Genomic DNA, 41,974 nt, shown 5'->3' with positions numbered 1-41,974 from the left:
TTTTTTTATACCCCTATTGTTTTGTGCGCCACACCCACCTCTCCACCCCCCCCGTGTGGGGGGGTGGCCCCCCGCCCCCCGGTGTGGGGGGGGGGGGTTCTCGTAGTACGCAGTCCCCCACCCCGGCGCTTCGCGCCGACCCTCCCCACAAGGGGGAGGGTAAAGGAAGGCGACGGTAAGCTCTCAGAACGTCACCGCGATAAGCACCGCCGACAGCAACCCGAACAGCCCAATCAGCAGATAGTCCGCCACCTGGTACAATTTCAGCGCCTGCCTGATGTCCTGGCTTTCCGCCGCGCGCCTACCGCCTTCGCCCATATAGGCGTCCTCGACGATGACGCCGCCATAGCTGCGCGGGCCGGCGAGCGCCAAGCCGAGCGCGCCAGCCATCGCCGCCTCCGGCCAGCCGGCATTGGGCGAGCGGTGCTTTTTGGCGTCGCGCCGCATTGCTTGCCAGGCGTTGCGGGGATCGGCGCCGTCAACGAGAAAGGCGGCGGCAACGATCAGCAACGCGGTCAGCCGGGACGCCGGCAGGTTGATCCAGTCGTCGAAGAGTGCCGCCGCGCGGCCGAAGGCCTCGTGGTGCGGGGTGCGGTGGCCGATCATCGAATCGGCGGTGTTGGCGGCCTTGTAGGCGACGCCGCCGGCCAGACCGCAGACACCTGTCCAGAAGGCGGGCGCAACGATGCCGTCGGAGAAATTCTCGGCCAGGCTTTCGATGGCGGCGCGGCTGACGCCGGCATGGTCGAGCTTCTCTGGGTCGCGGCCGACGATGCGCGCAACCGCAATGCGGCCGAGCGCCAGCCCGCCGGTATCCAGCGAATCGGCCACCGCCTCGACATGTTCGGTAAGGCTCTTTTGCGACAGCAGCGACGAGGCCAGGATTGCCGTGATGATCATGCCGGCAGGAAAGAGCTGCCAGAGCAGGATTTGCACGATGAAGGCGATTGCCGCCGGCACCAGCACGATCACCAGCAGCGCCTGCACGCCGCGGCGGCGACGCAGCGCGTCGGAATCAGTGTCGCGGTTGAGCCTGAGGTCGAGAAAGGCTATCAGCCTGCCGAACCAGGTGACGGGATGGCCGACGGCACGGAACAGCCAGTCCGGGTAACCCAGGATGCGTTCGATGGCCAGCGACAGGAAAGCGATCAGGATCGACATGAAGCTTTCTGATGGAGCGATTACTGTGGTGGATCACGGTGGATCCCTTGGCCGGGCGAGGGCGCTCTTCCCTCACGCGCCACAACCTTTCGTCGATCTCTCGACAGGTATCAATCCGCACTCCTACCCGCTTTTCGAGCTGCCCGCCACCGCCCTGTCACGATTGCCGGAAGCCGCGCGCCTGCGTGAGCTGGCCAGGGTCGCGGCCGGCGCCTATGGCGCGCCTTCGGACGAGAATGTGGCGGTCGCCCCGGGCACGCAGATCCTGCTGCCGCGCGTCGCCTCGCTGGTCAGCCCCGGCAAGGCGCTGGTGCTCGGGCCGACCTATGCCGAGCATGCCAGGGCCGCCGCGATTGCCGGCCATGCGGTGGCGGAGGTCGACGATTTCGAGGCGCTTGCCGGAGCCGAAATTGCCATCGTCGTCAATCCCAACAATCCCGACGGGCGAGTCGTGTCGCGGGAAAGGCTGCTTCGGCTTGCCGAGACATTGCGCGCCATAGGCGGTCTGCTGGTCGTCGACGAAGCCTTCATGGATGTCGGCCCGCACGCGGAAAGCCTGGCCGGCGATGTCGGGCGGGGCGGCATGGTCGTGCTGCGCTCGTTTGGCAAGTTCTTCGGTCTCGCCGGCCTGCGGCTCGGCTTCGCACTTTCCGATGCAGCGACGGTCGAAAGGCTTGAAACGCAATTCGGCCCTTGGGCGGTCGCCGGCCCAGCGCTCGAATACGGCATCCGCGCGCTTGCCGACAGCGGCTGGCAGGCCGACATGCGGCGGCGGCTGGCGCAGGATGCGGCGCGGCTCGATGCGCTGCTTTCGCGCTTTGGCGTTGCTGTCGCCGGCGGCACGACGCTGTTTCGCTATCTCCGGCTTGCCGATGCACCGGGGCTGTTTTCGACGCTCGGCGAGCGCGGCATATTGCTCAGGCATTTTTCCGAGCGTCCCCAGGTGCTCCGCGCGGGGCTGCCTGGAAGTCAGGAGGAATGGCAGCGGCTCGAATCGGCGCTTGCCGACTGGCACGCACGGCGCGACGATGGGTCGAAGGAGATCGCGCCATGATCCATATCTGTTCGCTGGCAAAGCTTGAGGAGACGGTGGCCAAAAGCGGCGCCGAGCGCGTGCTGTCGCTGCTCGCTGCCGGCACCGAGGTGACGCGGCCGGCCTCAATCGCGAGGGAAAACCACCTGCATCTGGTCATGCACGACATCGCGGTGGCGCAGGACGGCATGACCATGCCCGGCGAAGGCCATGTGCGCAATCTGCTCGATTTCGCCCGGAAATGGGACCGCGCCAAACCCATGGTCGTCCATTGCTATGCCGGCATCAGCCGCTCGACCGCCTCGGCCTATATCATTGCGGCGGCGCTCGCCCCGAAGCGCGACGAAGTCGAACTTGCGCAGACATTGCGGAAGCTTTCGCCCTCGGCGACACCCAATCCACGGTTGATCGCCGTCGCGGATGCTCTGCTCTCACGACAAGGCCGCATGATCGAAGCGATCGAGGCGATCGGACGCGGCGCCGATGCTTTTGAGGGTACGCCTTTCGTGTTGAAGATCGACGGCTAAGGCGGCCCGCTATGCCAGCCAGTCGGCAAGCTTCGCCTTGCGCACATCCTTCAACAGGGTGATGAAGCCGTCGGCCTGATGCTCCGCCGTCAGTCGGCCTTTCTCGGCCGTGGCAATGCTGGCATCGCCGACCACGCCGTTGGGGTTGAGATCCCCAGCGATCCAGGCGAAAGCGTGCGTTCCGGTGTGGCGCAGCAGCGCAAATTCGGTTTCGGCGCGGGCGACCTTGGAGGCGAAATTGTCGGCCTTGGCCATGTCGACTAACTCCGGGCGAAAATGCAGCATCAACGAGGTCTCGACGTCGCCGCCATGGATGCCATGGCGGTCTTCCAGCTCGGTGTACATGCCGGCGGGGCGGCCGAAGCGCTGCCAGCTGGTCTTCACCGCCAGCATCCTCTCACGCACGCGCAGCTCGCGCGTGACGATGCCCATGATCTCTTCATTGCCGCCATGCGAGTTGACGACGATCAGTTTCCTTACGCCTGCGCGGGCAACGGACAGGCCAAGCTCGGTCCAGGCATCGACCAGGGTGGCCGCCGGCAGGGTGAGCGTGCCCGGCGCCTGCAGATGCTCGTTCGACTTGCCGACCGTTTGGACCGGCAGGATGCGGATGTCGAGATCGCCGGGCAGGCGGGCGATGACCGTCTCCAGCATGCCGTTCATGATCGAGGTATCGGTTGATACAGGCAGATGCGGGCCGTGCTGCTCGATGGCCGCCACCGGCAGCACGGCAATCGTCGCCTCCGGATCGATCGCGGCGTATTCGGTGGTCCGGTAGTCGCCCCACCAAACGCGTCTGTTTGCAACGGTCATGTCATGCCTCTTGACTGTGAGGGAGACCTAGCGCGCCAAACGTCGCCTGTCGATCACCCAGCCGCAATCGCCTCGACCTCGACCTTGAACTCCGGCCGCGCAAAGCCTGACACGATCATCAGCGTCGAGGCGGGCGCGGGGCTGGCAAACAAGCGGTCGCGGACGTCCATATAGGGCCGCAGAAAGGCGCGGTCGGTGACGTAGGCGTTGATGCGCACGATGTCGCCTAGCCCCAGCCCGGCTTCAGCCAGAATCGCCGCTATGTTTTGAAAGCAGAGCTCGGCCTGCGCGCCAGCATCCTCGGGGATCTGGTCGTCCGCCGTGATGGCGACCTGGCCGGAGCACAGAACCAGCCGCTTGCCTGGCGGCACCTCGACGCCGTGGCTGTAGCGGGCGAAAGGCGGCTTGATCGACTTCGGCGCGAGGTATCTGAACATGGCAATCTCCTGTCTGCGAGACCAGCCTAAGACGTGACCGATAGTACGTTCAAGATGTGGTGCATGGCACAAGGGCGATTGTGGACAGGCGTCCAAAAAATAGGCACGATGCCTCCCGCACAGCATGACCCGTCCGGTGTTGGCAGTGACTGCCGCGCAAGCAGGCGGCCCGGGCGGTGGCATGTGTCTTGCTTCTTGGATCAATGGTGTCGAGCCCGGCGCGTGACGCTCCGGAGCCAACAAAGGGTGGTGTCGATGTACGGAAAACAGAAGATTTCAGCGCTTGCGGTCGCGTTGCTTGGAGCCGGCACGTTCGGCGCGGCAGCAAACGAGAAGGTCACCTTCGGCACCAACTGGCTGGCCGAGCCCGAGCATGGCGGCTACTACCAGGCCGTCGCCGACGGCACCTACGCTGCATGTGGCCTCGACGTGACGATTTCGCAGGGAGGTCCGCAGGTCAGCGGGCGGCCGCTGCTGCTGGCCGGCAAGCTCGATTTCTACATGGGCGGCAATCTGCTGTCGGCCTTCGACGCCGTCCAGCAGGGCATCCCGATGCGCGTCGTCGCCGCCGATTTCCAGAAGGACCCTCAAGTCATCATGTCCCACCCGGGGCAGGGGCTGGACAAGTGGGAGGATTTGAAGAACGCCGACCAGTACATTCTCGGCGACGAGGGCGTCCAGACCTTCTTCCAGTGGATGGTCATCGAACTCGGTTTCGATGCCGCCAAGCGCGTGCCCTACACCTACAACACCGCTCCATTCCTGGCCAACAAGAAGTCGATCCAGCAGGGTTACGTCACCTCGGAGCCTTTTGCGGTCAAGAAGGAAGGCGGCTTCGTGCCCAACCAGTTCCTGCTCGCCGACTATGGCTGGGACACCTATTCGACGACGATCGAGGTGATGCAGGACACGATCGACAAGCGGCCGGAGGTGGTCCAGTGCTTCGTCGATGGCTCGGCCAAGGGCTGGTACAACTACCTCTACGGCGACAACAAGGCCGCCAACGAGATGATCAAGAAAGACAATCCCGACATGAGCGACGAGCAGATTGCCTTCTCGATCGAGCAGATGAAGAAGTTCGGCCTGGCCGATTCCGGCGACACCGAAAAGCTCGGCATCGGCGCCATGAACGAAGACCGGATCAAGAGCTTTTATGACAAGATGGTCAAGGCCAAGGTCACGCCCGAGGGCATCGATATCAAGAAGGCCTATACGCTGGCCTTCATCAACAAAGGTGTCGGAATCGAGCTGAAGAAGTAATCGTGAAGCTGGAAAAGATGGCGCAGGCGCCCATGACGGCATCGGGTGAAGGCCCGATGCTGCTGACGCTGCGCCATGTCGGCAAGGTGTTTTCCAATGGCGTGACTGCATTGAGCGACGTCGATCTCGCCATCCGCGAGGGCGATTTTGTCAGCCTGCTCGGGCCCTCCGGCTGCGGCAAGTCGACGGCGTTGAGGCTGATCGCGGGCCTGTCGACGCCGACATCCGGTCAACTCGACTGGGGCGGTTCGATCGACCGCGCCAATATCGGCTTCGTCTTCCAGGAACCGACGCTGCTGCCCTGGGCCAATGTCTTCGACAATGTCTGGCTGCCGCTCAGGCTGAAAGGCGCGTCGCGCGCCAAGGCGGCGCCGGCGGTGACGGAGATGCTGGAGCGGGTGCACCTGACCGGTTTCGAAAACGCCGTGCCGCGCGAGCTTTCCGGCGGGATGAAGATGCGCGTCTCGATCGCACGCGCCATGGTGACGAAGCCGCGCATTCTGTTGATGGACGAGCCGTTCGCCGCACTCGACGAGATCACCCGCTTCAAGCTCAACAACGATCTTCTGGAGCTGTGGCAGGACGAGCGCTTCACCGTCGTCTTCGTCACCCACAGCGTCTTCGAAAGCGTGTTCCTGTCCAACCGCGTCGTCGTCATGGCGGCGCGGCCGGGCCGCGTCCATGCCGAGTTGGCAATCGATGCCGCCTATCCACGCGACGAGGTGTTTCGCACCTCGCCCGACTATGCCGCGCTCTGCCGCCAGGCCTCGGACATCCTGGTCAACGCCATCAACACATCAGCCGGACCGCACCATGACGGCCATTGATCAGAATGCCGCAACGCTCGACGCGGAAGAGGCCGGCCGCGTACGCCAGGAGCGGCTGGAGCGGATCGGCCGGTGGGTCTTGCCTTTGGCGATCATGATCCTGGCGATCTGGCTGTGGGACCGCATTTGCGTGTGGAACGCGATCCCGCAATATATTCTGCCGCGCCCCGGCGTGGTGCTGTGGACGCTCTATAGCGATGCCGGGCTCCTGTTCTCCGCGCTGCTGGTCACGTTGCGCATAACCTTTCTCAGCCTGCTGCTCGCGGTCGTCGGCGGCGTCGGACTGGCGGTGCTGTTTGCGCAATCGAAATGGGTGGAGATGTCGTTCTTTCCCTTCGCCATCGTGCTGCAGGTAACGCCGATCGTGGCGGTCTTCCCGCTCATCAACATCTATGTGGACAACCAGACGGTGAAGCTTTTGCTTTGCGCCTGGATCGTTGCGTTCTTCCCGATCCTGTCCAACACCACGCTCGGCCTCAATTCGGTCGACCGCAATCTGCGCGACATGTTCAAGCTCAACGGCGCGACGCGCTGGCAGCAATTGCGCTATCTCAGACTGCCGGCGGCCATGCCGTATTTTCTAGGAGGCTTGAAGATCGCCGGCGGTCTGTCGCTGATCGGCGCCGTGGTGGCCGAGTTCGTCGCCGGCGCGCAGGGACAATCCTCAGGGCTCGCCTCGCGCATCATCGAGGCCGGCTACCGCCTCAACGCGCCAAGGCTTTTCGCGGCGCTGATCCTGATCTCGCTCACCGGCATATTGATCTTCCTGGTGCTGTCGCTCGTGTCGCATCTCATCCTGCGCCGCTGGCACGAGAGCGCGCTGAAGCATGAGCGGTAGGGGGGTTGGGTGACGTGATTGAGATGCTGGCGCGAAACACCCCCCTCTGGCCTGCCGGCCATCTCCCCCTCAAGGGGGGAGATTGGACGTCATCCGGGATTTCGCCAATTATCGACGTTGGAAGACGGGTGCTGTCGGAAAAGCTGCCAATCTCCCCCCTTGAGGGGGAGATGCCCGGCAGGGCAGAGGGGGGCGGTCCTTGATACCGACCTCTGGCTCGTACCATCTCACCAACGTCCGCCTTCACCGGTCGCTGACATCAGGTCTTGCCCCCACTTACGACACCGACGGTTTCGCGCTGGCCGACATCGCCGTCGCCGACGGTAAGCTCTCCAGCATCGCCGCGCACAAGAAATCAAAAGCGCCAGCCACCGCCATCGACCTTGCCGGCCGCATCATCCTGCCGTGCTTCGTCGACTGCCACACCCATATCGACAAGGGCCAGATCTGGCCGCGCAAACCCAATCCCGACGGCAGTTTCATGGGCGCGCTCAATGCCACCAGCGCCGACCGTGCAGCGCGCTGGAGCGCCGAGGACGTGGCGCGGCGCATGGATTTCTCTTTGCGCTCGGCCTACGCGCACGGCACCAAGGCCTTGCGCACTCATCTCGACAGCGTGCCGCCACAGGAGGAAATCTCCTGGCCGGTGTTCGAGGCGATGCGGGAGAAATGGCGCGGCCGCATCGAATTGCAGGCAGCCTGCCTGCTCGGCATCGAAGGCGTGCGCGACAGAAAGTGGTTCGAGAGGCTGGCCAAGCGTGTGGCTGCGGCCAAGGGCGTGCTCGGCGTCGTCACCTATATGGTGCCGGATCTCGAAGAGCTTCTCGACAAGGTGTTCGCCGAGGCGAACAAGCACGGGCTCGATCTCGATTTCCACGCCGACGAGACCGACGATATCGCGGCGATCTCGCTGAAGAAGATTGCCGAGGCCGCACTCTGGAACGGTTTTGAGGGCAACATCCTGGTGGGACATTGCTGCTCGCTGGCGCGCCAGCCGGACCTCGACGTGCTCGACACGCTGGACAAGGTCGCCAAGGCCAAACTTGCCGTGGTGTCGCTGCCGATGTGCAATCTCTATCTGCAGGACCGGCGCGCCGACCAGACCACGCCACGCTGGCGCGGCGTGACCTTGCTGCACGAGATGAAGGCGAGGGGCATTGCGGTCGCGGTCGCCTCCGACAACACCCGCGATCCTTTCTATGCCTATGGCGATCTCGACATGCTGGAGGTCTACCGCATGGCGACGCGCATCCTGCATTTCGACCATCCGGTCGGCGACTGGCCGCAGACGGTGGCGGCGACGCCGGCCAAGGTGATGCGGCTCGACGGTGTCGGGACACTGGCAGCCGGTGGCAGCGCCGATTTCATCGTCTTCAAAGGGCGGAGCTGGACGGAATTGCTCTCGCGGCCCGAATCGGATCGCATCGTCGTGCGCGACGGCCGAGCGATCGACAGGCAATTGCCCGACTATGCCGAGCTCGACGAACTGATGGTGGAATGATGGATGTTTCGGCGCTCAAACGCGATCTCGACGGGATAAAGCTCGACGACAATCCGGCCATCGTCCAGCAGAAGAGCCGCGACTTCTACTGGTACAGCCCGGTGCTGAAGCAGCAGCTCGACCACGTCACCGGCGACCTGATCGTGACACCGAAGACCGAGGCCGAACTGATCCGTGTGCTCGCCGCCTGCCACCGCCACGGCGTTCCGGTGACGCCGCGCGGCAGCGGCACCGGCAATTACGGTCAGGCGATGCCGCTATCGGGCGGCGTGGTTTTGAACCTTGCCGAGATGAACGAGATCAAGGCCATAGCGCCGGGCCGCGTCGTCACCGGGCCGGGCGCGATCCTCGCCGACATCGACAGAGCGACGCGCGCGCATTCCGGGCAGGAACTGCGGCTGTCGCCGTCGACCTACAACACCGCCTCGATCGGCGGCTTCATCGCCGGCGGCTCGGGCGGCGTTGGCTCGATCAATTTCGGCGGTCTGCGTGATTTCGGCAATGTGCTGCGGCTGCGCGTCGTCACCATGGAAACCGAACCGAAGGCGCTCGAACTCACCGGCGAGGATTTGCACAAAGTCACCCACGCCTATGGCACCAACGGCATCATCACCGAGGTCGAGATGCCGCTGACTGCAGCCTATGAATGGATCGACGTGATCGTCGGCTTCGACGCTTTCATGCCGGCAGCCCGCTACGGCAACGCGCTGGCACGCCAGGACGGCATCCTGACCAAGCTGATCACGCCGATCGCCGCGCCCGTGCCGCAGCTCTATTTCAAGCGCCACCAGAAGTTCTTCCGGGACGGGCAAAGCATCTGCGTCGTCATGGTTGCCCGGCATGGGCTAGACGCGTTCCTCGCCTTCACCCGCCGCGCCGGCGGCGAAGTCATCTTCAATGCGGCGACGGCAACGGACGAAGAGAAAAAGGGCCTGCCGCCGGGCTTCGAACTGGCGTGGAACCACACCACGCTCAGGGCACTGCGGGTCGATCCCGCGATCACCTATCTGCAATCGCTCTATCCGTTTCCCAACCAGCTGGCGCTGGTGGAGAAGATGGACGCGATGTTTCCGAACGAGGTCTTTTCGCATCTCGAATTCGTGCGCCTCGACGGCAACATCACCTGCTTCGGCCTGCCGCTGGTGAAATTCACCACCGAGGCGCGGCTCAACGAAATCATCCGGCTGCATGAGGAGAACGGCTGCCCGATCTTCAACCCGCACCGCTACACGCTGGAAGAGGGCGGCATGAAGCAGACGGATGAAATCCAGCTCGCCTTCAAGCGCGAGACCGATCCGCAAGGCCTGCTCAATCCCGGCAAGATGATCGCCTGGGAAAATCCGGATTACGACTATCGCTCGGGCCGGACTTTTTTGTTCAAGGGTTTGCAGAAAGCAGAATGAGCAGAGGTTTGAGCTTGAGCACCCCCCTCTGTCCTGCCGGCACAGGCCCTACGCTGCCGCTTCGGGCGTTCGTCGTTTGGAAAGCCAAGCAATTGGCTTCCCATCGGCTTCGCCGACCACTTCTCACCCCTCGCAAGGGGGGAGATTGGCAGCCTGAACGCCGCAGCCAATCTGACACGCTGACAATTAGTGAAAGCGATGCGGCAGTCCGATCTCCCCCCTTGAGGGGGAGATGCCCGGCAGGGCAGAGGGGGGTGCCTCGCGCCGACCCCGGCAATGCCTTCCCATGAAAGTCCTCGTCCTTTACGCACACCCGGTGGAGACCAGCTTCAATGCCAGCCTGCACCGCACGATCGTCGAGCGGCTGACGACCGCCGGCCATGAGGTCGACGATTGCGATCTCTATGCCGAGGATTTCGACCCCAGGCTGACGCGCGGGGAGAGGCTGGATTATCATAACCAACGCAGCCCTGCGGACCCGGCCGCGCCCCATGTCGAGCGTTTGCTGCGGGCTGAGGCGCTGGTGCTGTCATATCCCGTCTGGAACTACGGTTTTCCGGCCATCCTGAAGGGTTATTTCGATCGCGTGTTTCTGCCCGGCGTGTCGTTCAAATTGGCCGACGGCAAGGCGCAGCCGTCGCTCCACAACATCCGCAAGCTGACCGCCGTCACCACCTATGGCGGCAGCCGCTTCCGCGCCATGCTGATGGGCGATCCGCCACGCAGATTGGTCAAGCGGATGCTGCGCGCGACGATCGGGCCCGGCGCCTCGGTGTCCTACCTCGCTCATTATTCGATGAACCTGTCGACCGACGAGACGCGGGCAGCCTTCATGGCCAAGGTCGCGGCCGGGATGGATGAATTCTGATGCGCGTGCTGGTGGTCTATTGCCATCCGGTGCCCGAAAGCTTTTGCGCCGCGATCAGAGATGCCGCAGTCGATGTGCTGAAGGCACGCGGCTGGGAGGTGCGGCTGCTCGACCTCTATGCGGAGAAATTCGATCCGGTGATGGGCTGCGAAGAGCGACGCGCCTACAATGAGCGGGCGCCGGAGGATCCGGCCCTAAAACCGCATTTCGAGCATCTCGCCTGGGCTGAGGCGATCCTGTTCGTCTATCCGACCTGGTGGTACGGGCTGCCGGCCATGCTGAAGGGCTGGCTCGACCGGGTCTGGGCGACCGATGTCGTCTTCAAGCTGGGCAAGGGGCGCATCACGTCGCTGATGACACATGTCACCAGGGTCGGCGTCATTACCACCTGCGGCGCGCCGACCTGGTGGAGCGTCGTCGTCGGCCAGCCCGGCCGCAAGACCTTGCTGCGCGGTATGCGCGCGCTGTGCGCCCGCCGCTGCCGGACGTTTTTCCTGGCGCACTACCTGATGGACGCCTCGACGCCAAGGACGAGGGCGGCGTTTCTGGTGAAAGTGCGGGCGAAGCTGGAGCGGTTTTGAGCTTCTTCACCCTCCCCGTTGTGGGGAGGGTCGCGCAGCAAATGCCGCAAGGCGGCTTTTGCGAAGCGGGGTGGGGGTCTCGTAGGGCGCACCCCCACCCCGTCTCGCAATCGCCGCTTCGCTCCGACTGCGAGCCGACCCTCCCCACAAGGGGAGGGTAAAAAGGTGCTACATCCTCGTCCGTTCCGCCTTGGGATCGTACATCGGCTTCAGCGATGCTTCCGCCGCAAAACGCTCGCCGGCGATCTCGATCTCGTAGGACGAGGCCAGCACATCCGCCTCGCTCTCGCCCTGGCAGGGCACATAGCCCAGTCCGATCGCGCCGCCGAGATGGTGGCCGTAATTCCCCGATGTGATCGGGCCGACGATCTTGCCGTCGCGCAGGATCGCCTCGTTGTGGAAGAGCAGGGGTTCAGGGTCTTTCAAACGGAACTGCACCAGCCGGCGGGACAGGCCGGCTTCTTTTCTCTTCAGCACCGCATCGCGGCCGATGAACTCGCCCTTGGCGGTTTTGACCGCAAAGCCGAGGCCGGCCTCCAGCACATTGTCCTCGTCGGTGATGTCGTGGCCGAAATGCCGAAACGCCTTTTCGATGCGGCAGGAATCCAGCGTATGCAGGCCGCAAAGTTTCAGGCCGACATCGCCGCCGGCCTCGTCGATCGCCTCGAAGACATGAGCCGCCTGGTCGGTCGAGACATAAAGTTCCCAGCCGAGTTCGCCGACATAGGTGACGCGGTGGGCACGGGCGAGGCCCATGCCGATCTCGATCTCCTGGAAGGTGCCGAATGGATTGTTGTCGTTGGAGAAATCGTTGGGGCTGACTTTCTGGATCAGCTTTCGCGCATCCGGACCCATCAGGCAGAGCACGGCCTCAGCTGCCGTGACATCGGTGATGACTACGAATTCATCCCCGACATGCCGGCGCAGCCAGGCGAGGTCGCGTTGCAGCGTCGCGCCCGGCACGACGAGGAAGTAGGCGGTCTCAGATAGCCGCGACACCGTGAGGTCGCTTTCGATACCGCCGCGCTGGTTGAGCATCTGGGTGTAGACGATCTTGCCCGGCGCCACGTCCATATCGTTGGCGCACAGCCTTTGCAGGAAGGCACAGGCGTCGCGGCCTTCGACACGGATCTTGCCGAACGAGGTCATGTCGAAAAGGCCGACCTTGTTGCGGACCGCCAGGTGCTCCTCGCGCTGGTTGTCGAACCAGTTCTGCCGCTTCCAGGAATAGCGGTATTCGCGCTCCTGTCGCTCTCGCGCAAACCAGTTGGCGCGCTCCCAGCCGGCGACTTCGCCGAACACGGCGCCGCGCGCCTTCAGGTGTTCGTGCAGGGGCGAGCGCCTGACATTTCTGGACGTTGCCATCTGCCGGTAGGGGAAGTGATCCGCATAGAGCAGGCCGAGTGTTTCGGAGACACGCTCCTTGAGATACCTACGGTTCTTCTGGAATGGCTGGGCGCGGCGGATGTCGACTTCCCAGAGGTCGAAGGGCGCTTCGCCGTCATTGATCCACTGCGCCAGCGCCATGCCGGCGCCGCCGGACGAGACGATGCCGATGGAATTGTAGCCGGTCGCCATCCAGTAGCCCGACAGCTCCGGCGCTTCGCCGAGATAGTAGCGGTCGTCGGGGGTAAAGCTTTCGGGGCCGTTGAAGAAGGTGTGAATGCCGGCGGTTGCCAGCATCGGCATGCGATTGACGCCCATTTCGAGGATCGGCTCGAAATGCTCCATGTCCTCCGGCAACTGGTCGAAGCAGAAATCCTCGCTTATGCCGTCCATGCCCCAGGGCTTGGCCACCGGCTCGAAGGCGCCGAGCATCATCTTGCCGGCGTCTTCCTTGTAGTAGGCGCATTCATCGGGAACGCGCAGCACCGGTAGACGACCGAGCCCGGGGATCGGCTCGGTGACGAGATAAAAATGTTCGCAGGCATGCAGCGGGATGGTGACGCCGTTCTGGGCGCCGAGTTCGCGCGCCCACATGCCGGCGCAGTTGACGACGATGTCGGCCTCGATCGTGCCCTGGTCGTCGCCTTGCGCCCACGACACGCCGGTGACGCGACCGGCTTTGGTGTGGACCTTGGTGACCTTCACATTCTCGACGACTGTGGCGCCGCGCTGGCGGGCGCCCTTGGCCAGCGCCATGGCGATGTTGGCCGGATCGCACTGGCCGTCGAGCGGCAGGTGGACTGCGCCAACCACATCGGACACGTTGAGATGCGGGTACATCTGTTTGACTTCGGTGGGCGAAATCTCGCGCACGTCGACATCGAAAGCGCGGGCCAGCGACGCTTGCCGATAGATCTCGTGCTTGCGCTCCTCGGTTAGCGCCACGGTGATCGAGCCGACCTGGCGCATGCCGGTGCCGACTTCGGTTTCGGCTTCCAGCTTGACGTAGAGGTCGGCCGAATATTTCGCCAGCCGCGTCATGTTCTGCGAACCGCGCAGCTGGCCGATCAGCCCAGCGGCGTGCCAGGTCGTGCCCGAGGTCAGCTGCTTGCGTTCGAGCAGCACGATGTCGGTCCAGCCGAGCTTGGCCAAATGATAGGCTACCGAGCAGCCGGAGACGCCGCCACCGATAATAACCGCGCGGGCCTTGATGGGAATGCTTCTGGTCATGCGGCCTCGCGGCGATAGCCGGATGCGAAGCGGCGCAGGCGTTTTGCGGCTTCCTGAAGCACCGGTTCCGGTTGGCAGAGGCTGATGCGGATGTGGCCGGCAGCGGCCTTGCCGAAGCTGGAACCCGGCATGACGCCGACACTCTCCTGGTCGAGAAAGGCCCAGGCGAATTTCTCGTCGTCGGGCTCGACGGCGGAGATGTCGAGCATGACATACATGCCGCCCTCGGAGCCGTGCACGCTGACATTGTTCATGCCGCGCACGGCGTCGAGCAGGACGGTGCGGCGCGCCGCATAGCGTTCGGCGATCTCCTTGACGCCATAGCGGTTCTCCAGCGCCTCGGCGCAGGCGATCGAGATGAAGGCCGGCAGGCCGTAGGTCGTCACCAGATTGAGATTGGTCAACAGCGTGATCATCTGCGTCGGGCCGGTCAGCCAGCCCATGCGCCAGCCGGTCATGCCGTGGCTCTTGGACATCGAATTGATGACCAGCGTGCGCTCGGCCATGCCGGGCAGGCCGCGCGGCGAGATGTGCTCGCCGCCGCCGAGCGTCCAGTAGACCTCGTCCGACAGCAGCCAGAGATCGTGCTCGCGGCAGATCTCGGCCAGCTCTTCCAGACGCTCACGCGAATAGACGGCGCCGGTCGGGTTGTTCGGCGTGTTGATCAAAATGGCGCGCGTGTTGGGCTTGAGCGCCGCGCGGATCATCTCGGCGTGCGGCTGGAAACCGTCTTCGGCCGGTGTCTCGACGACGGTGAAGCTGGCGCCGGCGGCGCTGAACGTGTTGGGATAAGTCGCGTAGTAGGGCGCCACCACGATAGCGTGGTCGCCCTGGTCGAGAACGGCCTGCACGGCCGCGTAAAGGGCAGCCTGGCCGCCCGGCGTGGCGATGACTTGGTCAGGTGCCGTCTCGACCCCGGTGCAAGCGGTCGAGGCCGCCGCCATCGCCCTGCGCAGGCGCGGAACGCCGGGAAGCGGGGTGTAGTGGTGGTTGCTGCCGCGAACCGCCGTCACGCAGGCTTCGATCGTCTGGCTCGGCGTATCGAAATCATGGTCGCCGACCGACAGCATGATGATGTCCTGGCCGGCCTCCTTGCGGGCCCATGCCTCGGTGTGGACCTCCCAGCCATCTTTGCCCGAAGGCACGATGCCGGAAATGCGCGATGAGGGTCTGGGCATCAGGATACTCCCGAGATTTCGTGGCCGGCCTGTTCGAGCTGGTCGCGCAACGCGGCGATGTGGGCAGGGCCGACTTCGCAGCAGCCGCCGACGATGGTGGCGCCAGCGGCGACCCAGCCGAGCGCCTGGTCGGCATAGGCATCCGGATCAAGGTCGTGGCGTGCGTGCAGCACTTCGACCGTTCCGCCATGCTTGAGCGCTTCGACAGAGGTGAAGCCATTGGCATAGGCGCCGACCGGGCAGCCGAGGGCAATCAATTCGGGCAGTGCCGCGGCGATAGTTTCTGGCCGGCAGCAATTCACCAGGCGCGCTGCAACCGTCAGGCCGTCGAGGGCGTCCGCCGCTGCCGCTATTGTTTCGCCGCTGCGCAGCCGCGCCGCGCCGTGATCGGCGAGAGTCCAAGATACCCAGACAGGTTTGCCGCTTTCCGACGCAGCGGTAACGGCCGCACGGCCTTCCTCGGCTGAGGCCATGGTCTCGCACAGGAACAGGTCGACGCCATCGGCCTGCTCTGCGACGATGCGGCGATAGATGTCCAGCGTCTCCTGGAACGATATGGTCAGCGCCGGCGCATAGCTGCCGAACAGCGGTGACAGGCAGCCGGCGATCGCTGCATCACCTGCCTCGTCGCGTGCCTGTCTTGCCAATTCGATGCCGCGCTTCTGCAAGGGCTTGAAGAGGTCTTCTGCTCCTTCCCGCGCGAGCCGCTCCGGCGTTGCCGAATAGGTGTTGATGGTGATGACGCGAGCGCCGGCCCGGATGAATTCGGCATGCAGGTCACGCACCAGATCCGGCTCGTCGATCAGCACCCTGGCCGACCAGAGCGGCGTCGGCTCGGAGCTGCTGCGGCGGACCAGTTCCTGGCCCATGCCGCCATCGGTGAGAATGACTTTCTTCATGCTCTCAGTCTTTCGTTTTTCGGATCCCACAGCGGCTCGTCTTTCTGCACGACCGCCCTGAAACGATCGCCAAAAATTTCAATCTCGATCGCGGTATCGGGTTCAGCCAGGTCGGCGCGCAGCATGCCGAGCGCGATCGATTTGTCGATGCGATGCCCCCAGCCGCCGGACGTCGTCTCGCCGACGATCTTGCCGTCATGCCAGAGCGTCGACACGGACGGCGCGTCGCAATCGCCTGGGTTTTCGACCACCAGCGTGACGAAGCGCTTCTTCACGCCTTGCTGCTTTTCGTTCTGCAGGGCTGCCTTGCCGCGGAAGTCGGGCTTGTCCCATTTGACGAAGCGCTCGAGCCCGCCCTGCAGGACCGTATAGTCGGTCGACAGGTCGCCCTTCCAGGTCCGGTAGCCCTTTTCGAGGCGCAGCGAATCCAGCGCGTACATGCCGAACGGTTTCAGACCGTGTTTTTGTCCCGCCGTCCAGACGGCGTCGAAGATGGCGGCGGTGTCTCCCACCTTGGTGTGGATTTCCCAGCCGAGTTCGCCGGCGAAGGATACCCGCACCAGCTTCGCCCAGCGGCCGGCGATGGTGGTTTCCTGATGCGTCAGCCAGGGCAGCGAGAGATCCGCGCCACAGACCTCGGCCAGGATCTTGCGCGAACTGGGGCCGGCGAGGATTTGCGTCGAATAGTCTTCGGTTCTGTCGGTGAGGGTGAAAGCTGCGTCCTTCGGCAGGCGCGACTTCAGCCATTCGAAATCGTGCCACTGCGCTACCGCCGCGGTGATCAGCGTCATCTGCTCTTCGCCATGGCGCACCACCGACATCTCGGTGACGATGCGGCCCTTGTCGTCGGCGAAATAGGCGAGGCCGATGCGGCCGGGCTTGGGCACCAGGCCGGTGACCTGCAGCGCCAGCCATTCGGCTGCGCCAGGACCTTCGAGGTTGAAGCGCGAGAAGCCGGGCAGGTCCAGAATGCCGGCGGCGTCGCGCACCGCCAGGCATTCTTCGCGCACGCGGTGCTGCCACGGCCCGTCGCGGCGGAAGGTGAGTGTTGCTTCTTCCGACGTGTCGTCACCGGGTTGCGCATACCAGGTGGCACGCTCCCAGCCATTATAGGCGTCGAACTGGGCGCCGAGCGCCTTGATGCGATCGTGGATCGGCGACAGCTTGCGGTCGCGCCCGGCCGGCCAGGCATGTCGCGGAAACTGGATGGCGTATTCGTTGCCATAGATCTCCATGCCCTTGGCGACGCTATAGTCGGGGGCGGCCGCAAAGCTGGTGAAACGGCGCGGATCGCAAGACCACATGTCCCATTCGGTCTGGCCCTGCGTAACCCATTCGGCCAGCACCTTGCCGGCGCCGCCGCCCTGGGCGATGCCGAAGGTGAAGACACAGGCCTCGAACGCGTTGGGAACGCCGGGCATCGGACCGATCAGCGGATTGCCGTCCGGCGCGTAAGGGATCGGCCCGTTGATCACCTTGGACAGGCCGGCAGTGCCGAGAATCGGCACGCGGGCTACGGCATCGGCAAGGTAGTGCTCGAGACGGTCGAGATCGTCGGGGAAGAGCTGGAAGGAAAAATCCTCCGGCATCGGGTCGTTGTGGGTCGCCCAATGCGCGCGGCAATTGCGCTCATAGGGGCCGAGATTCATGCCGTTCTTTTCCTGGCGCAGATAGTAGGAGGTGTCGACGTCGCGCAGCAGCGGCAGCTTCTTGCCCTGCTCCTTCGACCACGCCACCAGTTCGGGTATCTCCTCGAACAAGATGTACTGATGGCTCATCACCATCATCGGGACGTCGCGGCCGAACATTTTGCCGACTTCGGCGGCACGGTAGCCGGCGGCATTGACGACGATCTCGCAGCGGATTTCGCCTTGCGGGGTGACAACCACCCATTCGTCGTTCTCACGGCGCACGCCCGTGGTCGGGCAGAAGCGGATGATCTTTGCCCCCATGTCGCGCGCACCCTTGGCAAGTGCCTGCGTCAGCTGCGCGGGGTCGATGTCGCCGTCGTTTGGATCATAGAGTGCGCCTTTCAATTCATGCGTCTCGATGAAGGGATAGCGGCGCTTGATCTCATCAGGGCCGACAATGTCGATGTCCATGCCCTGGTAGCGGCCCATGCCCTTGGCGCGCTGGAACTCCTGCATGCGCTCCTTGGTGTGGGCGAGCCGCAGCGAGCCGGTAATGTGGTAGTTCATGGGATAGTCGACGGCATCAGCCAAGCCGCGATAGAGCTCGGTCGAATAGCGCTGCATGTTCATCAGCGACCAGGACGACGAGAAGGTCGGCACATTGCCGGCGGCATGCCAGGTCGAGCCCGATGTCAGCTCGTTCTTTTCAAGCAGCACGCAATCGGTCCAGCCCGCCTCGCAAAGGTGGTAGAGCGAGGAGGTGCCGACGACACCGCCTCCGATGATCACCACGCGTGCCGTGGTCGGCAAACCGGCCATATTCTTCTCCCAAACCTGAAGCGCGCTGCGCTTCTATTTTTTGCTTGATGCATGTCGTTGTCCCAAAACCGCTGCACACTTTTGGGCGACATGCATTCAATAAACAGGCGGCGAAACCACCCAGATGACCACGGCCGGCTCGCTGCCGGGATTGCGCCAGCGGTATGGCTTGCGCTCGAAGCGGAAAGAATCGCCTTCGCCAAGACGGTGCCAGACGCCCGCGATCTCGATCTCGAAAACGCCAGAGGCGATGTAGCCGGCTTCCTCGGTCGGCCGCAGCTGCTCGCTCTTCATCTCGGCGCCCGGCGCAAAGATCGAACGCACCATCTCGAAACTACCGCCGAGATCGGGCGACAGAAGCTCCTCCACCAGGCCGGATTCGCTTGTGCCAAGCGTGCGCCGGCTGCCGGCGCGCACGACAAAGCCGCGCTCCTTTTCGATCGGCACGTCGTGGCTGAAGAACAGGCTGAGTGGCACGCCGAACAGGTCTGCGAAGGCCCTGAGGTCGCCAAGCGAAGGGATAGACAGGCCGCGCTCGACCTGGCTGACCCAGCCGACGGAGCGACCAAGCTTCAGCGCGATCTCAGCCAGCGTCAGCCCGCGCGCCTTGCGCAGCGCACGGATGTCACTCGCCAGCAGGCGCTCGTCAGGTCCCTGCAATGTTTTGGGGATAGCTGGGGCCAAAACGCTCACTTGATGAAAAACTGGAAATGAATTTCATGAGAGCTCATGTCCGTGAAAAAATCAAGCGAATTTTCATGGACACACAAGATTTGCTTGCGCGATTTTGGCGGTTCATGCAAAGGCTCTGGCACGAGCGGCGGGTGTGGGAATGCGGGTCGGCGACCAAGGATTGAAATCTGCGCAAGGTCTTCTCCGATAGCCGGTTCGGCTTTCGAAGTGTGCGCAAAGGGACGGCCCATGCTGGAAAAAAACGGCCTGGCAGCGCATAACGCGGCTGTTGTCGACGAGGCGATCATCTCGCGCCGTTCAGTGCGCGCCTTCCTGCCCGACATGGTCGATGACGAGACGATCCGAGCCATTCTTGGCGTCGCCGCGCGCGCGCCTTCGGGCACCAATATGCAGCCCTGGCGGGTCTATGTCGTCAAGGGCGAGGTCAAGCAGCAGATCACCGATGCCATCCTGAATTCCGGTATCCGCGCCGAAAAGGCCGATTGGGACGAGTATCGCTATTACCCCACCCAGTTCTTCGAGCCTTATCTGACCCGCCGCCGCGCCAACGGTTTCGGGCTCTATGGGGCACTCGGCATCGGCCGCCGCGAGGTCGACAAGATGCGCGCCCAGCACGACCGCAACTTCGTCTTTTTCGACGCGCCGGTCGGCATGATCTTCACCATAGACCGGCGGCTGAACCAGGGCTCGTGGATCGACTACGGCATGTTCCTGCAGAACATCATGGTGGCGGCGCGAGGCAGGGGCCTGCACACCTGCCCGCAGGCCGCCTTCGCGCCCTATCACCGGCAGATCCGGCCGGTGCTCAACATCCCCGACGAGGAGATCGTCGTCTGCGGCATGGCGCTCGGCCTCGAGGATACGTCGAAACCCGAAAACGACTTCCGCACCGACCGCGTGCCGCTGGAAGAGTGGGTGACGTTCAGCGAATAGGGCTCGGCTACCGGGGCCTCATTCCACGTTCATCTGCGCGCAGTGGCCGCTGATATGGGCGCCGTCCTGAGGTGTCAGTCTGAGATAGGCAAACAGCGCACACAAAGTGATGACGCCCTCGACCACGAACAGGATGCGGAAGTCGTTGGTCACCGCCGGCCCGCCGCCAGCCAGGAACGACAACAGCGCCGCCGCCAGGCCGACGCTGATCGCTACCCCCAACTGCCACAGTATGTAGTAGAGCGCGCTGAAGCGGGCGAGCTGGTCGGGCGCGATGTCGGAATAGGCGAGGTTGCCGGTCGAAGCCCACTGCGCCGAGCGCAGAACGCCGAAGGCGAAGATATAGGCTAGCACAATCCAGACCGGCGTGGTCGCCTCAATCAAGGCGAAGCCCGCTACCATGGCAGCAACGATCGGCGTGTTGACGACCAGCACGCGGCGAAAGCCGAAACGGTTGAGCAGGCGCGGCATGAAGACACGCATGATCAGCGAGCCGATTGCGGCGACGAAAGTCAGCGATCCCGCCTGCACCGCGCTCATGCCGAAGCCGAGCTGGAACATCAGCGGCAGCAGGAAGACGACCGAGCTGAGGCCGATCGTGTCCAGTCCGCCGCCTGTGAGGAAGGAGATGCGAAAGGTGCGGATGCGCAGGAGTTTCAGGTCAAGCAAGGGGTTGCGGGCGCGCAGGCAGTGGAAGGAGGCAAGCGTCAGGATGACGATCGCCAGCGTCAGCTCGGCCGCGATCATGCTGCCGGCGGCGTCTTTCGCCGCAAGCGAATCCATGCCGAAGACCAGCAGGACCATGCCGCTGCCGACCAGCAGGAAGCCCGGGAAATCGAACGGCGTGCGCACCGGTTTGGTAACAGTCGGAAACAGCGAGGCGGCAAGAACGGCCGCCGCCAGCGCGAACGGCACGTTGATGAAGAAGATCCAGCGCCAGGAGATATAAGTCGTCAGGGCGCCGCCGACCAGCGGGCCGACCAGCGGTCCGGACTGGCCGGCCAGCGAAATATACATGTTGATCTTCAGCGTGCGGCTGCGCGGGAAGGTCGACAGGATGACGACCTGGCCGAGCGTCCCCATCAAGGCGCCGCCGAAGCCTTGCAGCGCGCGGGCGCCGACCAGCGTCCAGATGTCGTTGGACAGGCCGCACAGCGCCGATGACGCGGCGAACACCAGCAAGGCGAAGCAGTAGACATTGCGCAGGCCGAAGCGGTCGGCGGCCCAGCCGCCGAGCGGCATCGAGATGATCAGGCTGGCGACATAGACGGTGATCAACAGGCCGAGCTGGCTCGGCGGCCGGCCGAGGCTGTCGCTGATGCCGGGCAGGGCGGTGACCACGACATTCTGGTCGAGGCTGGTCATGAACACGCCGCAGGCGACCGTGAGCGGCAGCAGGAGCAAGGCTCTGGCCGACACATCGGCGCAATCCGTGGCGCCGGCGGATAGTTCTGCGGTCATGGGGATGTTCGAACCAAACGACGATGCCGACTCTGAGACGGGATCTTTTTAATCCCCTGGGCCGGTTGGGCCACGTTCCCCACCATGGGCTTCCATTGGAGCATTCTCTAGCGGCAGAACCGGCTGGCCTTGAGGCCAGAACGGCTTTTGGCCCTACTGAACCTCGTAGCCGACCTCCTCGCTGGCATGGCAGAGCGCCTTCCAGAACGATCGGGCGAAGGAGCGGAAGACATAGATGTCGAACTGGTCGGCGCCGGTGCGCTGGATCTGCGCAAAGACGTCGTGATGGGTGGTCGAACGGCCGGAGCCTGTGGGGAAGGCGGGCAGGGCGAAGTCGATGGCGAAGAATTTCGCCAGCACCCATTCGGCCTTAGGGCCGGCGATGCGGATAGCGGTGCGGCCATGCGACAGGTCGGTGATCGTGCCGATTGCCGGGGTTACGTCCCCAGCAAAACTCGCCGCCAGGCCCTCGGCCTCGTCGACGACTGTGAATTTTCCAGGCGCGAAACCGAACACGGCCTTGCCGTCCTTGGCGAGACCGCCGCCGGCGCCATCGGGCAAATCGAGGCCGGTGACCTTGCCGATCACGTCGATCAGCTGCTTTTCCGCGCCCGGCCACGCGGCCAGCTGCAGGATCGAGCCCGGCCGGGTCTCGGTCAGGATGACATCGACGCCATGCTCGAAATTGCCGTGCGAACCCGGATGGGACACCGGCTCGAGCGGCGAGAGGCGCTCGGGTGATTGGCGTTCGGGTGATTGGCGCTCAGCCATGCATGCGGCTCCCGTCCGGGTCGTAGAAATGGTTGGAGACGATCTCGACCGGCCCGAACCGCTTGCGCAGCGGATCGGAGACGAATGCCCGGGTGCCATGGCGCGCCTTGCCGCCCTCGACCAAAGCCAGCGCGATGTGCTTGCCCAGCGCCGGCGAGTAGCAGCAGGCGGTGATATGGCCGATGGAGTCGTGCGGATTGGCTTCGTCCAGTTCCTCGACGAGGTGGGCTCCGCCATTGAACGGCCGATTGTCGAGCGAGACTAGGCCGACCAGCTGCAGCCGCTCGGGCGCGATCAGGCCTTCGCGGTCCATCATCGCCGAGCCGATGAACGGCTTCTTCTTCGACAGCATCCAGTCGAGATGCAGGTCGCGCGCCGTAGTGCGCCCGTCGATCTCCGCGCCGGTGACATGGCCCTTTTCGATGCGCATCGTGCCCAACGCCTCCAGCCCGTAGGTGACCAGGCCGAACGGCTTGCCGGCTTCGATAAGGGCTTCCCAGACATGGGTGCCGTAGCCGGCGCCGCAATAGACCTCGAAGGCCATTTCTCCGGAGAAGGACAGCCGGCAAATCATCACCGGCACGCCTGATATCTCGCCGCGCACGATGCCCATGAACGGCAGGGCTGTGTTGTCGACCGCGGTGCCGGTGACACAGGCGGCGAGGATGGCCCGCGCCTTCGGCCCGCCGATGGCCGCGCCCGCCCATTCGTCGGTTACCGAGGTGACATGCACTTTGAGTTCCGGCCAGATGACGTCGAGGAAATATTCCAGATGCTGCATCACCTTGCCGGCGTTGGCCGTGGTGGTCGTCATCAGGAAATCCTGTTCGCCGAGCCGCCATGTGGTGCCGTCGTCGAAGGCCAGCCCGTCCTCGCGCAGCATCAGGCCGTAGCGGGCCTTGCCGACGGGGAGGGTGGAAAACATGTTGGTGTAGACGCGGTCGAGGAATTCGCCGGCATCCGGCCCCTGAACGGCGATCTTGCCCAGCGTCGAAACGTCGACGATGCCGGCACTTTCGCGCGTCGCCCTGGCTTCACGGACATAGGCCTGTTCGACCGTCTCGCCGGCAAGGCCGTAGATCATTGGTCGATACCAGAGGCCAGCGGAATACATCGTTGCGCCATTGGCGAGGTGCCAGTCATGCATGGGCGTCAGGCGCTCGGGTTTCAGATCGCCGAAGCGTTCGGCGGCAAGCGAGCCGATCGACACCGCGGAATAGGGCGGGCGGAAGCGCGTCGTTCCGACTTCGGGGATCGGTTTGCCCAACGCCTCGGCCATGATGGCGAGGCCCGGAACGTTGGAGTTCTTGCCCTGGTCGGTCGCCATGCCGAGCGTGGTGTAGCGCTTCAGATGCTCGACGGAGACAAAACCTTCGCGATGCGCCAGCCGCACGTCTTCGGCAGTCACGTCATGCTGGAAGTCGACGAAGCTTTTTCCCTTGGCTTTGATCTCGAACACCGGCGCCGGATCGGGGTTTCCCGGGGCTGCTTCGACATCCGGCAAAGCTGCCGGCGCAGCCGCTCCGCCCGCGGCGGACAGGCCGGCTGCACGGCCCTCAGTGATGGCTTCGACGGTCGAAAAGCTGCCGTTGAAAGCGCCGGCGCCAATCCATTGCCGAGTCGGTTTCGGCGGCAGGAAGGCCTGGCGGGCAGGGTTCCATTCGGCTCTGGCACCGGCCTGGCTGGCGAGATGGATGGTCGGCGACCAGCCACCCGACATCAGCAGGCAATCGGCGTGGATGCTGCGGGCGTCACCGCTCGGCGTGCCCGAATTCATGTCGAAGCGCTGCACCTTGAGGCCGGAGAGTGCCTTGCCGCCCTCGGTTGCGACCACGGCATGGCCGGAGAGGATTTCGGCTTCGGCTTCGGTGGCGAGGCTGCGCATCTCGGCCGACAGTTCGGGGCGCACATCGACGATGGCGACAATGGCCGCGCCGGCCTTCCTCAGCGCCAGAGCCGAGCGATAGGCGCTGTCATTGTTGGTGAACAGGGCAATGCTGTCGCCGGGCAGCACGCCATAATCATTGGCGTAGCGCTCGCCGGCATGCGCCAGCATGATGCCCGGCCGGTCATTGCCGGGAAACACAAGCGGCCGCTCGAAAGAGCCAGTGGCCAGCACCACCGTTTTGGCGCGGATCGCCCAGTAGCGATGGCGCGGCTCGCCCTTCCCAGGCGTTTCCTTGTGGTCGGTGACGCGCTCGAGTGCCGCCAGCGTGTTGCCGTCGTAATAGCCCCACACTGTGGTGCGCGGCAGCAGGCGGACCGTGTCATGGCCCTCAAGCTGGCTGACGGTGCGCGCCGCCCAGTCGGCGGCCGGCGCGCCGTCGATGGTCTCGCCGGACCAGTTGGCCGAGCCGCCGAAACGCGGCTCGAGTTCGGCCAGGATGACGCGCGCGCCCTGGTCGGCAGCGGCCTTGGCGGCTGACAGGCCGGCCGGGCCGGAGCCGACCACCAGCACGTCGCAAAACGCGTTCATGCGCTCGTAGCGCGAGGTGTCGGCGGCAATACCGGCGCGGCCCAGGCCGGCGGCGCGGCGGATGAAATGCTCGCAGAACATCCAGAAGCGGGTGCCTTTCAAGGGGCCGAAGACAGGGCCCATGAAGGTCTTGTAGTAGAAGCCGGCGGCCAGGATCTTGCCGCCGAGCTGGTTGACGGCGTTGATGTCCCAGGCGAGCGAGGGAAAGCGGTTCTGGCTGACGGCCACCAGCCCGTCATAGATCTCGACCATGGTTGCGGCGATGTTGGGCTCGCGCACTTCGCCGCGCAGCACCGTGACCAGCGCGTTCGGTTCCTCGACGCCGGCCGAGAGCAGGCCGCGCGGGCGGTGGTATTTGAACGAGCGGCCGAAAAGCGTCACGCCGTTGGCAAGCAGCGCCGAGGCCAGCGTGTCGCCGCCATGGCCGGTGTAGGGCGTGCCGTCGAAGGTGAAGCGGATGGTGCGCATGCGGTCGACGCGGCCGCCGGTCTCGGCGCGGCGCGGGCTCACGACTTGCCTCCGGCTTTGTGCCGGGCACCGGCATTGTGGTCGACGCGGGCGAAACCGGTGCTGGAAATCTCATGCGTGACCGTGTTGCGCACCATCCTCAGATGGGTGCGGCAACCGCCGGAATGCTGCCAGATCTCATTGTGGTCGCCGGCCGGGTTCAGCCGGTCGTAGACATAGGCGTTCCAGGCGTCGAGATCCTGCGAGGCGGGCTGCGGGCGCTCGCGGTTGCCGTCGCCTTGATAGGTGAACTCGATGACGTCGCGCGGGCCGCAATAGGGACAAGTGATAAGCATTTGTTTGAACCCTAATGCAGCCGGGGCGTTGCGCCCTGGCCCTTGTCGTCGATCACCAGGCCGCGATAAAAACGGTCGAGCGTGAAGGGCGCGTTGAACGCGTGCGGCTCATCCTTGGCGATGGTGTATGCAAAGCACCAGCCCGAGGCCGGCGTCGCCTTGAAGCCGCCATAGCACCAGCCGCAATTGAGATACATGCCCGGCAGCGGGCCGGTGGTGATGATCGGCGAACCGTCCATCGACATGTCGCAGACGCCGCCCCATGAGCGCAGCATGCGTACGCGCGCAAGGCCGGGAAACAGCGCCAGCATCTCGCTCATCACCTCATCGACGATGGGCAGGTTGCCGCGCTGAGCGTAGCTGTTGTAGCCGTCGATGTCACCGCCGTAGACGAGGCCGCCCTTGTCGGACTGCGACATGTAGAAATGACCCATGCCGAAGGTCAGCACCGTGTCGACGAAAGGTTTCAGCGATTCGGTGACGAAGGCCTGCAGCACATGGCTCTCGATCGGCATCCTGTCGATGCCGGCAAGCTGCATCACCCGTCCGGTGCTGCCGGCAACGGCCACGGCAACTTTCTTGCCGCGGATCTCTCCGCGCGTCGTTTGCACGCCGGTGATGCGGTCGCCGTCGCGCAGGAAGCCGGTGACCTCGCAATTCTCGACGATGTCGACGCCGCGTCGGTCGGCGCCGCGGGCATAGCCCCAGGCAACCGCATCGTGACGGGCGGTGCCGGCGCGCGGCTGCATCAGGCCGCCGACGATGGGAAAGCGCGCGGAGGCCGACATGTCCAGCGCCGGGACCAGGCGCGCGATCTCGGCGGTGCTCATCAGCTCGGCATCGACGCCGAGATGGCGCATGGCGTTGCCGCGCCTTGCCAAGTCGTCGAACTGGCCCGGCGTGTGAGCCAGATTCAGGCAGCCGCGCTGCGAGAACATGACGTTGTAGTTGAGGTCGTGCGAAAGGTTCTCCCACATCTTCATCGAATGTTCGTAGAAGCGGGTGTTGGACGGCAAAAGGTAGTTGGAGCGCACCGCCGTGGTGTTACGGCCGACATTGCCGGAACCCAGCCAGCCCTTTTCCAGCACCGCGACATTGGTGATGCCGTGCTCCTTGGCCAGATAGTACGCCGTCGACAGGCCGTGGCCGCCGCCACCGATGATGATGACGTCATAGGAAGCCTTGGGGTCGGGCTTGCGCCAGGCCGGCTTCCAGTCCTTGTTTCCCTTGAGCGCGTTCGTGAGAAGCGAAAGGGCTGAATATTCCGCCATTCTTCATGTCATCCCTAGAGCATGATGCCGAAAAGTGTGAAGCGGTTTTCGGACGACATCATGCTCTATATCTTTGATTTGTAGAGCCGGATGATTTCAGGTCCAACAGACCTGAAGCCATCCGGCTCGGGTGCGATGCGGCAGACTATAGAGCAGGCGGCGGGCGCAAAGCCAAGATTGCGCCATGGCTTTTCGACTGGCCGACTCCCGCAAGGCGCCCAACTGTCATGACTTCGCCACGACTTGCTCCACGGGATGAGCGTCTCTATCAAGGACCGCTTTAGAAGCGGCCTTGCCGCCCTTTGAGTCGCCACCATTATGCTTTTTCGCTTCTTTCGCCTGATCCTGGTCCTCGCGCTCGTTGCCTTGGCGCCGCATTCGTTCGGCGCGATGGCGCAGGGGCTGGGCCAGGCGCCTGCCGGGCTGGTCGCCGACCAGCAGAAAATCCTGCAGGGTTTGACGACGAAAACCGACGCTCTGGAGAAGAAAGTCCAGGAGGACGGCGTCGACGACACCACCCTCGTCGAGATCCGCCTGCAGCTGGAAGAGCTGTCGCGCGGTGCGCTGAACAGCGCGCTGGCGTTTCGTTCGCGGCTGGGAGAGATCAATTCGAGGCTCGAGCAGCTTGGCGCCCCGCCGGCTGCCGGACAGCCCCCTGAACCGGACATCGTGACCGGCGAGCGCCAGGCGCTGGCGTCGGAAAAGGCGGAGATCAACGCCGTCATCGCCGGGGCGCAGAACCTGTCGATTCGCATCAATTCGCTGATCGAGAAGATCGGTAATATGCGCAGCGAGCTGTTTCGCAGCGGCCTAACCAAGCGCTATGTGCTGTCCGATGCACTGAGCCCGCAGGTGTTTTCCGACGCAAGGGACGAATACGCCAATTTTTACAGGGCGGTGTCGTCGTGGCTGAGCTTTGCCTTCAAGTTCAAGTTCCAGGCGATGCTCGCGGCGACCCTCATGGCGCTTGCGTTGGCCGTGGTGCTTCTGGTCGGTGGGCGCCGCCTGTTTGGGCGCATCTTCGAGCCCGACGCGTCGGTTGAAGATCCGACGTATCTCAGTCGCCTGTCGGTGGCGTTCTGGTCGACCTTGCTGCCGACGCTGGCGGTCAGCGCCTTCCTCGCCTCGACGGTGTTCCTGTACAACTACTACAATGTGCTGCGCGGCGACATAGGCGTGTTCCTCAACGCTCTGGCAGCCGTCATCGCCATAGTGTTCTGTGTCAACCGCCTGACCAATGCGGCTCTGTCGCCCAGCATGCCGAACTGGCGTCTGATCCAGGTCGAGACCGGCCCGGCGCGTTGGCTGGTGCGGCTGACGACGGCCATGGCAGTCGTCATCGGCATCAACAATTTCCTGTCGATCGTCAACGACAAGATGGGCTCGCCTCTGTCGCTGACGGTGGCCAGGAGTTTTGTCGCCACCGTGATCGTCGGGGTCATCCTGATCCTGATGGCGCTGCTGAAGCCTTACAAGGACGTCGCTGGGCGCTGGCGCCGCTGGCCGGCCTGGCTGCGCTACACCTGTGTCGCGCTCGGCCTGTTCACGATTGCGGCGGCGCTGTTCGGCTATATCGGTCTTGCCATCTTCGTCTCGTTGCAGGTCGTGGTCACTGGCACCATCCTGCTCACCGCCTATATCGGCTTCCTGTCGGCGCGCGAGATCGGCGAGGAGGGTGGTTTCGCCGGCACGTCCATCGGGCGCTGGCTGAAGACCAATTCCAGCTATGAGGACACCGCGCTCGACCAACTCGGCCTCGTCGTCAGCGTCGCCATCAACCTGATGATCGTGCTGGTGTTCCTGCCGCTGATCCTGTTGATGTGGGGCTTCCAGCCCGGCGATATCCAGGCCTGGGGCTATAAATTGGCGACAGGCGTCACCGTCGGTTCGGTGACGATTTCGGTCACCGGCATCCTCACCGGCATCGTCGTCTTCATCATCGGCTATTTCCTGACCCGCTGGTTCCAGGGCTGGCTCGACGGCTCGGTTATGGCTCGCGGCAAGGTCGATACCGGCGTGCGCAACTCGATCCGGCTGGCGGTCGGCTATGCCGGCGTCGCGCTCGCCGGCCTGGTCGGCATCTCGGCGGCGGGCATCGATCTTTCCAATTTGGCGCTCGTTGCCGGCGCACTCTCGCTGGGTATCGGCTTTGGCCTGCAGAATGTCGTGTCCAACTTCGTGTCGGGCCTGATCCTTCTCGCCGAGCGGCCGTTCAAGGTCGGCGACTGGATCGTCGCCGGCGACACATCAGGCACGGTCAAGAAGATCAGCGTGCGCGCCACCGAAATCGAGACCTTCCAGCGGCAATCGGTGATCCTGCCCAATTCGAACCTCATCAACAACGCCGTCGGCAACTGGACGCACCGCAACAAGCTCGGACGTGTGGAGATCAAGGTCGGGGTCGCCTATGGCAGCGACGTCAAGCGGGTACACGCGGTCCTGCTTGAGATTGCGCGCGGCCATGCGCTGGTGCTGAAGAACCCGGAACCCTTCGTGCTGTTCACCAATTTCGGGCCGGCAGCACTCGAGTTCGAGATCCGCGTGTTCCTGGCCGATGTGCTGAACGGCGCCATCGTTCAGAACGATATCCGCTTTGCCGTTCTCGATGCTTTTGACGCCGAGCACATAGAAATCCCCTCGACGCCGCGCGCCGAGGTCAAGGTCAAGAAGACCGACGCATGGCCGATCGACGACGACAAGATCGAGGTCGAGTTCGCCGAGAAGGAGCAGGCGGAGGCCAGAGCCGCCGCCGAGGCGAAGCGGCTGGCCAAAACTGGTCGCAAGGCCCGCAAACCCGATCCCAGCTAAGGCCCCAAGCTCCTCCCAACCGATTGCGGCATGAATGCGGCATTCAGTTGCGGTTCAGCTTGCATCTCATATAAGCTCACATGCAAAGGCGAGAATGCCTTGCGAAATGCAACAGAGGCGGTGTGGAAACACCGATATTGCAAAATGTGGAAGTCGCTCGTCGTCGCCATCGCTCTTACCGCAGTGAGTGGCTCGGCCTTTGCCGCCAGCGCGGTCAACAAGGATGCTGAGACCCGTACGCTGATCGTGACGGAAGGCGGCGGCAAGACGGAGCTGGCGTTGGCCGCCGGCGAAACCGTGGAGTTCTGCCCGAACGGCTGTTTCGTCACCTTGCCCAATGGTGACCTCGAGGCCCTGACCGGCTCGGAAACGGTCGAAATCTCGGGTGGCGTTGCCCGCATCAAGTAAAGTCGGCAAGCAGATGTAGTAGAGGCCGGGCAATGCCCGGCCTTTTATTGTCCTCGGTAGCGATTGCTTAACAATGACGCGGGAAATATCGTGACGCCTACCGGCTGCAACCGTGCGTTTTAACGTTCACTACGCCGTTCCGCCGCTATACCGATGCGAAGACGCCGAAGCACGGCGCAACGGTTATGAATAGGGCAGAACGGATATGGATGCGCGGTCGGACAAGAACGCAATCCCGCTTGCGGTCGACCTCGACGGCACGCTGATTGCGACCGATCTTCTTTGGGAAGGCCTGTTCATCCTGCTCAAGAAGAATCCGCTCTATGTTTTCCTGGTTCCATTCTGGCTGGCCGCCGGCCCGGCGCGGCTGAAACAAGCGATTGCCGACCGCATCGACATCGATCCGGCCTCGCTGCCCTATCGCGAAGCGCTGCTGCAGCGGCTGCGCGCCGACCATCGCGACGGACGCAAGATCGTGCTGGCGACCGGTACGCCACGCAAGTTCGCCGAGACAATCGCCGCGCATCTGGGCGTCTTCGACTATGTGCTGGCGACCGACGGTCCCCACAACATGACCTCGGGCCGCAAGCGCGACGCGCTCATCGCCGCCTATGGCGACGGCGGTTTCGACTATGCCGGCAACAGCCGGCACGACCTCAAGGTTTTCGGAGCCGCACGCAACGCCATCGTCGTGGCGCCCGACCGCCATGCGAGGCGCTGGCAGGCCGCGCATAGCGCCGAAAGGATGCCGGCGCCGAAAAGGACATTGAAGACATTCGTCAAGATGCTGCGGGTGCATCAGTGGCTGAAGAATTCGCTGATAGCGGTGCCGATGGTGCTGTCGCATGAATACTTCAACATCAACATGATCTGGCAATGCCTGCTGGCGTTCGTCGCCTTCAGCGCCGTGGCTTCCGCCATCTACATCCTCAACGATTTCTTCGACCTTGCGCTTGACCGCAAGCACCCGACCAAACGCAACCGGCCTTTCGCCAGCGGCGCTTTGTCGATCCCGTTCGGTCTCGGCGCGATGGCGGTGCTGCTGGCGATCGGCATTGCCGCCGGGCTTCTGTTGCCGACCGAGTTCCTGGGCGTGCTCGCCGGCTATCTGGTGGTGACCACAGCCTATTCGCTGTCGTTCAAGCGCATGCTCCTGGCCGACGTACTGACGCTGGCCGGGCTCTACACAGTGCGTGTGCTGGCAGGTGCTGCGGCGACCGGGGTCGAAGTCTCGTTCTGGCTGCTTGCCTTCTCGATTTTCTTCTTCCTGTCGCTGGCGCTGGTGAAGCGCTATGTCGAACTGCGCACCACAGCCATTCCGGTGGGCGAGCGCATTGCCGGTCGCGGCTACCGCATCGAAGATCAGGAGATCGTCGCCCAGGCGGGCATGGCGTCGGCCTTCTCCTCGGCGCTGGTGCTGGCGCTCTACATGGACAGCGTCTCCGTGCGCGAACTCTATCCGCATCCCTGGCTGGTCTGGCCGCTGGCGCCGATCGTGCTGTATTTGACCATGCGGGTCTGGATCCTGGCGCGCCGCAACGAGATGAATGACGATCCGGTCATCTTCATCATTCGCGACTGGCGAAGCCAGATCGTCGTGGTGATCGGCGCCGCCCTTCTGGTCGCGGGAGGCTGGTAGGGCATGGCCGGCGAACGGTACCGGAGTTTTGGCCTCGCCACGCCGGCCGCAAAGCGAGCCATCGCGGCCGACGATGCCATCGCGCTGATGCGAAGCGGCAAGGCGACAAAGAACGCTCTGCTCGCCTATGGCAATGGCCGCTCCTACGGTGATTCCTGCCAGAACGAGCCAGGTGCGGTCGTGGACATGCGGCCGCTGAACCGCATCGGCGCCTTCAATGCCGAGACCGGCCTGCTCGAGGCGGAGGCCGGCGTGTTCCTCTCCGATATCATTGCGCACACTGCACCTTACGGCTTCTTTCCGACTGTGGTCCCAGGCACCCAGTTCGTCACCCTTGGCGGCGCGATCGCCAATGACGTCCATGGCAAGAACCATCACCGGCGCGGCACTTTCGGCTGCCATGTCGAGTCTCTCACCCTGTTGCGCTCGGACGGGCGGACCTACACCTGCTCGGCAACCGACAATGCAAGGCTGTTCGCGGCGACGATCGGCGGCATGGGGCTGACCGGCCTGATCCTGTCGGCCTCGATCCGGCTGATGCGGGTGCATTCGCTCGACATCGCCGAGAAGGTAACGCGGTTTGCCGATCTTGGCGAATTCTTCGAACTGGCCGAGGCCGCCGACCAGGCCAATGAATATGCCGTCGCCTGGATCGACCAGCTTGCCGGTGGCCATGGCCGCGGGCGCGGCCTGTTGTTGACCGGCAATCATGCCGAGTACGGCTCGCACGCGGCGTCTCGCGCCGGCTCCCGTTTTTCAGTGCCGTTCCAGCCGCCGTTCAATGTGCTCAACCGGCCGTTCCTCACCGCCTTCAACGCCGCCTATCGGTGGAAGAAGGGGCGCTCGCCGGGGCCGAGCCAAACCGGCTACCAGGGCTTTTTCTTTCCGCTTGATGGTGTCGGCGACTGGAATCGGCTGTATGGCCCGAAAGGTCTCTACCAGCACCAGAGCGTGGTGCCGGAAAATGTCGCGCGTCAGACCGTGCCGGCGCTGCTCGAGGCGGCGCGACGGGCCGGGCAGGGCTCTTTCCTCACCGTGTTGAAGCGCTTCGGCTCGATCCGCTCGCCGGGGCTGCTGTCCTTTCCGCGGCCAGGCTTCACGTTGACGCTGGATTTCCCCAATCGCGGCGACAGGACGCTGGCCCTGCTCAGCGAACTCGACCGCATCACGGTCGCGGCCGGCGGCGCGGTCAACCCGTACAAGGATGCGCGCATGGGCGCTGATACTTTCGCGGCCTCCTTCCCGAATTGGCAGCGGCTTGAAGCGCTGCGCGACCCGGCGTTCGCGTCCAGTTTCTGGCTGCGGACGGCGAAAAAGCTCAACGACCGGCCAGGGCGTGTCAAGGCAGCTGAATAGGTACAACCCGAATAAGTCATGGTTAATAGATCGTAAGTTCCGTGGTTTACTCAAAGCATTGCCGTGACTTCATGAAATGTTTGCAGGTTCGTAATAGGACCGTTGCGAGTGGCGGGTGCAAAATATGAAATACATCGTCTTCATTCTGTTCACGGTCATGACCAATGCCGCCGCGCAGCTGATGCTGAAGCAAGGCATGATGTCGCTCGGGCCGATTTCGTTCGAAGGCACCAATCCGCTGTTGAGGCTGTTGCAGGTCGTTTTCAGCCCATGGGTGTTTCTCGGCCTGTGCACCTTCGTCATCTCGATGGCTTCGCATCTCTATGTGCTGTCCAAGGTCGAGCTCAGCTTTGCGTATCCGTTCCTCAGCCTTGCCTATGTCGCGGTTGCGATCTTCGCCTATTTCATCTTCCGGGAGGACCTCAATGCCTGGCGCATTGCCGGCATCGCCTTCATCTGCGTCGGCACCGTGCTGATCGCGCAAAGCGGTCGAGACTTGGGCGGGCGCGGGCATGACGACCAAACCGCTTCCATCATCCCCGACAAGATCCAGACAAACGAGATCGTTCGATGAGACATGTTATTTTCGGCGGCGACGGCTTCGTCGGCCGTCATCTTGCCCCGAAGCTTGTGGCCGATGGTGAAGAGGTTGTCGTTGCCGACATCGTCAAGAGCGACCTGACGCACTATCGCAACGTTCGCTTCGTCACCTGCGATGTCACGGATACGGCCTCGGTGGCCAACATCGGATTGAAGGCCGACGACATGATCTACAACCTGTCGGCCAAAATGCTGTCGCCGATCCAGGTGCGGGCCAAGCGTCACGACTTCTTCTTTCCGGTGAATTTCCATGGCACCGAACACATCATGCAGGCGATGGACAAGGCCGGCGCGTCCAAGCTCGTCCACTACACCACCGACATGATCTACGGCCATACGGTCACCCAGCCGATGACCGAGGAACATCCGGTCGCGCCGCTCGGCGAATATGGATGGTCGAAGCAGAAGACCGAGGAACTCGCCGCGCAATGGCGCAAGCGCGGCATGTCGATCTCGCTGTTTCGCCCGCGTCTGATCATCGGTCCCGGCCGGCTCGGGATCCTGGAAAAGCTGTTCAAACTGATCGACTGGAATTTTCCTGTGCCGATGATCGGCTCGGGCAAGAACCCCTATCAGTTCATCTCGGTGTTCGATTGCGCGGAAGCTGCCCGCTCGGCCTGGAAGGCAGGCGTGCCCAACCAGGCTTATAATCTGGGCTCCCTCAATCCGCCGCCGGTGAAGAAATTGCTGGGCGACCTGATCAAGCATGCCGGCTCGAAATCGCTGCTGATCCCGACGCCGGGCTGGGCGGTCAAGCGCACCCTCGACCTGCTCGATCTCATGAACATGCCGATCATGGATCCCGAACAATATCTGATCGCCGATGAGGAGTGCGTGCTCGACGTATCCAAGGCCGAGCGCCAGCTCGGCTGGGTGCCGCAATATCGCGACGAGGACATGCTGATCGCCGCCTACAGCGAATACCGCGCCAAGAAAGACGGGCTTGCCGTCACCGCCAATCATGTCCCCGCCGAATAAGTGGGACGACCAGGAGAACTCCGAAATGACCGTCATGGCCAAGCCTGAGCAGACGAACGCGCGCACCATGGTCGGCGCGCCGGCGTTGTCGCCTACCGCCATCGCCAAGCCCGACCTGATCAGCGTCGAGCAGGCGAAGGCGATGGATGTCGCGCGCATGACCGACCTGTTCAAGGCGCATCTCAATCCGGGCCAGCTGCATTTCATGAAGCTGCTCGGCTTCCACAAGATCAAGATCGAGCGTGCCGAAGGCATGTTCTACATCGACCAGAACGGCCGCAAGATTCTCGACTTCTTCGGCGGCTTCGGTTCGCTGGCCTTCGGCCACAACCATCCGCGCATCCTGGAGGCCAGGCGCAAATTCCAGGAGGAGAAGCGCCAGGAAATCGCCATCGCCTTCATGTCGCAATATGCATCGGCGCTGGCGCACAACATCGCCAAATGCTCGCCCGGCGATCTCGACATGGTATTTCTGGGCTCGTCGGGTTCGGAAGCGATGGAAGCGGCGGTGAAGCTCGCCGAGCGCGCCGCCGGGCCGAAGCGGCCGAAGGTCGTCTATGCCGAGAATTCCTTCCACGGCAAGACCAAGGGCGTGCTCGGCATCACCGACGGCCAGCTCTACCGCGCGGACTTCAAGATGGCTGAGAACACCGTGCGCATTCCGTTCGCCGATATCGAAGCGGTCGAGCGGCTGTTCCGCTCCGACCCGGAGGTCGGCGTCATCGTACTCGAGACCATCCAGGGCGGCGGCGGCATCATCCAGGCAGAGGCGCAATACTGGCAGAAATTGCGCGCGCTCTGCGACCACTATGGGGTGCTGTGGGTGGCTGACGAAGTGCAGTGCGGCTATGGCCGGTCCGGCCGCTTCTACGCCTTCGAACATTATGGCGTCGTGCCCGATGTGACGGCGCTGGCCAAGTCGCTCGGCGCAGGCAAGGCGGCGGTCGGCGCGATGGTCGCCCGGCGCGAGGTCTATATGAAGGCCTATGGCACGCCGAAGACGGCGATGATCCATGCCATGGCCACCTTTGGCGGCATGGGCGAGGCCTGCGTCACCGCGATCGAGGGCATCAACGTGCTCTATGATGAGGGGCTGATCGACAACGCCGCCACTGCCGGCGACTATCTGCTGCAGCGCCTGCAGGCGCTGAAGGAGAAGTACCCTAAGATCATCAAGGACGTGCGCGGCAAAGGCTTTATGATCGGGCTCGAGTTCCACGACTTCTCGCAGACCTTGCCGATGGTGCTACGTCCGATCGTCAGCGTCCTCGACGACAAGCTGAAGGGCTCGCTGTCGGGCTTCGTCGGCGCGCTGTTGTTGCGCGACTATGACGTGCTCGTCGCCTTCACCGAATACAACCGCAACGTCATCCGTCTCGAGCCACCGCTGATCTGCCAGCGCGAGCATGTCGACCGTTTCGTCGATGCTTTCGACAGCCTGCTGTCGCGCGGCATCGTGGGAATCGTCAAGGATTTCGTCAAAAGCCAAGTCCGTTAAAAGAAGTCCGTTGAGCGAAGTCCTGAGTCCGACAATGCTGAGCAAGTCTCCCGCCCCGCAAAACACACTCGACCGGCTGACTGCGGCCGCTCTCGCGTGGGGCGAGGGGACTTATGCGCGATGGGCGGCTCCGGTCGGCGCGATCGCGTTTTCGCTCTATATCCTGCTGACGGCGTTCATGGCCTTGACGATGCCCGACGCCAATTGGGACATGCTGCCCTATCTCGCCATCGCCGAGGAGGGCGCTTATCCCGATGCGCAGGCATTGCATGACTATGCCTACAGCACGGTCCAGGCCGGCGTGTCGGCCGGCGACTACAAGACGCTGACCGACGATGGTGGCGGTTTCCGCAGCCATATGGCGCAAAATGCCGCCGACTTTCACTCGCTGCTTGGCATGTACCGGATCAAGTTCCTCTACGCCGAGATTCTTTCGACGATGAGTTCGGTGATGTCGCCTGTCGAGGCGATGCGGGTGCTGCAGGTGGTCTCGGTGCTGCTGTTCGGGATGATCACGCTGCTGTGGCTGCGAACCGAAGGCGCGTTGGCGCTGGCGCCGGTGGCCGGCGCGGTGCTGATCATGGCCGATTTCGGCGACGCGGCACGCGCCTCGACCCCGGATCTGTTGTGCTCGGCGCTGTTCCTCGGCGGGCTGCTTGCCTATGTGCGCGGCCGCGAGGCAGCGACCGCTGTCCTGCTTTTCCTGGCCTTCATGGCGCGGCCGGACAATATTGTTTTTCTGGCCATCTTCGCCGTGCTGCTGCTGGTCTTCCGGCAGCGGGCGTGGGGCGCGCTGGCCGGCTTTGCCGCGTCCTTCGTCGCTTATTTCGCGATTTCGCATTGGGCGCAGCATCCCGGCTGGTGGCCGCATCTGTGGTTCTCCAGCATCGAGCAGCACTACAATATGGATGGCTTCGAGCCACCGTTCTCGGTTGGCGCCTATGTCAAGGCGTTCGCCGCATCCTTCATTCGCGCCACCAGCCTCAACAGTTGGGTCGGGGTCTGGGTTCTGGCGCTGGCCGGGTGGCTTGCGCTCAGCCGCGCCGGCTTCCGGCTCGATCGCCGCGCCGGCATCCTGCTTGCAGCACTGGTGCTTGGCGTGCTGGCGAAATTCACCGTCTTTCCGATCCACGACACCCGCATCTACTTCCCGAACCTTCTGCCGCCCTACCTTTTGCTCGTCGGCCCGATCATGGCGCTGTGGGCGTCGGCAAGCCTGAATGGAAGGCGGCCCATCGCCTTGCAGGCCATACCTGGAGATAAGCCATGAGTTCCATTTCCGGCCTGGCGCGCATCGCCCTTTCGCTCGGCCTGCCCGCCGGCCTGCTCGATCGGGGGCCGGCGTTGCGTGGCACGAAATTCCTGGCCAAGGCGGCGCTGAAGGCGCGGTTTGGCGGTGGGCAAGCCTTCCAGATGGTCAATGTCGGCGCTTGCGACGGCGCGCTGTTCGACGACGTCACGCCGTGGCTGCACCGCATTCCGCGGGCGCGGGCCGTGCTGGTCGAGCCGATCCCGTACAATCAGAAGCGGTTGCGGGCCAACTATCCCGACACGGAACGCTTCGTCATCGAACCGGTCGCGGTGACGAAGACCAAGGGCACGATCACCGTCCACACTTTCGATGCCGCGGCACTCGAGGCCGGCACGCTGCCGATCGAGTTCATCGGCTGCTCGTCGGTCACCGACACCAATCTGATGTCGGGCAAGAATGCCTGGGGCGAGGACGACGCCAATTTCAACAAGTTCGCGCCGCACGTGAGGGATATCGAGGTGCCGTCGGAAACGCTGCAGACGCTGCTCGACCGCAACGGCATCACGCATATCGACGCCTTCCTGGTCGATTGCGAGGGCGCCGACTGGATCGTCTTCGAACAGCTCGATCTCAAGCGCTATCGTCCGGGCATGATCAAGGTCGAGGTCGGCGCGCTGCCGGCCGCCGAAATCGGCCAGGTCGTGGTCAAGCTGAAGACATCAGGCTATCAGGTCGGTTTCCAGGCCGAGGACATCTGGGCCTTCGCCTGAGATAGATCGCCACTGGCGGCACGCCGGCGCGCCGGGTCGCGTCGCATCCGCGACGTGTCGCAAACAGGCGGTAGCTGCATCCACGTCCTCTGCATATTGTGCGCCATTCGAACGGGCGCGGACGCGCCCGCTTTATCCCCTTGGAGTCGCGGGCAATGGCAGAGTTTCCGAAACAGGCGAAGGTCGTCATCGTCGGCCTGGGTGGCATTGTCGGCGCGTCGATCGCGCATCATCTGATCGAGCGCGGCTGGACCGACATTGTCGGCATCGACAAGTCGGGCATCCCGACCGATATCGGCTCGACCGCGCATGCCTCGGACTTCTGCTACACCACGAGCCATGATTTCCTGTCGTGCTGGACGACGCTCTACTCGATCGATTTCTACGAAAAGATGGGCCATTACGCCCGCATCGGCGGTCTCGAAGTGGCGCGCGTCGGCGACGACAGCCGCATGGACGAGATCAAGCGCAAGATCGCCTCGGCCAAATCCTTCGGCACCCGCGCCCGGCTGATCGAACCGGCCGAGATCAAGGAAAAATTCCCGCTGATCGAAGAGTCCATGGTGCAGGGCGGCCTGTGGGATCCGGACGCCGGCCTGGTCATCCCGCGCTCGCAGACCGTCGCCGGCAAGCTGGTCGACCAGGCGGAAGCTACGGGGAAACTCAAATCCTTCGCGAACACGCCCGCCAAATCTCTCATCGTCGAGGAAGGCCGCATCAAGGGCGTCGTCACCGACCGCGGCACGATCATGGCCGATTATGTCATCGTCTGCGCCGGCATCTGGGGCCGGCTGATCGCCGAGATGGTCGGCGAAGACCTGCCGGTCATGCCGATCGACCATCCGCTGACCTTCTTCGGGCCTTACAATCAATTCGCCGGCACCGGCAAGGAGATCGGCTGGCCGCTGTTGCGCGACCAGGGTAATTCGGCCTATATGCGCGACACCGGCGACCCCAGGACCGCCGAAGGCGGCCAGATCGAATGGGGTTACTACGAAGAGACCAATCCGCGTCTTTGCCATCCGCGCGATTTGCTGGAAAAGGATCAGGCGCGGCTGTCGCCGTCGCAGCGCGATCTCGACATGGAGCAGATCCTGGCGCCGCTGGAGCGCGCCATGGAACTGACGCCGATTCTGGGCGAACTCGGCTACAATGAAAGCCATTCCTTCAACGGCCTGTTGCAGGTGACCGCCGATGGCGGCCCGTCCATGGGCGAGAGCCAGAAGGTGAGGGGCCTCTGGTACGCCGTCGCCATCTGGGTCAAGGACGGCCCCGGCATGGGCAAGCTGATCGCCGACTGGATGACGGACGGCCGCACGGAAATCGACCATCACGCCATCGACTATGCGCGCTTCTATCCGCACCAGACGAAAGAGCAGTTCATCTGGGATCGCTGCACCGAGACGGCGATGAAGGTCTACAATCCGGCGGTGCATCCGCGCGAGCCGTTCTCCAAAGGCCGCAACATCCGCCGCTCGCCGTTCTGGGAGCGCGAGAAGGAGCTTGGCGGTTACTTCATGGAGCTGGGCGGTTGGGAGCGCGCGCATGGCTATGCCGCCAACGAGCATCTGCTGGAGAAGTATGGCAACCGGGTTCCCATACGTGAGAACGAGTGGGACAATCGCCATTTCTGGCGGGTGTCCAATGCCGAGCACCTGGCGATGAGCGAGGATTGCGGCATCGTCAACCTCTCGCATTTCTCGATGTACGACATCGAAGGGCCGGATCATGTCGCGCTGCTGGAGTGGCTGTGCGCGGCCAAGATCGGTGGCGACAACAACATCGGCAAGGGTATCTACACCCACTTCCTCGACGAGCAAGGCATGGTGCGCGCCGACTTCACCGTCATCCGCATGGCCGACCGCTGCCGCCTGATCGACGGCGCCGACGCCGGCCCGCGCGACTTCCGCTACATGCAGCGCACCGCGCAGGACAAAGGCTTTGACGTCACCATCACCGACGTGACGGAAAAATATGTCACCATCGGCATCTGGGGACCGAACGCGCGGGCGACGCTGCAGAAAGTGGTCGAAAATCCGGATGGTCTCTCGCTCGAGAACTTCCCGTTCGCGGCGATCAAGCCGGTCAGGATCGGCGGCAAGGACGTCACCGCCTTCCGCATCTCTTATGTCGGCGAGCAGGGCTGGGAACTGCATATGCGTTACGAAGACGGCCTGGCCGTTTGGGACGCGCTGCGCTCGACCGGGGTCATGCCGTTCGGCGTCGAGACCTATGCCAACACCCGGCGCATGGAAAAGAGCCTGCGCCTGCAGAACGCCGACCTGTTGACCGAGTACAATCTGCTCGAGGCCGACCTTGCTCGACCGAAGGTCAAGGAGAACGATTTCTGCGGCAAGGCAAAACATGTCGAATACCGCGCCCGCGAGCACCAGCCGGCGATCCTGTGCACGCTGGTGATGACGGAAAACGTCGATTCGAAGGGTGTTGCCCGCTATCCCGTCGGCACCATGCCTGTGATGGATCCGAAGACCGGCGAGACGCTGGTCGACGAACTCGGCCGCCGCTCCTTCACCACATCGATGGCCTATGGCCCGACCATCGGCAAGAACATCGGCCTCGCCTATCTGCCCTGGGCCCATGCCCAGGAGGGCCGCAAGTTCGCCATCGAATATTTCGGCGAGACCTACCCGGTCGAGGTGGCTGCCGTCGGCTACAAGCCGCTCTACGATCCGGAGAATTTGAAACCGCGGAGTTGAGCGTCATAGGTTCCAACCAACACATCGAAAAGCCCGGCACCTCTCCGGGCTTTTTGCTTTGTCAGCAGCCGGTTTTCGCTTACCTTCGGGTATGTCTGCTTTTTCTTGCGCACGACATTTCCTTTCAGGCAGCGCCGCGCTGGCGCTGGGGCTCTGGCTGGTGCCGCCGGTTCAAGCCGCCGAGCCGGTCGACGTCGAGCTGGTGCTGGCCGTCGACGTGTCGCTGTCGATGTCGCCGGGCGAACTTGAAATCCAGCGTCACGGCTATGCTGCTGCGCTGACGCACGACAATGTTCTGCAGGCCATCGCCGATGGCGCCTACGGCAAGGTCGCCGTCACCTATGTCGAATGGGCGGGAGCGACCACGCAGCAGGTCGTCGTGCCGTGGACGGTGATCGCCAGCCGGGCCGATGCCGAGCGGGTGGCCGCGCAGCTTTCCGCCCATCCGCCGGCCAGCGCCCGGCGCACCTCGATTTCCGGCGCGCTGGAATTCGGCAGCGATCTGTTCGCCGAAAGCGGTTTTCAGGGGACAAAGCGCGTCATCGATATTTCCGGCGACGGGCCCAACAACCAGGGCGCGCCCGTCGACATCACCCGCGACGCGGTGGTCAAGCAAGGCATCATCATCAACGGCCTGCCGCTGATGACGCGCGGCGGGTTCGGCGGCGCCTATGACGTCAACAATCTCGACCGCTACTACAGCGACTGCGTCATCGGCGGTCCCGGATCCTTCATGATCCCGGTCAATGACTGGACGCAGTTTCCCGAAGCCATCCGCCGCAAGCTGGTGCTGGAGCTGGCCGGCGCCGCTTCGCCGCAACGGGCGCGCGAGGAGGCCGGGCATCCGCCGGTGGTGCTGGCGCAGGACCGGCCGACCGACTGCCAGGTCGGCGAAAAGATGTGGCGCGACCGCAGCTGGATGTTCGATGCGCGTTAGCGTTCGCATCATCACGCTGCCGTGAAGGGCCGGTTTCATTGACAAGCCCATGGGCGTCTGTGACACAATTCGGCATCCGAAAAAATAAGGGGAACCGACATGAACAAGACCATTGTCGCTGCCGCGGTATTGGCGCTTGCGGCTGCAATATCCGTGCCGGCCGAGGCTGCCACATCGGTCACCATCGGCATCAGCGGATGGACCGGCTTTG

General features: G+C 63.7%; 34 protein-coding genes and 1 pseudogene (1 of these 35 running past the window's edge). 22 read left to right on the top strand and 13 right to left on the bottom strand.

All coding sequences use genetic code 11. From position 1 onward, the window contains the following. Positions 1-183 precede the first annotated feature (183 nt). Entirely contained in the window at positions 184-1,161 is a 978-nt protein-coding gene (cbiB, locus tag NKJ64_RS13995; protein ID WP_352462787.1) for an adenosylcobinamide-phosphate synthase CbiB, read from the bottom strand. Between cbiB and cobD the strand changes: the two genes are divergently transcribed. Both cobD and NKJ64_RS13985 read left to right on the top strand, forming a co-directional pair. Then, positions 1,160-2,215, top strand: a complete 1,056-nt coding sequence (gene cobD / locus NKJ64_RS13990) for a threonine-phosphate decarboxylase CobD (protein ID WP_352462793.1) — start codon at positions 1,160-1,162, stop codon at positions 2,213-2,215. The genes cbiB and cobD overlap by 2 nt on opposite strands. Next, on the top strand, positions 2,212-2,721 hold the full coding sequence (locus NKJ64_RS13985) for a tyrosine phosphatase family protein (RefSeq protein ID WP_023690280.1): 510 nt from the start codon (positions 2,212-2,214) through the stop codon (positions 2,719-2,721). Before cobD ends, NKJ64_RS13985 begins: the two co-directional genes overlap by 4 nt. Positions 2,722-2,730: 9 nt before the next feature. Here the strand turns inward: NKJ64_RS13985 and NKJ64_RS13980 are convergent, their stop codons facing one another. Then, positions 2,731-3,534 carry a creatininase family protein gene (locus tag NKJ64_RS13980; RefSeq protein WP_023670776.1) on the bottom strand — a complete coding sequence of 268 codons (804 nt, stop codon included), beginning with the start codon at positions 3,532-3,534 and terminating at the stop codon, positions 2,731-2,733. A gap of 53 nt (positions 3,535-3,587) precedes the next feature. Further along, positions 3,588-3,971, bottom strand: coding sequence for a RidA family protein (locus NKJ64_RS13975; RefSeq protein ID WP_023670775.1), 384 nt, complete (start codon positions 3,969-3,971; stop codon positions 3,588-3,590). 255 nt (positions 3,972-4,226) lie between these two features. Here NKJ64_RS13975 and NKJ64_RS13970 point away from each other — a divergent pair, with 255 nt between their 5' ends. From NKJ64_RS13970 to NKJ64_RS13940, 7 genes are all read left to right on the top strand, one after another. Next, positions 4,227-5,231 (top strand): ABC transporter substrate-binding protein, encoded by a 1,005-nt coding sequence (locus NKJ64_RS13970; RefSeq protein ID WP_023670774.1) that lies wholly within the window; start codon positions 4,227-4,229, stop codon positions 5,229-5,231. A gap of 2 nt (positions 5,232-5,233) precedes the next feature. Then, positions 5,234-6,058 carry an ABC transporter ATP-binding protein gene (locus NKJ64_RS13965; protein WP_352462786.1) on the top strand — a complete coding sequence of 275 codons (825 nt, stop codon included), beginning with the start codon at positions 5,234-5,236 and terminating at the stop codon, positions 6,056-6,058. Next, positions 6,045-6,896: an ABC transporter permease gene (locus NKJ64_RS13960; RefSeq protein WP_023690276.1), complete on the top strand. Its 852-nt coding sequence runs from the start codon at positions 6,045-6,047 to the stop codon at positions 6,894-6,896. The genes NKJ64_RS13965 and NKJ64_RS13960 overlap by 14 nt, the downstream gene beginning before the upstream one ends. Before the next feature lie 199 nt (positions 6,897-7,095). Next, positions 7,096-8,397, top strand: a complete 1,302-nt coding sequence (locus NKJ64_RS13955; protein ID WP_352462785.1) for a cytosine deaminase — start codon at positions 7,096-7,098, stop codon at positions 8,395-8,397. Next, positions 8,397-9,800: an FAD-binding oxidoreductase gene (locus NKJ64_RS13950; RefSeq protein WP_031249166.1), complete on the top strand. Its 1,404-nt coding sequence runs from the start codon at positions 8,397-8,399 to the stop codon at positions 9,798-9,800. Before NKJ64_RS13955 ends, NKJ64_RS13950 begins: the two co-directional genes overlap by 1 nt. 286 nt (positions 9,801-10,086) lie before the next feature. Then, positions 10,087-10,668, top strand: a complete 582-nt coding sequence (locus NKJ64_RS13945) for an NAD(P)H-dependent oxidoreductase (RefSeq protein WP_352462784.1) — start codon at positions 10,087-10,089, stop codon at positions 10,666-10,668. Further along, on the top strand, positions 10,668-11,249 hold the full coding sequence (locus NKJ64_RS13940) for an NAD(P)H-dependent oxidoreductase (protein ID WP_352462783.1): 582 nt from the start codon (positions 10,668-10,670) through the stop codon (positions 11,247-11,249). The genes NKJ64_RS13945 and NKJ64_RS13940 overlap by 1 nt, the downstream gene beginning before the upstream one ends. Positions 11,250-11,417: 168 nt before the next feature. Here the strand turns inward: NKJ64_RS13940 and NKJ64_RS13935 are convergent, their stop codons facing one another. From NKJ64_RS13935 to NKJ64_RS13915, 5 genes are all read right to left on the bottom strand, one after another. Then, entirely contained in the window at positions 11,418-13,865 is a 2,448-nt protein-coding gene (locus NKJ64_RS13935) for a GcvT family protein (protein ID WP_352462782.1), read from the bottom strand. Next, positions 13,862-15,043, bottom strand: a complete 1,182-nt coding sequence (locus NKJ64_RS13930; protein ID WP_352462781.1) for a pyridoxal phosphate-dependent aminotransferase — start codon at positions 15,041-15,043, stop codon at positions 13,862-13,864. The genes NKJ64_RS13935 and NKJ64_RS13930 overlap by 4 nt, the downstream gene beginning before the upstream one ends. Next, positions 15,043-15,942: a homocysteine S-methyltransferase family protein gene (locus tag NKJ64_RS13925; RefSeq protein WP_352462780.1), complete on the bottom strand. Its 900-nt coding sequence runs from the start codon at positions 15,940-15,942 to the stop codon at positions 15,043-15,045. The genes NKJ64_RS13930 and NKJ64_RS13925 overlap by 1 nt, the downstream gene beginning before the upstream one ends. Continuing rightward, entirely contained in the window at positions 15,939-18,392 is a 2,454-nt protein-coding gene (locus NKJ64_RS13920; protein WP_352462779.1) for a GcvT family protein, read from the bottom strand. Before NKJ64_RS13920 ends, NKJ64_RS13925 begins: the two co-directional genes overlap by 4 nt. Before the next feature lie 96 nt (positions 18,393-18,488). Beyond that, a complete protein-coding gene (locus NKJ64_RS13915) occupies positions 18,489-19,031 on the bottom strand; it encodes a helix-turn-helix domain-containing protein (protein WP_352462792.1) in 543 nt (180 codons plus the stop codon). Between the two features lie 282 nt (positions 19,032-19,313). Here NKJ64_RS13915 and NKJ64_RS13910 point away from each other — a divergent pair, with 282 nt between their 5' ends. Continuing rightward, positions 19,314-20,018 (top strand): nitroreductase, encoded by a 705-nt coding sequence (locus NKJ64_RS13910; protein WP_023700347.1) that lies wholly within the window; start codon positions 19,314-19,316, stop codon positions 20,016-20,018. A gap of 18 nt (positions 20,019-20,036) precedes the next feature. Here NKJ64_RS13910 and NKJ64_RS13905 read toward each other — a convergent pair whose 3' ends face one another. The 5 genes from NKJ64_RS13905 to NKJ64_RS13885 all read right to left on the bottom strand — a co-directional run bounded on the left by NKJ64_RS13905 (position 20,037) and on the right by NKJ64_RS13885 (position 26,800). Next, positions 20,037-21,479, bottom strand: a complete 1,443-nt coding sequence (locus tag NKJ64_RS13905; protein WP_352462778.1) for an MFS transporter — start codon at positions 21,477-21,479, stop codon at positions 20,037-20,039. Positions 21,480-21,632: 153 nt separating this feature from the next. Further along, a complete protein-coding gene (locus NKJ64_RS13900; RefSeq protein ID WP_050588551.1) occupies positions 21,633-22,250 on the bottom strand; it encodes a sarcosine oxidase subunit gamma in 618 nt (205 codons plus the stop codon). Then, entirely contained in the window at positions 22,243-25,236 is a 2,994-nt protein-coding gene (locus NKJ64_RS13895; RefSeq protein ID WP_352462777.1) for a sarcosine oxidase subunit alpha, read from the bottom strand. The genes NKJ64_RS13900 and NKJ64_RS13895 overlap by 8 nt, the downstream gene beginning before the upstream one ends. Next, entirely contained in the window at positions 25,233-25,529 is a 297-nt protein-coding gene (locus NKJ64_RS13890; protein ID WP_023710790.1) for a sarcosine oxidase subunit delta, read from the bottom strand. The genes NKJ64_RS13895 and NKJ64_RS13890 overlap by 4 nt, the downstream gene beginning before the upstream one ends. Before the next feature lie 11 nt (positions 25,530-25,540). Continuing rightward, entirely contained in the window at positions 25,541-26,800 is a 1,260-nt protein-coding gene (locus NKJ64_RS13885; RefSeq protein ID WP_023670368.1) for a sarcosine oxidase subunit beta family protein, read from the bottom strand. A gap of 318 nt (positions 26,801-27,118) precedes the next feature. On the opposite strand from NKJ64_RS13885, the gene NKJ64_RS13880 reads away from it, so the two are divergent. From NKJ64_RS13880 to NKJ64_RS13825, 12 genes and pseudogenes are all read left to right on the top strand, one after another. Beyond that, on the top strand, positions 27,119-29,608 hold the full coding sequence (locus tag NKJ64_RS13880; RefSeq protein ID WP_352462776.1) for a mechanosensitive ion channel family protein: 2,490 nt from the start codon (positions 27,119-27,121) through the stop codon (positions 29,606-29,608). Between the two features lie 144 nt (positions 29,609-29,752). Beyond that, a complete protein-coding gene (locus tag NKJ64_RS13875) occupies positions 29,753-30,016 on the top strand; it encodes a hypothetical protein (protein ID WP_023829401.1) in 264 nt (87 codons plus the stop codon). Positions 30,017-30,221: 205 nt separating this feature from the next. After that, on the top strand, positions 30,222-31,655 hold the full coding sequence (locus NKJ64_RS13870; protein ID WP_023829400.1) for a UbiA family prenyltransferase: 1,434 nt from the start codon (positions 30,222-30,224) through the stop codon (positions 31,653-31,655). 3 nt (positions 31,656-31,658) lie between these two features. Beyond that, entirely contained in the window at positions 31,659-33,011 is a 1,353-nt protein-coding gene (locus tag NKJ64_RS13865) for an FAD-binding oxidoreductase (protein ID WP_023829399.1), read from the top strand. Positions 33,012-33,135: 124 nt separating this feature from the next. Next, positions 33,136-33,585 (top strand): EamA family transporter, encoded by a 450-nt coding sequence (locus tag NKJ64_RS13860; RefSeq protein ID WP_023670373.1) that lies wholly within the window; start codon positions 33,136-33,138, stop codon positions 33,583-33,585. Continuing rightward, positions 33,582-34,589, top strand: a complete 1,008-nt coding sequence (locus NKJ64_RS13855) for an NAD-dependent epimerase/dehydratase family protein (protein WP_023670374.1) — start codon at positions 33,582-33,584, stop codon at positions 34,587-34,589. The genes NKJ64_RS13860 and NKJ64_RS13855 overlap by 4 nt, the downstream gene beginning before the upstream one ends. A gap of 67 nt (positions 34,590-34,656) precedes the next feature. Further along, positions 34,657-36,087 (top strand): aspartate aminotransferase family protein, encoded by a 1,431-nt coding sequence (locus NKJ64_RS13850; RefSeq protein WP_245261312.1) that lies wholly within the window; start codon positions 34,657-34,659, stop codon positions 36,085-36,087. A 34-nt stretch (positions 36,088-36,121) separates the two neighbouring features. After that, on the top strand, positions 36,122-37,357 hold the full coding sequence (locus NKJ64_RS13845) for a glycosyltransferase 87 family protein (protein WP_023735884.1): 1,236 nt from the start codon (positions 36,122-36,124) through the stop codon (positions 37,355-37,357). Next, complete coding sequence (locus tag NKJ64_RS13840) at positions 37,354-38,109, top strand: FkbM family methyltransferase (protein ID WP_023670377.1); 756 nt, start codon at positions 37,354-37,356, stop codon at positions 38,107-38,109. Before NKJ64_RS13845 ends, NKJ64_RS13840 begins: the two co-directional genes overlap by 4 nt. Positions 38,110-38,264: 155 nt before the next feature. Continuing rightward, the gene (locus NKJ64_RS13835) at positions 38,265-40,826 is read left to right on the top strand and encodes a GcvT family protein (RefSeq protein WP_023829396.1); all 2,562 of its coding nucleotides are present in this window, start codon (positions 38,265-38,267) and stop codon (positions 40,824-40,826) included. 91 nt (positions 40,827-40,917) lie between these two features. Beyond that, complete coding sequence (locus NKJ64_RS13830) at positions 40,918-41,763, top strand: DUF1194 domain-containing protein (protein ID WP_023691008.1); 846 nt, start codon at positions 40,918-40,920, stop codon at positions 41,761-41,763. A gap of 99 nt (positions 41,764-41,862) precedes the next feature. Then, positions 41,863-41,974 (top strand): annotated as a pseudogene (locus NKJ64_RS13825) (ABC transporter substrate-binding protein); it runs 838 nt beyond the window's last position.

This window comes from Mesorhizobium sp. M0062 (genome assembly GCF_040323125.1).
Classification (GTDB): domain Bacteria; phylum Pseudomonadota; class Alphaproteobacteria; order Rhizobiales; family Rhizobiaceae; genus Mesorhizobium.
Note: the sequence above shows the minus strand (reverse complement) of the source record. Positions and strands in the feature narration are given on the sequence as shown.

Coding starts and splice junctions, on each gene's coding strand:
- cobD (WP_352462793.1), top strand. CDS start 1,160: ATGAAGCTTTCTGATGGAGCGATTACTGTGGTGGATCACGGTGGATCC.
- cbiB (WP_352462787.1), bottom strand. CDS start 1,161: ATGTCGATCCTGATCGCTTTCCTGTCGCTGGCCATCGAACGCATCCTG.
- NKJ64_RS13985 (WP_023690280.1), top strand. CDS start 2,212: ATGATCCATATCTGTTCGCTGGCAAAGCTTGAGGAGACGGTGGCCAAA.
- NKJ64_RS13980 (WP_023670776.1), bottom strand. CDS start 3,534: ATGACCGTTGCAAACAGACGCGTTTGGTGGGGCGACTACCGGACCACC.
- NKJ64_RS13975 (WP_023670775.1), bottom strand. CDS start 3,971: ATGTTCAGATACCTCGCGCCGAAGTCGATCAAGCCGCCTTTCGCCCGC.
- NKJ64_RS13970 (WP_023670774.1), top strand. CDS start 4,227: ATGTACGGAAAACAGAAGATTTCAGCGCTTGCGGTCGCGTTGCTTGGA.
- NKJ64_RS13960 (WP_023690276.1), top strand. CDS start 6,045: ATGACGGCCATTGATCAGAATGCCGCAACGCTCGACGCGGAAGAGGCC.
- NKJ64_RS13950 (WP_031249166.1), top strand. CDS start 8,397: ATGGATGTTTCGGCGCTCAAACGCGATCTCGACGGGATAAAGCTCGAC.
- NKJ64_RS13945 (WP_352462784.1), top strand. CDS start 10,087: ATGAAAGTCCTCGTCCTTTACGCACACCCGGTGGAGACCAGCTTCAAT.
- NKJ64_RS13940 (WP_352462783.1), top strand. CDS start 10,668: ATGCGCGTGCTGGTGGTCTATTGCCATCCGGTGCCCGAAAGCTTTTGC.
- NKJ64_RS13935 (WP_352462782.1), bottom strand. CDS start 13,865: ATGACCAGAAGCATTCCCATCAAGGCCCGCGCGGTTATTATCGGTGGC.
- NKJ64_RS13930 (WP_352462781.1), bottom strand. CDS start 15,043: ATGCCCAGACCCTCATCGCGCATTTCCGGCATCGTGCCTTCGGGCAAA.
- NKJ64_RS13925 (WP_352462780.1), bottom strand. CDS start 15,942: ATGAAGAAAGTCATTCTCACCGATGGCGGCATGGGCCAGGAACTGGTC.
- NKJ64_RS13920 (WP_352462779.1), bottom strand. CDS start 18,392: ATGGCCGGTTTGCCGACCACGGCACGCGTGGTGATCATCGGAGGCGGT.
- NKJ64_RS13910 (WP_023700347.1), top strand. CDS start 19,314: ATGCTGGAAAAAAACGGCCTGGCAGCGCATAACGCGGCTGTTGTCGAC.
- NKJ64_RS13905 (WP_352462778.1), bottom strand. CDS start 21,479: ATGACCGCAGAACTATCCGCCGGCGCCACGGATTGCGCCGATGTGTCG.
- NKJ64_RS13900 (WP_050588551.1), bottom strand. CDS start 22,250: ATGGCTGAGCGCCAATCACCCGAACGCCAATCACCCGAGCGCCTCTCG.
- NKJ64_RS13890 (WP_023710790.1), bottom strand. CDS start 25,529: ATGCTTATCACTTGTCCCTATTGCGGCCCGCGCGACGTCATCGAGTTC.
- NKJ64_RS13885 (WP_023670368.1), bottom strand. CDS start 26,800: ATGGCGGAATATTCAGCCCTTTCGCTTCTCACGAACGCGCTCAAGGGA.
- NKJ64_RS13880 (WP_352462776.1), top strand. CDS start 27,119: ATGCTTTTTCGCTTCTTTCGCCTGATCCTGGTCCTCGCGCTCGTTGCC.
- NKJ64_RS13875 (WP_023829401.1), top strand. CDS start 29,753: ATGTGGAAGTCGCTCGTCGTCGCCATCGCTCTTACCGCAGTGAGTGGC.
- NKJ64_RS13870 (WP_023829400.1), top strand. CDS start 30,222: ATGGATGCGCGGTCGGACAAGAACGCAATCCCGCTTGCGGTCGACCTC.
- NKJ64_RS13865 (WP_023829399.1), top strand. CDS start 31,659: ATGGCCGGCGAACGGTACCGGAGTTTTGGCCTCGCCACGCCGGCCGCA.
- NKJ64_RS13860 (WP_023670373.1), top strand. CDS start 33,136: ATGAAATACATCGTCTTCATTCTGTTCACGGTCATGACCAATGCCGCC.
- NKJ64_RS13855 (WP_023670374.1), top strand. CDS start 33,582: ATGAGACATGTTATTTTCGGCGGCGACGGCTTCGTCGGCCGTCATCTT.
- NKJ64_RS13850 (WP_245261312.1), top strand. CDS start 34,657: ATGGTCGGCGCGCCGGCGTTGTCGCCTACCGCCATCGCCAAGCCCGAC.
- NKJ64_RS13845 (WP_023735884.1), top strand. CDS start 36,122: ATGCTGAGCAAGTCTCCCGCCCCGCAAAACACACTCGACCGGCTGACT.
- NKJ64_RS13840 (WP_023670377.1), top strand. CDS start 37,354: ATGAGTTCCATTTCCGGCCTGGCGCGCATCGCCCTTTCGCTCGGCCTG.
- NKJ64_RS13835 (WP_023829396.1), top strand. CDS start 38,265: ATGGCAGAGTTTCCGAAACAGGCGAAGGTCGTCATCGTCGGCCTGGGT.
- NKJ64_RS13830 (WP_023691008.1), top strand. CDS start 40,918: ATGTCTGCTTTTTCTTGCGCACGACATTTCCTTTCAGGCAGCGCCGCG.